Source organism: Stenotrophomonas sp. STEN020 (assembly GCF_056760195.1).
Genome location: NZ_JBRREI010000021.1, coordinates 1 through 56212, shown reverse-complemented (window position 1 = coordinate 56212; position 56212 = coordinate 1). Strand labels below are relative to the sequence as shown.

At 62.9% G+C, this 56212-nt stretch carries 50 protein-coding genes (1 of these 50 cut by a window edge); 33 read left to right on the top strand and 17 right to left on the bottom strand.

All coding sequences use genetic code 11. The features are described from left to right. From cysN to ACVOLZ_RS10930, 6 genes are all read left to right on the top strand, one after another. Window positions 1-1683: the 3' portion of a sulfate adenylyltransferase subunit CysN gene (cysN, locus tag ACVOLZ_RS10955; RefSeq protein ID WP_481516165.1), read on the top strand. It extends 300 nt beyond the left edge of the window; 1683 of the gene's 1983 nt are visible here — the last part of the coding sequence; the start codon falls outside the window, past its left edge; it ends in the stop codon at window positions 1681-1683. 291 nt (window positions 1684-1974) lie between these two features. After that, window positions 1975-3093, top strand: a complete 1119-nt coding sequence (locus ACVOLZ_RS10950; protein WP_481516182.1) for an efflux RND transporter periplasmic adaptor subunit — start codon at window positions 1975-1977, stop codon at window positions 3091-3093. Next, window positions 3090-6215, top strand: a complete 3126-nt coding sequence (locus ACVOLZ_RS10945) for an efflux RND transporter permease subunit (protein ID WP_481516164.1) — start codon at window positions 3090-3092, stop codon at window positions 6213-6215. The genes ACVOLZ_RS10950 and ACVOLZ_RS10945 overlap by 4 nt, the downstream gene beginning before the upstream one ends. Continuing rightward, entirely contained in the window at window positions 6208-6744 is a 537-nt protein-coding gene (locus ACVOLZ_RS10940; protein ID WP_481516163.1) for a GNAT family N-acetyltransferase, read from the top strand. The genes ACVOLZ_RS10945 and ACVOLZ_RS10940 overlap by 8 nt, the downstream gene beginning before the upstream one ends. Window positions 6745-6891: 147 nt before the next feature. Next, window positions 6892-8337, top strand: a complete 1446-nt coding sequence (locus tag ACVOLZ_RS10935) for an alanine/glycine:cation symporter family protein (protein ID WP_481516181.1) — start codon at window positions 6892-6894, stop codon at window positions 8335-8337. A 15-nt stretch (window positions 8338-8352) separates the two neighbouring features. After that, the gene (locus ACVOLZ_RS10930; RefSeq protein WP_481516162.1) at window positions 8353-9189 is read left to right on the top strand and encodes a TrmH family RNA methyltransferase; all 837 of its coding nucleotides are present in this window, start codon (window positions 8353-8355) and stop codon (window positions 9187-9189) included. A gap of 211 nt (window positions 9190-9400) precedes the next feature. Here the strand turns inward: ACVOLZ_RS10930 and ACVOLZ_RS10925 are convergent, their stop codons facing one another. The 3 genes from ACVOLZ_RS10925 to ACVOLZ_RS10915 form a co-directional block, all read right to left on the bottom strand. After that, entirely contained in the window at window positions 9401-9793 is a 393-nt protein-coding gene (locus tag ACVOLZ_RS10925) for a DUF3037 domain-containing protein (protein ID WP_481516161.1), read from the bottom strand. Beyond that, window positions 9771-10547, bottom strand: a complete 777-nt coding sequence (locus ACVOLZ_RS10920; RefSeq protein ID WP_481516160.1) for a HipA family kinase — start codon at window positions 10545-10547, stop codon at window positions 9771-9773. The genes ACVOLZ_RS10925 and ACVOLZ_RS10920 overlap by 23 nt, the downstream gene beginning before the upstream one ends. Window positions 10548-10678: 131 nt before the next feature. Further along, window positions 10679-11872, bottom strand: a complete 1194-nt coding sequence (locus ACVOLZ_RS10915; protein ID WP_481516159.1) for a GGDEF domain-containing protein — start codon at window positions 11870-11872, stop codon at window positions 10679-10681. Between the two features lie 47 nt (window positions 11873-11919). Here ACVOLZ_RS10915 and ACVOLZ_RS10910 point away from each other — a divergent pair, with 47 nt between their 5' ends. Continuing rightward, window positions 11920-13074, top strand: coding sequence for a DUF1615 domain-containing protein (locus ACVOLZ_RS10910; RefSeq protein WP_481516158.1), 1155 nt, complete (start codon window positions 11920-11922; stop codon window positions 13072-13074). A gap of 359 nt (window positions 13075-13433) precedes the next feature. On the opposite strand, the gene fabR is transcribed toward ACVOLZ_RS10910, so the two are convergent. Next, window positions 13434-14096, bottom strand: a complete 663-nt coding sequence (gene fabR, locus ACVOLZ_RS10905) for an HTH-type transcriptional repressor FabR (protein ID WP_481516157.1) — start codon at window positions 14094-14096, stop codon at window positions 13434-13436. 93 nt (window positions 14097-14189) lie between these two features. Between fabR and ACVOLZ_RS10900 the strand changes: the two genes are divergently transcribed. Then, on the top strand, window positions 14190-15242 hold the full coding sequence (locus tag ACVOLZ_RS10900; protein ID WP_481516156.1) for a ferredoxin reductase: 1053 nt from the start codon (window positions 14190-14192) through the stop codon (window positions 15240-15242). Between the two features lie 3 nt (window positions 15243-15245). Further along, window positions 15246-16373, top strand: coding sequence for a fatty acid desaturase family protein (locus ACVOLZ_RS10895; protein ID WP_481516155.1), 1128 nt, complete (start codon window positions 15246-15248; stop codon window positions 16371-16373). Between the two features lie 133 nt (window positions 16374-16506). On the opposite strand, the gene ACVOLZ_RS10890 is transcribed toward ACVOLZ_RS10895, so the two are convergent. After that, window positions 16507-17445 (bottom strand): ABC transporter six-transmembrane domain-containing protein, encoded by a 939-nt coding sequence (locus tag ACVOLZ_RS10890; protein WP_481516154.1) that lies wholly within the window; start codon window positions 17443-17445, stop codon window positions 16507-16509. Between ACVOLZ_RS10890 and ACVOLZ_RS10885 the strand changes: the two genes are divergently transcribed. After that, entirely contained in the window at window positions 17430-18134 is a 705-nt protein-coding gene (locus tag ACVOLZ_RS10885; protein WP_481516153.1) for a TetR/AcrR family transcriptional regulator, read from the top strand. The genes ACVOLZ_RS10890 and ACVOLZ_RS10885 overlap by 16 nt on opposite strands. Before the next feature lie 14 nt (window positions 18135-18148). Here the strand turns inward: ACVOLZ_RS10885 and ACVOLZ_RS10880 are convergent, their stop codons facing one another. Further along, complete coding sequence (locus ACVOLZ_RS10880; protein ID WP_481516152.1) at window positions 18149-19342, bottom strand: acyltransferase family protein; 1194 nt, start codon at window positions 19340-19342, stop codon at window positions 18149-18151. A 154-nt stretch (window positions 19343-19496) separates the two neighbouring features. Here ACVOLZ_RS10880 and ACVOLZ_RS10875 point away from each other — a divergent pair, with 154 nt between their 5' ends. From ACVOLZ_RS10875 to ACVOLZ_RS10850, 6 genes are all read left to right on the top strand, one after another. Beyond that, a complete protein-coding gene (locus ACVOLZ_RS10875; RefSeq protein WP_481516151.1) occupies window positions 19497-20402 on the top strand; it encodes a LytTR family DNA-binding domain-containing protein in 906 nt (301 codons plus the stop codon). A gap of 80 nt (window positions 20403-20482) precedes the next feature. After that, window positions 20483-20629: a hypothetical protein gene (locus ACVOLZ_RS10870; protein WP_481516150.1), complete on the top strand. Its 147-nt coding sequence runs from the start codon at window positions 20483-20485 to the stop codon at window positions 20627-20629. A 138-nt stretch (window positions 20630-20767) separates the two neighbouring features. Beyond that, entirely contained in the window at window positions 20768-21325 is a 558-nt protein-coding gene (locus ACVOLZ_RS10865; RefSeq protein WP_481516149.1) for a hypothetical protein, read from the top strand. Between the two features lie 13 nt (window positions 21326-21338). Next, complete coding sequence (locus ACVOLZ_RS10860) at window positions 21339-21875, top strand: hypothetical protein (protein ID WP_481516148.1); 537 nt, start codon at window positions 21339-21341, stop codon at window positions 21873-21875. 205 nt (window positions 21876-22080) lie between these two features. After that, the gene (locus ACVOLZ_RS10855; RefSeq protein WP_481516147.1) at window positions 22081-22443 is read left to right on the top strand and encodes a hypothetical protein; all 363 of its coding nucleotides are present in this window, start codon (window positions 22081-22083) and stop codon (window positions 22441-22443) included. Window positions 22444-22780: 337 nt separating this feature from the next. Continuing rightward, on the top strand, window positions 22781-25642 hold the full coding sequence (locus tag ACVOLZ_RS10850) for a VIT domain-containing protein (RefSeq protein ID WP_481516146.1): 2862 nt from the start codon (window positions 22781-22783) through the stop codon (window positions 25640-25642). A gap of 171 nt (window positions 25643-25813) precedes the next feature. Here ACVOLZ_RS10850 and ACVOLZ_RS10845 read toward each other — a convergent pair whose 3' ends face one another. Continuing rightward, window positions 25814-27160, bottom strand: coding sequence for an ABC transporter substrate-binding protein (locus tag ACVOLZ_RS10845; protein ID WP_481516145.1), 1347 nt, complete (start codon window positions 27158-27160; stop codon window positions 25814-25816). A gap of 114 nt (window positions 27161-27274) precedes the next feature. Beyond that, complete coding sequence (locus ACVOLZ_RS10840) at window positions 27275-28453, bottom strand: PPC domain-containing protein (RefSeq protein ID WP_481516144.1); 1179 nt, start codon at window positions 28451-28453, stop codon at window positions 27275-27277. A 158-nt stretch (window positions 28454-28611) separates the two neighbouring features. On the opposite strand from ACVOLZ_RS10840, the gene prfB reads away from it, so the two are divergent. After that, window positions 28612-29737 (top strand): peptide chain release factor 2 gene (gene prfB / locus ACVOLZ_RS10835; protein ID WP_481516143.1). Its coding sequence is split into 2 segments (ribosomal slippage): window positions 28612-28686 and window positions 28688-29737, totalling 1125 coding nucleotides; the frame shifts between segments, so codons are not numbered across the junction. Window positions 29738-29837: 100 nt separating this feature from the next. Then, a complete protein-coding gene (gene lysS / locus ACVOLZ_RS10830) occupies window positions 29838-31358 on the top strand; it encodes a lysine--tRNA ligase (protein ID WP_481516142.1) in 1521 nt (506 codons plus the stop codon). Between the two features lie 310 nt (window positions 31359-31668). Here lysS and ACVOLZ_RS10825 read toward each other — a convergent pair whose 3' ends face one another. Continuing rightward, window positions 31669-32727, bottom strand: a complete 1059-nt coding sequence (locus ACVOLZ_RS10825) for a YeiH family protein (protein ID WP_481516141.1) — start codon at window positions 32725-32727, stop codon at window positions 31669-31671. A gap of 97 nt (window positions 32728-32824) precedes the next feature. On the opposite strand from ACVOLZ_RS10825, the gene ACVOLZ_RS10820 reads away from it, so the two are divergent. The 4 genes from ACVOLZ_RS10820 (at window position 32825) to ACVOLZ_RS10805 (ending at window position 37040) form a co-directional block, all read left to right on the top strand. Next, complete coding sequence (locus ACVOLZ_RS10820; protein WP_481516140.1) at window positions 32825-33730, top strand: LysR family transcriptional regulator; 906 nt, start codon at window positions 32825-32827, stop codon at window positions 33728-33730. Between the two features lie 35 nt (window positions 33731-33765). Further along, window positions 33766-35655: an ATP-binding cassette domain-containing protein gene (locus ACVOLZ_RS10815; protein WP_481516139.1), complete on the top strand. Its 1890-nt coding sequence runs from the start codon at window positions 33766-33768 to the stop codon at window positions 35653-35655. A gap of 86 nt (window positions 35656-35741) precedes the next feature. Continuing rightward, window positions 35742-36158 (top strand): VOC family protein, encoded by a 417-nt coding sequence (locus ACVOLZ_RS10810; protein WP_481516138.1) that lies wholly within the window; start codon window positions 35742-35744, stop codon window positions 36156-36158. A 354-nt stretch (window positions 36159-36512) separates the two neighbouring features. Continuing rightward, the gene (locus ACVOLZ_RS10805) at window positions 36513-37040 is read left to right on the top strand and encodes an SRPBCC family protein (protein ID WP_481516137.1); all 528 of its coding nucleotides are present in this window, start codon (window positions 36513-36515) and stop codon (window positions 37038-37040) included. 3 nt (window positions 37041-37043) lie between these two features. On the opposite strand, the gene ACVOLZ_RS10800 is transcribed toward ACVOLZ_RS10805, so the two are convergent. Together ACVOLZ_RS10800 and ACVOLZ_RS10795 are read right to left on the bottom strand one after the other, a co-directional pair. Beyond that, a complete protein-coding gene (locus ACVOLZ_RS10800; RefSeq protein ID WP_481516136.1) occupies window positions 37044-37493 on the bottom strand; it encodes a barstar family protein in 450 nt (149 codons plus the stop codon). Further along, complete coding sequence (locus ACVOLZ_RS10795; RefSeq protein WP_481516135.1) at window positions 37490-37963, bottom strand: guanyl-specific ribonuclease; 474 nt, start codon at window positions 37961-37963, stop codon at window positions 37490-37492. The genes ACVOLZ_RS10800 and ACVOLZ_RS10795 overlap by 4 nt, the downstream gene beginning before the upstream one ends. A gap of 279 nt (window positions 37964-38242) precedes the next feature. Between ACVOLZ_RS10795 and ACVOLZ_RS10790 the strand changes: the two genes are divergently transcribed. Further along, window positions 38243-38854, top strand: coding sequence for a superoxide dismutase (locus tag ACVOLZ_RS10790; RefSeq protein ID WP_481516134.1), 612 nt, complete (start codon window positions 38243-38245; stop codon window positions 38852-38854). A 224-nt stretch (window positions 38855-39078) separates the two neighbouring features. Here the strand turns inward: ACVOLZ_RS10790 and ACVOLZ_RS10785 are convergent, their stop codons facing one another. After that, a complete protein-coding gene (locus ACVOLZ_RS10785) occupies window positions 39079-39861 on the bottom strand; it encodes an endonuclease/exonuclease/phosphatase family protein (protein ID WP_481516133.1) in 783 nt (260 codons plus the stop codon). Between the two features lie 205 nt (window positions 39862-40066). On the opposite strand from ACVOLZ_RS10785, the gene ACVOLZ_RS10780 reads away from it, so the two are divergent. Both ACVOLZ_RS10780 and ACVOLZ_RS10775 read left to right on the top strand, forming a co-directional pair. After that, window positions 40067-41641, top strand: a complete 1575-nt coding sequence (locus ACVOLZ_RS10780; protein ID WP_481516132.1) for a POT-type proton-dependent oligopeptide transporter — start codon at window positions 40067-40069, stop codon at window positions 41639-41641. Window positions 41642-41643: 2 nt separating this feature from the next. Then, window positions 41644-42264, top strand: a complete 621-nt coding sequence (locus ACVOLZ_RS10775) for a rhomboid family intramembrane serine protease (RefSeq protein WP_481516131.1) — start codon at window positions 41644-41646, stop codon at window positions 42262-42264. Between the two features lie 132 nt (window positions 42265-42396). Here ACVOLZ_RS10775 and ACVOLZ_RS10770 read toward each other — a convergent pair whose 3' ends face one another. Continuing rightward, window positions 42397-42561, bottom strand: a complete 165-nt coding sequence (locus ACVOLZ_RS10770; RefSeq protein ID WP_481508433.1) for a hypothetical protein — start codon at window positions 42559-42561, stop codon at window positions 42397-42399. Between the two features lie 199 nt (window positions 42562-42760). Between ACVOLZ_RS10770 and ACVOLZ_RS10765 the strand changes: the two genes are divergently transcribed. The 7 genes from ACVOLZ_RS10765 (at window position 42761) to ACVOLZ_RS10735 (ending at window position 49002) form a co-directional block, all read left to right on the top strand. Further along, complete coding sequence (locus ACVOLZ_RS10765; protein ID WP_481516130.1) at window positions 42761-43054, top strand: GNAT family N-acetyltransferase; 294 nt, start codon at window positions 42761-42763, stop codon at window positions 43052-43054. 59 nt (window positions 43055-43113) lie between these two features. Further along, window positions 43114-43941, top strand: a complete 828-nt coding sequence (locus tag ACVOLZ_RS10760; protein WP_481516129.1) for a DUF3298 and DUF4163 domain-containing protein — start codon at window positions 43114-43116, stop codon at window positions 43939-43941. 17 nt (window positions 43942-43958) lie between these two features. Continuing rightward, complete coding sequence (gene cfa, locus ACVOLZ_RS10755; protein ID WP_481516128.1) at window positions 43959-45074, top strand: cyclopropane fatty acyl phospholipid synthase; 1116 nt, start codon at window positions 43959-43961, stop codon at window positions 45072-45074. Between the two features lie 87 nt (window positions 45075-45161). Then, entirely contained in the window at window positions 45162-45656 is a 495-nt protein-coding gene (locus ACVOLZ_RS10750; protein WP_481516127.1) for a MarR family winged helix-turn-helix transcriptional regulator, read from the top strand. Window positions 45657-45662: 6 nt separating this feature from the next. Further along, on the top strand, window positions 45663-47804 hold the full coding sequence (locus tag ACVOLZ_RS10745) for an FUSC family protein (RefSeq protein WP_481516126.1): 2142 nt from the start codon (window positions 45663-45665) through the stop codon (window positions 47802-47804). Further along, window positions 47794-47991 carry a DUF1656 domain-containing protein gene (locus ACVOLZ_RS10740; RefSeq protein ID WP_481516125.1) on the top strand — a complete coding sequence of 66 codons (198 nt, stop codon included), beginning with the start codon at window positions 47794-47796 and terminating at the stop codon, window positions 47989-47991. Before ACVOLZ_RS10745 ends, ACVOLZ_RS10740 begins: the two co-directional genes overlap by 11 nt. 9 nt (window positions 47992-48000) lie before the next feature. Beyond that, a complete protein-coding gene (locus tag ACVOLZ_RS10735) occupies window positions 48001-49002 on the top strand; it encodes an HlyD family secretion protein (protein WP_481516124.1) in 1002 nt (333 codons plus the stop codon). 365 nt (window positions 49003-49367) lie between these two features. Here the strand turns inward: ACVOLZ_RS10735 and ACVOLZ_RS10730 are convergent, their stop codons facing one another. After that, window positions 49368-51539 carry a M3 family metallopeptidase gene (locus ACVOLZ_RS10730; RefSeq protein ID WP_481516123.1) on the bottom strand — a complete coding sequence of 724 codons (2172 nt, stop codon included), beginning with the start codon at window positions 51537-51539 and terminating at the stop codon, window positions 49368-49370. Between the two features lie 154 nt (window positions 51540-51693). On the opposite strand from ACVOLZ_RS10730, the gene ACVOLZ_RS10725 reads away from it, so the two are divergent. Further along, window positions 51694-52176: a glutathione peroxidase gene (locus ACVOLZ_RS10725; RefSeq protein ID WP_481516122.1), complete on the top strand. Its 483-nt coding sequence runs from the start codon at window positions 51694-51696 to the stop codon at window positions 52174-52176. Window positions 52177-52238: 62 nt separating this feature from the next. On the opposite strand, the gene ACVOLZ_RS10720 is transcribed toward ACVOLZ_RS10725, so the two are convergent. The 3 genes from ACVOLZ_RS10720 to ACVOLZ_RS10710 form a co-directional block, all read right to left on the bottom strand. Next, window positions 52239-52616: a DUF6970 domain-containing protein gene (locus ACVOLZ_RS10720; protein ID WP_481516121.1), complete on the bottom strand. Its 378-nt coding sequence runs from the start codon at window positions 52614-52616 to the stop codon at window positions 52239-52241. Between the two features lie 110 nt (window positions 52617-52726). After that, a complete protein-coding gene (locus ACVOLZ_RS10715; RefSeq protein WP_481516120.1) occupies window positions 52727-55135 on the bottom strand; it encodes an AAA family ATPase in 2409 nt (802 codons plus the stop codon). A gap of 112 nt (window positions 55136-55247) precedes the next feature. Beyond that, window positions 55248-56036, bottom strand: coding sequence for a ferredoxin--NADP reductase (locus ACVOLZ_RS10710; RefSeq protein WP_481516119.1), 789 nt, complete (start codon window positions 56034-56036; stop codon window positions 55248-55250). Window positions 56037-56212 lie beyond the last annotated feature (176 nt).

Genomic DNA, 56212 nt, shown 5'->3' with positions numbered 1-56212 from the left:
ACCCAGGGCGAGCGCATCGACTACGCGCTGCTGCTTGACGGCCTGGCCGCGGAGCGCGAGCAGGGCATCACCATCGACGTGGCTTACCGCTACTTCGATACCGATCGCCGCAAGTACATCGTTGCCGATTGCCCCGGGCATGAGCAGTACACCCGCAACATGGCTACCGGCGCCTCGACTGCCGATGTGGCAGTGGTCTTGGTGGATGCGCGCAAAGGCCTGCTTACCCAGACCCATAGACACAGCTACATCATCTCGCTGCTAGGCATCGGCCAGGTGGTGCTGGCGGTGAACAAGATGGATCTGGTCGATTACGACCAGTCCGTGTTTGAACGCATCGTCGCCGAATATCAGGCGCTTGCGGTGCAGTTGGGCATTGCCAACGTGCAGGCGATTCCGTTGTCGGCGCTGGAAGGGCAGAACCTGTCCACGCGTTCGTCGGCGATGCCCTGGTATGGCGGTCCCAGCCTGATCGAGCATCTGGATACGGTCGAACTGAGCGCGCATGACGCGGTCAGCGGGCTGCGCCTGCCGGTGCAGTGGGTCAATCGTCCCAACCAGGATTTCCGTGGCTTTGCCGGCACCATTGCTGCTGGCCAGGTACGCGTGGGTGACGAGGTGGTGGTGCTGCCCTCGGCACGCCGCTCCACGGTCAAGCAGGTGCTGGGCCCGGATGGTCCGCTGGCAGTTGCCGGCACCGGGCAGGCAGTGACGCTGACCCTGGAGGACGAGGTCGACGTCAGCCGCGGCGATGTGATTGCCGCTGCAGGTGATCCGCCGGAAGTGGCCGACCAGTTCGCCGCCCATGTGCTGTGGATGGATGATGCTGCCTTGTTGCCGGGCCGGCCGTACTGGCTTCAGATCGGCAGCCGCACCGTGGCCGCCAATATCAGTGAGATCAAGCACCGCGTTGACGTGAATACGCAGGAGCGACTGGCGGCCAAGCGACTGGAATTGAACGAGGTTGGCTACTGCAACCTGTCGCTGGATGAGCCGGTGGCCTTCGCGCCGTATGCGCAGAACCGCGCATTGGGCGGCTTCATCCTGATCGACCGGCAGACCAATGCCACCGTCGCCGCCGGCACTCTGGATTTCGCCTTGCGCCGCGCCGGCAACGTGCATTGGCAGCATCTGGACGTGGACAAGGCCGCTCGGGCGCGGATCAAGGGCCAGCAGCCCAAAGTGCTGTGGTTTACCGGGTTGTCCGGCGCGGGCAAGTCCACCGTCGCCAATCAGGTTGAGAAGCGCCTGCATGCGCAAGGTGTGCATACCTTCCTGCTGGACGGCGACAACGTCCGCCATGGTTTGAACCGGGACTTGGGCTTCACCGACGAAGACCGTGTGGAGAACATCCGCCGCGTCGCCGAAGTGGCAAGGCTGATGGTTGATGCCGGGCTGGTGGTGCTGGTCAGCTTCATCTCGCCCTTCCGTGCCGAGCGGCAGATGGCCCGCGAGCGCTTCGAGGACGACGAGTTCATCGAGGTATTCGTCGACGTGCCGCTGGCAGTGGCCGAAGCGCGCGATGTGAAAGGCCTGTACCGCAAGGCGCGTGCCGGACAGATCCCCAACTTCACCGGCATTGACTCGCCGTATGAAGCCCCGGAGGCTCCGGAACTGCACCTGCGGGCTGATACCGACAGCGTGCCGGCGATGGTGGAGCAGGTGCTGCAGGCGCTGCGCTGAGTCGCCAGCGCGTTCGCAGGGGCAGGCTGTGGGAGCGGAATTGGCCGCGAAGCCACCGCACCGTCAGCCCCTAATTCATCCGCAATTGCAGCTTCGCCCCCTCCCTTACGCCGAAGGCGGAGGGGAGGGTTGGGGAGGGGTATGCTCTTCGCATTACGGGTGAAGCCCCTTGCCGAGCATGGCTCGGCACTACAGTGGTTCCCACAATAGGGACGTTCCCCCCCTAACGGCACATCCGGCCGTCATCTGACACCGCTAGACTGCTTGATCGTGTATCAGATGGGACTGCGTATGTTCGGGCGATTTGCCGTCACCGTTGTCGGTGGCACTGTCTTGGCGCTGGCGTTGGCCGGATGCAACCGCAAGAACGCTGAGGCGCCGCGGCAAGCTGCCGGAGCGGTGCTGGTCACTACGCAGGTCGTCGAAACCGCTTCGTGGAGCGATACGCTGCAGGCCAACGGCACCGCCAAGGCACGCGAATCCATCATCGTCACCGCCAAGGTCAGCGAAATCATCGACAAGGTGCATTTCGAGAGTGGCCAGCAGGTTGCCGCCGGTGCGCCGCTGGTGACGCTGCGCGGCCAGGCCCAGCAGGCCGCACTGGCCCAGGCGCAGGCGACTTTCGCCGAGGCCGACCGGCTGTACAAGCGCCAGCGCGAACTAGCCGCACAGCAGCTGGTTGCGCATTCAACCCTGGATACCCAGCAGTCGATCCGTGACGCCGCCGAGGCCCGCGTGCAGCAGATGCGCGCCGATATCGGTGACCGCAGCGTACGCGCGCCATTCGCTGGCGTATTGGGCATCCGCCAGGTCAGCCCGGGTTCGCTGCTGACCCCGACCACCGCGATCGCCACGCTGGACGACATCTCCCGCATGCACGTGGATTTCCAGGTGCCGGAAGCGCAGCTGTCCTCGCTGCAGAACGGCGACAAGGTCAGTGGCAGCAGCATCGCCTACCCGGGCCGCACGTTTGAAGGCAGGGTCAGCACCATCGACGCCCGCGTCGATCCGGGCAGCCGCGCGATTACCGTCCGCGCCGATTTCGACAACGCCGACCACTCGCTGCGCCCGGGCATGTTGCTGGACGTACGCCTGTATCGTCCCGAGCGCGATGCGCTGGTGATTCCGGAAATCGCGGTGGTGCAGGTGGGGCGCGACTCTTACGTGTTCCGGGTCAAGCAGGATGAAAGCGTCGAGCGCGCCGACATCAAGGCCGGCACCCGCCGCGCCGGCGTGGTGGAAATTGTCGAAGGGCTGAAGGCCGGTGACCGCATCGTCGTCGATGGCACCGGCAAGCTGCGCCCGGGCATCCGCATCCAGGATGACAAGCCGGCCAAGGCCGCCGACGCGGCCACGCCGCTGAAGCCGGCCGATGTTGCAGTACCGGCCAAGATGGCGACCGCCGGATGAAGCTGTCTGATCTTTCGATCAAGCGGCCGGTATTGGCCGTGGTGATGAGCCTGTTGCTGCTGGTGCTGGGCATCATGTCCTTCACCCGCCTGACCCTGCGCGAGCTGCCGGCCATCGATCCGCCCATCGTCTCGGTGTCGGTGGATTACACCGGCGCCTCGGCGGCAGTGATTGAAAGCCGCGTTACCCAGGTGCTGGAGGACGCGCTGGCCGGTATCGAGGGCATCGATACCATCAACGCACGCAGCACCAACGGCCGTGCCTCGGTCAGCATCGAGTTCAACGCCAACCGCGACATCGAAGCCGCGGCCAACGACGTGCGCGATGCGGTCAGCCGCGTTGCCGACCGCATGCCGGAAGAAGCGCGGCCGCCGGAAATCGCCAAGGTCGAGAGCGACGCCGACCCGATCATCTGGTTCAACATGTCGTCCTCGGTGATGGATACGCTGGAACTCAGCGATTACGCCGACCGCTATGTCGTGGACCGGTTCTCCAGCATCGACGGCGTTGCGCAGGTGCGCATCGGTGGCCGCCAGCGCTATGCGATGCGGGTGTGGCTGGACCGCGACCAGCTGGCTGCACGTGGGTTGACCGTCAACGAAGTTGAAACCGCGCTGCGCAACGAAAACGTGGAGCTGCCGGCCGGCCGCATCGAATCGGCCGACCGCGATTTCACCCTGCGCGTGGAGCGCAGCTACGTGGCACCGGCTGACTTTGCCAGCATTCCGCTGGGCAAGGGCAATGACGGTTACGTGGTACGCCTGGGCGATGTGGCCAAGGTCGAACTGGCTTCGTCCGAGCGTCGCGCCTATTTCCGCAGCAACGGCGAGCCGGGCATCGGCCTGGGCATCGTCAAGACGTCGACGGCCAATGCGCTGGATGTGGCGCGTGATACCCGTGCCGAAGCCGAGCGCATCGCCCAGACCTTGCCGAAAGGCACGCAGATCTTCGTCGCCTTCGACAACACCACCTTCATTGAAGCCGCCGTGGAGCGCGTTTACGCCACGCTGGTCGAGGCGATGATCCTGGTGCTGATCGTGATCTGGCTGTTCCTGGGCAGCCTGCGCGCAGCAGTGATTCCGGCGGTGACGGTGCCGGTGTGCCTGGTTGCGGCCTTCATCGCGCTGTTCGCGTTCGGCTTCTCGATCAACCTGTTCACCCTGCTGGCGCTGGTGCTGTGTATCGGCCTGGTGGTGGATGACGCCATCGTCGTGGTCGAGAACGTGCAGCGCCGCATCGATCTGGGTGAGCCGCCGCTGGTGGCCGCCAAGCGCGGTACCGCGCAGGTGGCCTTCGCGGTGATCGCGACTACCGCTGTTTTGGTGGCGGTGTTCCTGCCGGTTGGTTTCCTTGAGGGCAATACCGGCCGCCTGTTCCGTGAGTTGGCGGTTGCGCTGGCCGCAGCGGTGGCCTTGTCGGCCTTCGTCGCGCTGACGCTGACGCCGATGATGGCCTCCAAGCTGCTCAAGCCGCATAGCGAGCAGAAGGTCAGTCGCCTGCATGGCTTCATCAACCGTCAATTGGCGCGCTTGTCGGCTGCCTACGGGCGTGTGTTGGATCGCCACGTGCAGCGCAGCTGGATCTTCGGCTTGGTGATGCTGGGCGCACTCGGCGCCAGCTGGGGTCTGTTCAAGCTGATTCCTTCTGAGCTTGCTCCGGCCGAAGACCGTGGCTCGTTCCAGATCATGATCGATGGCCCGGAAGGCGCTGGCTACGACTACACAGTGGAGCAGGTGCAGCAGGTCGAGAAGATCGTCTCGCGCTTCGTCGGCCCCGAAGAACCCATCGTCCGCGCCAATCCGCGCGTACCCGGTGGTTGGGGCAACAGCGAGGAAATGCATACCGGCCGCATGAGCGTATTCCTGCAGCCCTGGCGCAACCGCAGCGAGGCCACGGTGGATGTGGCCAACGACCTGCAGAAAGAACTGAACAACCTCAGCGGCGTGCGCGTGCGCACCATGGTTGGTGGCGGCCTGGTGCGCAGCATGGGCCAGCCGTTCCAGATCGTGCTCGGTGGCCCGGAATATGCGGAAATCGCTCAGTGGCGAGATCGCCTGCTGGAGCGCATGGCCGATTACCCCGGCTTGGTCGGCGCGGATTCGGATTACAAGGAAACCCGGCCGCAGATGCGGGTCAACATCGACCGCCAGCGTGCGGCCGACCTGGGCATCTCGGTCACCGATATCGGTCGCGCGCTGGAAACCATGATGGGCTCGCGCCGCGTCACCACCTTCGTCGACAACGGCGAGGAATACGACGTACTGGTGCAGGCCGGCCGCGAAGGCCGTACCTCTCCGGCTGACCTGTCGGCGATCCAGGTGCGTGCACGTTCGGGTGAACTGGTACCGCTGTCCAACCTGGTCACGCTCAGCGAAGTGGCCGAGGCCGGCAGCCTCAACCGTTTCAATCGCCTGCGCTCGATCACCATCAGCGCCAACGTCGCGCCCGGTCACACCCTGGGTGAAACCATAGACTGGGCCAAGCAGGTTGCCGCAGAAGAGTTGCCCGAATACGCGCAGATCGACTGGAAGGGCGAGTCGCGCGAGTACCAGAGCGCCGGCAGCGCGGTGTTGCTGACCTTTGCGATGGCCTTGCTGGTGGTGTATCTGGTGCTGGCCGCGCAGTTCGAGAGTTTCATCCATCCGCTGGTGATCATGCTGACCGTGCCGTTGGGGGTGCTCGGTGCCTTCGTCGGTCTGTACCTCAGCGGCGGCACGCTCAACCTGTTCAGTCAGATCGGCATCGTCATGTTGGTGGGCCTGGCAGCGAAGAACGGCATCCTGATCGTTGAGTTCGCCAACCAGCTGCGTGATGAAGGCCGCAATGTGCATCAGGCCATCGTCGAGTCGTCGATGGTGCGCCTGCGCCCGATCCTGATGACCTCGATCGCCACTGTGGTTGGTGCGATCCCGCTGGTCGTGGCCGGTGGTCCTGGCTCGGCCAGCCGCGCCACCATCGGCATCGTGGTGATCTTCGGTGTCAGCGTGTCGACCTTCCTGTCACTGTTCGTGGTGCCGGCGTTCTATGCCTTGCTGGCCCCGTACACCAAGTCGCCAGAAACCGTGGCCAACGCGCTGGAAAAGCTCGAGCGCGAGACGCCTGCGGTTGGTGGCCATGCGTGAGCCGCTGCTCGGCGGTCGCGTCCAGTTACGCCCCTGGCAAACAGGGGACCTGGATGCACTGCTCGAGCATGCCAATGATGCTGAGGTTTCGCGGGGGCTGAGCACGCGTTTCCCCTATCCGTATACCCGCGCCGATGGCGAGGCGTTTCTGGGTGGACAGGTGCTGGACCTGCGGGGGCAGGTGTTCGCGCTGGTGATTGATGGCCAGGCCTGCGGCGGTATAGGGGTTACCCAGGGCAAGGCCGAGCGTCGCTATTCGGCATCATTGGGCTACTGGCTGGGCCGGCGCCATTGGGGGCAGGGCATCATGACCACGGTGGTGGGTGCCTATGTGCCGTGGGTGATGGATAGCCTGGAGCTGGCACGGCTGTCCGCGCAGGTGATGGCCGGCAACCCGGCCTCGGCGCGGGTGCTGTTGAAGAATGGATTCGTGGAGGAGGGCACCGAGCGCCAATCGGTGTTCAAGGACGGGCAGCTGCATGACATGCGCTGCTTCGCCCAGATCAGGACTTGGCTGCAATCCGCGTAGGAGCCCTGCACAACCGGGCTTAATCGTGGAAAAATCGGCCAGCCCCGGGATTCCGGGCTTTGGCTACCTTTCAGCTTTCCGGGGAATTACGTGGAATCCATCGTCGAAACGATCAACGGCATCATCTGGAGTAACGCGCTCATCTTCATGTGTCTGGGCGCGGGTCTGTGGTTCAGTGTTCGCACCCGTTTCATGCAGATTCGGGGTTTTGCCGAAATGTGCCGGCTCACCGTACGCGGCGAGAAGTCCGACGCCGGTGTGTCCTCGTTCCAGGCCCTGGCCATGTCGATGGCTGGCCGCATGGGTATCGGCAATATCGCCGGCGTGGCCACGGCCATTGCCTATGGTGGCCCGGGTGCGATCTTCTGGATGTGGGTGATGGGCTTCCTCGGAGCCGCCACCTCGTATGTGGAATCGACGTTGGCACAGATCTACAAGACTAAGGATGCCGAAGGCCGTTATCGCGGTGGCCCGGCGTACTACATTGAAAAGGCGATGGGTGTTAAGTGGTACGCCACCGCCTTTGCCGTGGCCACCGTCATTGCCGCTGGCTTCCTGCTGCCGGGCGTACAGGCCAATGCCATCGCCGACAGCGCAGTCAACGTGCTGTGCACCGGCGCTGATGCCTGCGCATCGGTGGGCGGCACTGGCAGCATGAAGCTGTGGATCGGCCTGAGCGTCGCCGTGCTGCTGGGCATCATCATCTTCGGCGGTGTAAAGCGTATTGCCAGCTTTGCTGAAGTAATCGTGCCGTTCATGGCGCTGGGCTTCATCCTGATGGCGATCGTGGTGATGATGCTCAACGCCAGCAAGGTGCCGGCGATGTTCTCGGACATCTTCTCCAGCGCCTTCGGTGCGCATGCGGCCTTCGGCGGCATCATCGGCCAGGCCATTGCCTGGGGCGTGAAGCGCGGCATCTACGCCAACGAAGCCGGCCAGGGCACCGGCCCGCACGCCGCTGCTGCTGCCGAGGTCTCGCACCCGGCCAAGCAGGGTTATGTGCAGGCTTTCGCCATCTATTTCGACACCATGCTGGTCTGCACCTCGACCGCGTTCCTGGTGTTGTCTACCGGCATGTACAACGTATTTCGCGAAGTGACCGTCGGCGGCGTGACCAAGCTGGAGGCCATCATTACCGGTGTACCGGGGGTGCAGCCCTCCGAAGGCGCCCTGTTCACCCAGGCGGCGGTGGAGTCGGTGCTGCCGGGCTGGGGCGCTGGTTTTGTGGCGCTGGCGCTGTTCTTTTTCGCCTTCACCACGATCATGGCCTATTACTACATGGCCGAAACCAACCTGACCTACCTGGCGGGCAGCAACCGCACCCACCCGGCAGCGATGCTGGTGCTGCGTGTCGGCATCATGGCGATGGTGGTGTTTGGCGCCTACCACAATGCGAAAATGGCCTGGGCGCTGGGTGACATCGGCGTGGGCTTGATGGCTTGGCTGAACGTGGTCGCCATCCTGATCCTGCAAAAGCCTGCCATGCTTGCACTGACCGACTATGAGCGGCAGAAGAAGCTGGGCCTGGACCCGGTCTTCGACCCCGATGCATTGGGCATCAAAAATGCCGATTTCTGGCGTAGCAACAAGTAATCCAAAGGAACCGCTGTGAGTAACCCCTGGAACAACCGTCGCCCTTCCTCGCGGCCACCCCGCGCAATTCCGGCTGCACCCTCGGCCGCACGTGAAGGCGACGGCGTCCCGGTACGCGGCGGTGATGAGATGCGTCTGTACGGCGTCAACGCCGTGCAGGCGATGTTTGCCAAGCGCCCGCAGGCGCTGCGCAAGCTGTATCTGGCCGAGGACATGATCCCGCGGCTGCAGCCGGTGCTGAAGTGGTGTGTAGCCAACCGCGTGGGTTACCGCGTGGTCGGCGATGGCGACCTCAACAAGCTGGCCGCCACCACGCACCATGAAGGTCTGGTGGCCGACGTGCAGAAGCAGGAGCCGCTGCCGTTGGCGACCTGGCTGGCCTCGCTGCAGGACGGCCCCGCGCTGGCCTTGTGGCTGGACGGCGTGGGCAACCCGCACAACTTCGGCGCGATCCTGCGCTCGGCTGCGCACTTTGGGGTCAAGGGGATCCTGTTGCCGGCGGACTCGACGCTGGCGCTGTCCGGCGCCGCTGCGCGCGTAGCCGAAGGCGGCGCCGAGTCGGTGCCGTTGGTGCGTCTGCCGGCTTTGCCGCAGGCCGTGGCGCAGCTGCGTGATGCCGGTTTCGGCCTGGCTGCGACTTTGGTGGCCGACGGCGACAACGTGTTCACCACCGAGCTGCCGGACCGGATGGTCTACGTGATGGGCGCGGAGAGTGAGGGCATGGACCGCGATTTCGCCCAGAGCTGTGACCTGCGTTTGTCGATTCCGGGTAGCGGCGCGGTGGAAAGTTTGAACGTCGCCTCTGCGACGGCAGTATTCCTGGCCAGCTGGAACAGCCGCAAGCAGCGCTGAAAAGCGCGGTAGTGCCGAGCCATGCTCGGCAGAGGCTTCACTAGCCAGCTAACAGCCTACCCCTCCCCAACCCTCCCCTTCGCTGCGCGAAAGGGAGGGAGCAAACGCGGTAGTGCCGAGCCACGCTCGGCAGAGGCTTCACCGGTAACGCCCATGCCGAGCATGGCTCGGCTCTACAGGTGTCGATTGACTGAACGTTCCGGCCGGCGATTCAGCGCGGTGTACGCACCATGCGTTCGAGCAGGTGCTCGACGATACCGGCAGGGTTGGCCGTGCGCCCGACATGAGTGACCGAGGTCTGCACCACCGAGCTGCGCTTGGCAGTGAGGAAGTGAAAACGTGCGCGCGGCGGCAGTTGAGCAATCGGTCCGGCATCGGGCTCGCCACGACAGATCGCGACGATGGCATCCAGCCACGGCTGAACTGCAGCCTGATCCAGTTGCGGCGCAAACGCCTGCAGACGCGCGACATCAATCTCGATGGCGGCTTGCAGGTGTCCTGCACTGGGGCAGGAGACGATCACGCCCACGTTGATGAATTCCTCGCGCTCCACCCGCGGTACCACGCGGATGATGGCGTAATCATAGGTATGCAGCGTGGGCACGGATGGCCTCCTGTACGAAGGCTTCGCGCAATTGCAGGCGGCGCTTCAAATAGTTTGCATAGGCCGAGCGGTAAGCGCTTGCATCGGCAAAACTGGGCTCGGTCTGCAGCCAGCTGTCGGGAATCTGCGCGACGATGCCGTCGATGACTGCGTCGGTCAGCAAGGGGGCCAGCGCGGCGTCGGCGTCAGCAATGCGGCTGGCGAACGGCAGCAATACGTGGTCTTTGATCAGCACGAACGGCTTGCCGCAGGCTTCGCCGGCGTTCTCCCAATCGTGGTGGAAGTACAGCGCCGCGCCATGATCAATCAGATAGAGCTTGCGGTGCCAGACCATCAGGTTGGGATTGCGCGCAGTGCGATCCACGTTGCTGGTGTAGGCATCAAACCAGACGATGCGCGAGGCCAGTTCGGCATCGGGTTGCATCGCGGCAGGGTCGTAATTGATCGCGCCCGGGAGGTAGTCACTGCCCAGATTGGTGCCCTCGCTGGCGCGGATCAGGTCCTGGATTTCCGGGTCGGGCTCGGTGCGGGCGAACTCGCGGTCCAGTTCGACCAGGGCGATGTCCGGCATCGGCAGACCCAGTACCTGCGCAAGCCGGCCAACAACCAGTTCGGCGATCAGCGCTTTGGGGCCTTGGCCGGCACCACGGAACTTGATGACGTACATGCCGTCGTCATCGGCTTCGATCACCGCTGGCAATGAGCCGCCTTCGCGCAACGGTGTGATGTAGCGGGTGGCGTGAACGGTTTTCACGGGAATGTGCTGTCTGGAAGAACGGCAAGCCTAGCGCAAAGCTGGCGCACCCGGTGGTATAGCTGACCGCAGGCGCTCGTGCGTTCATGCGGTCAGAGACATGCCACGGCCAAGTTAGCTGCAGCTTTAGATCAGAGCGTGGCTTGCTGGTTCGCATGAGGGCTATCGATGCGGTCCCTGGATGGACTGGCAATCACCCGGTTGCGTCCTTCGTGCTTGGCCCGGTACACGGCAAGGTCTGCGCGCTCCAGTGCGTTTTCCAGATCATCCGCTGCCACCACCAGGGTGACGCCGAAGCTGGCGGTCATGGTCTGTTTCGCCGGTGAGCAGCGCATCTCGCTGAGACCGATGCGGATACGTTCAGCAATCCGGATGGCAGTAGGTAGATCAGCACAGCGCAACAGCAGCACGAATTCCTCGCCACCAAAGCGCGCGACCAGATCGCCCGGGCGCGTCATCTGCTGCAGCACTACACCGACCTGTCGCAGTACGTTGTCGCCGGCTGCATGGCCCCAGGTGTCGTTGACCTGTTTGAAATGGTCGACGTCGCAGGCAAGCAGTGCCCAGTGGTTGCTGGGACTGTGTTGCAGGCGCTGGTTGGCGATCTCGAAGAAGGCGCGGCGGTTGAGCAGCAGGGTAAGCGGATCGTGGTTGCGCTCATGGCGCAGTTCGCCCATCAGTTGCTGGGCCAGCCCGCCGAGCAGCAGAAACAGCAGCCACAGATTGAGCAGCAGGTTGAAGGCCAACATCCACAGCCATAGCCCTGAGCGCGGCAAGCCGCTGCTGGTGAACCAGCCGGCCAACAACCAGGCCAGCAGGGGCCGCAGGACCGCGTACACCACCAGCAACAGGTAGGTCCGGCGTAGCAATCGCTCGAACAATGCCTCGGCTCGGTCACGGCCAAACAGTACCGGCAATGCCAAGGCAAGCAGCAGTCCCATGCCCAGGTTGAGGAAGACGATGCGCGCGCCCAGCACGTCATTGAGCTGGGAGAAGCAGAACAACGCGAACAACGTACTAAAGCTGATGGCCAGTGCAGGCCCCGCCGGCACCTTGCCGCCGGACCTTAGCGCGAAGCCCTGTGCGGTGGCCCAACTGCCCGCGCAGTACAGAGCACCGGTCAGCAGCGACCAGGTTGCCAGCCGGGCGTTGTCCATCAGGATCTGCGCGGCCAGCGGGAAGGCGGTAAGGATGTAGCCTGCGGCCAGCCACAGCAGGTAGCGGTGCTCGCGTAATGAACGCCAGCCAGCCAGTAGCGCCAACCCCAACAGCAGGGATGTGGCGGGAACCACAAGTGGGAAGTACTGTTCAGCTGTGGCGTTCAAGGGTCAAGCCACGTTCGACGATTTGGACAGGCGAGGGTGCGAAGTATATGGGCAGGCAGGCGACATGCGATGGTTGGCGCAGCGCGCGCGTGGTTTTCCAATGGTCGCGTGCCGGCGCGGCGGCGAAGGCACTGCTGAGCCTGCTTGCGGCGTTGGCGTTGGCATCCTGCACTACGCTGCCTTCGGCTCCACCTGGGCCGGCACCGGCGACGGTGCAGGATCAGATCGTCCGGCGCATTCCGGCGACCGTCGCTGATCGCGTTGGCTGGGCGGGCGATATCCGCGTGGCCTTGGACGCGCAGCACATCGACGCCTCGGCCGAGAACATCTGCGCAACGCTGGCGGTGATCGAACAGGAGTCCGGCTACCGCGCCAATCCCGAGGTGCCCAATCTGCCGCGGATTGCCCGCGGTGAAATAGACCGTCGCGCCGCTGCTGTGCATATACCGAAGTTGCTTGTGGACGCAGGTTTGAAGGTGAAGGGCAGTGATGGCCGCAGCTACGGTGAGCAGTTGGCGCGGGTGCGCAGCGAACGGGATCTGAGTGAGTTGTACGAAGAAATCATCGGCCGCGTGCCGATGGGGCAGCGTTTGTTTGCCGGCAAAAATCCCGTGCAGACCGGCGGCGCGATGCAGGTCAGCATTCCGTTTGCACAGGCCAATGCGCAGAGCTATCCGTACCCGGTGGCGCGCAGCATCCGCGATGAAGTGTTCACTCGGCGCGGTGGTGTGTACTTCGGCATCGCCCATTTGCTCGACTATCAGACGCCTTACACGCAGAAGGTGCATCGGTTTGCCGATTACAACGCGGGCCGCTACGCCAGTCGCAATGCTGCTTTCCAGAGCGCGGTAAGCAGTTTGACCGGCGCGTCGCTGGCGCTGGACGGCGATCTGCTGGTGCCGGATGCGCCCATCGACAAGCCGGGGCAGACCGAGCTGGCAGTGCGCAGGCTTGCGCCGCGACTTGGCATGGATGAGCGTGAGATACGTCGCGCGCTTGCGCAGTCGGATCGTTTGGAGTTCAGTTACAGCGCGCTGCATTCGCAGGTGTTTGCGTTGGCTGATGCGCGTGTGGGGAGGGCGTTGCCACGTGCGTTGATACCGGGCATCCGCCTGGACAGCCCCAAGATCACCCGCGAACTGACCACTGAGTGGTTCGCCAACCGGGTAGACAGCCGCTACCGCCAATGCCTGCAAAGGTAGTGCCGAGCCATGCTCGGCATGGGCGTTGCCGATAAGCAGATTGTAGGAGCTGCGTAAGCCGCGAAGCCGGCACCAATGAAGTGCCGGAATAACCGTGATCGGATAGATCACCAGCTTCGCGGCTGACGCCGCTCCCACAAAATCCGGATCTTTGCACCGATGCAGATGGCCGCTACGGCCACAGACGCAGCGGTAGTGCCGAGCCATGCTCGGCAGAACCGTCACCAATAGGCCATTGTGAGAGTGGCGTAAGCCGCGAAGCCGGCATCATTGAAGTGCAGGGATAGCAGTGATCAGTCGGATCACCAGCTTCGCGGCTGACGCCGCTCCTACAACCCCACAAAATCGGTCGGCCTGTATCAGGCCTTGACCGGATGCCGCGCCAGGGCGCGGGCGCCGGTGATGATCATGCGGATCATCTGCGACATCTCTTCGATCAACTCAGGGTCGCGCTGTTCGGGCAGATCAATTGCGCTGCCGCCCATGGCGAATACCAGCCGGGTGATGGCTTTGGCCGCGAGCGCTGGTTCGTGCAGGGTGGCGCCATCGAGCGCGGCCAGCCGCACGAGGTCGGCTTTTAATTCTTCTTCGAAATAACCCAGCTCGCGGTCCACGGCGTGTTTGAACGCGTCCGAGCCGGCAGTGCCTTCACGCAACAACACGTGCATCAGGCGGTCGTCGGCGCGCAGCTGCTCCATGAAGGTTTCCACCGACAGGCGGATCACGCCGCGATTGCTGTCGGCCGCGCGCAGCCGTGCCTGGCCGATGATGGTGCGCAGTGAGCGACCGGCCAGATCTATCAGTGCAACCGTCAATTCATCCATGTCGCGGAACTGGCGATAGAACGAATTTGGTGCGATCCCTGCCTCGCGCGCGACCTCGCGCAAGCTAAGCGTGGACACGCTGCGGTGCGGGCCGATCAGGGATAAAGCGGCAGCCAACAGGTCGTCACGCGAGATGGAAGCCTTGCGCGCCGGGTGCAGGTCGTCTTGTGCGGGCAGGGGCTGTTCGCGTGCTGTCATGGGGCTCGGGCCGGTCAGGTGCGTGAATCATAGCCTGTACTGGCAATATACAACTGTATACACAGTCGTATGCTCGGCCGTATAGTGCGCGACATGAGTGCTGTCTACCGCAATACCTCGCCGCCGCCGATCCCGTGGCTGAGTGAAGGCTTCTTTGATTTCTGGTCCACCCGGGTGCATCCGCTGTGGACGCTGCGGCGGCCATTGGCCCGGCTGGTGGCGCGCCACCAGGCCAGCGCCGACGCCGTCACCCTGGAATTGCAGCCCAATCGCCACTTCCGTGGCCTGCAGGCCGGGCAGCACGTCAATCTGGGCGCGGAACTGGATGGCCGCCTGACCACGCGCAGCTACAGCCCTGTCCTGCTTGAAAATGGTCGTCTGGCGATCACTGTCAAGCGTATTGCCGGTGGCAAGCTCAGTCAGTACCTGTCTGAACAGGCTGTCATCGGCGAGGTGTTTGCGCTGGGGCAGGCCTTCGGCGAAATGCTGCTGCCGTCAGCCCCGGCACCAAAGTTGGTGATGCTGGCTGCTGGCAGCGGCATCACCCCGATGCGCGCTTTGCTGCGCCAGCTCGACGCGCAGGGCATGCCGGGCGCGGTCGATCTGATCTATTGGGCGCGCCAGCGCGAGCAGCTGTGCTTCGTTGACGAATTCAAAGCCATTGCCGCGCGTCACCCGTCGTTCCGTCTGCATCTGGCGGTGACCGGTGAGGCCGCGGCGCGCGTGGGCAGTTATGACCTCGACGGTCTCGGCGATCTGGGCGCAGCGCATGTGTTTGCCTGCGGTCCGGGTGGTTTCGTGGATGCTGCGCGGACACGCCTGCAGGCACAGGTGGCGCAGTTCGACAGCGAGGCGTTCAGCGTCCCGCAGCTGGCCGCAGTGGAGCAGGGCAGTGTGCAGGTACAGCTGCTCAAAACCGGCCGTACGCTCACCGTGCCGCGTGGCGTTGCCTTGTTGCCTGCGCTTGAAGCAGCAGGTATCAAGCCGGCCAGCGGCTGTCGCATGGGTATCTGCAATACCTGCGTTTGCGGGAAAACCTCGGGCATCACCCGCCATACCTTGACCGGCGACTACGCCAGCGAGCCGTCTGTTCCGCTCAAACTGTGCGTCAACAGCGCCAGTACCGATTTGATCCTGGAGTTGTAAGTCATGTCCTCCGTGTACAACCGCGTGCTGTCTCCCGCTGAGCTGCAGACCTTTGGTGATGAACTCGACGCCGTGAAGGCGCGACATCAAGCCCTGCTCGGTGCCAGCGATGCGCGCTACATCCGTCGGATCGTGGCGGCGGTGCGTTGGACCGGCGTAGCCGGGCGTGCGCTGTTGTTCCTTGGCGCATTCGTGCACGTCGTGCTGGTACCGGCATGGATTGCCGGTGTGCTGTTACTGGCGCTGTCCAAGATCCTGGAAAACATGGAGCTGGCGCACAACGTCATCCATGGCCAGTACGACTGGATGGGCGACCCGCAGCTGCAGGGCAAGACCTACGAATGGGATATCGCTGGCACCTCGGAAAACTGGCGCAAGACGCATAACTTCCGCCACCACACCTACACCAACGTGCGCGGGCTGGACGATGACATCGGCTACGGCCTGCTGCGGATTTTCCCGGAGCAGCGCTGGCATCCGTTCTTCCTCGCCCAGCCATTTGTGGCGGTGGTGTTTGCGCTGCTGTTCGAATGGGGCATCGCCATACAGGATCTGCGCATCGGCCGCGTTCTGGTCGGCAAGATGACCCTCAAGCAGCTTTGGAACCAGGCGCGTCCGGTTGGGCGCAAGGTGATGCTGCAGGTGCTGAAGGACTACGTGCTGTTCCCGGCATTGGCTGGCCCGTTCTTCCTGCCGGTGTTGCTGGGTAACGTGGCGGCCAACATCATCCGCAACGTCTGGACTTATGTGGTGATCTTCTGTGGTCACTTCACCGCCGATGCCGAAACCTTCCCCAAGGAATGCATCCGCAACGAAGGCCGCGGCCATTGGTATCTGCGCCAGCTGCGCGGCTCATCCAATCTGACCGGCGGCAAGTTGATGAACGTGATGACCGGCAACCTCAGCCATCAGATCGAGCATCACTTCTATCCGGATATCCCGGCCAACCGCTATGCGGCGATGGCGGTGGAAGTGAAGGACATCTGCGCGCGCTACGGCCAGCACTACAACACCGGCTCACTGCCGCGCCAGTTCGGGCAGGTGATGTGGCGGATCCTGCGCCATGCCTTCCCGAGCAAGCCGGCGCCGGAACGGCCGTTGGTTGGTGAACCACAGGCTGAAGCCAGCTGAGGCAGTTGAGTCTGCTGATGGTCTGAAAAGCGCGACGCTACCCGTACGGGTGCGTCGCGCTCTGGTTTTGGCGTTGTGCTACGCGCGGCTCAGTCCGAAGCTCAGTTCCCGGCTGTGGCTGCATCGCTCGAGCTTAGCGATCAGCCTGCTCCGATCCTGCATCTTCCAGGCCGGGATTCACTCGCTTGCCGATGTCCTTCAGCCGAGCCAGCTGGTCGACCATTGTTGGACCGTCATCCAGACTGGTAACGAAGGTCCAGAGGTAGGTCATCACCGCATATACATGCCCAGGCGTGACGTCCGTGGTGGTGGCCAGTTGCATCATGGTTAGTGCGAACAAGGCAGCAGCGGCGGTCCCAACCACGAGGAACGCACCGGCTTCCCGGTCCGACAGCCAGATGCGCAGGCGCGAAAGAACGGTGTAGTGGCGAAGAAGGGTCCCGGCTTTGACCCGCTCCACCATCCGGATCTCATGCTCCAGCCGGTCATTCAGACGTCCATGCAAGCGCTCGTTGCGGCGCGCGTAGCGGGGGAGCACCGTCATTCCAAGCAGCAGTACCGACAGCGCCGCGACGCCGACCCACGGCTCGATCACCAGCAGCATGATCGCTGCACCCACCATCGATACCAACGCGGTGGTGATGATCGGCACGTGCTTCTCGAAGAAGTCGACGAACTCGCGGGCCAGCACAACCCGTGCGGCGACCGTGGAGGTTGCCTGCATCTGCTGCCGCTGCGCGAGCACCACGCCAACCGCCAGATCCGCGTAGATTCGCGTGAATACGCGGGTGTCCATCGCCCTGCGCGCTGCGCCTATCAGCCAGAACGACAGCACCACGCCCGCGTACCAGATGGCCTTGTAGACATCGCCTTTGATGATCGAGTCCACGGCGAATCCGGCAAATAGCGGGTAGGCGAGCAGAAGTGCATTTTCCGCGGCGACGAGCGAGAGAGTCAGGCTGATCTGGCCCGGATAGGCCTTTGCCAGAGCAATCAGAGTGCTTGCTGCAGTCTGCTGCCCGATCTGGGTGGCGGGACCTGAGAGCGGCCCTGAAGATGGAATGCGGTTCATGTCGGGATGTAGAATTGAGCGGTCGCTCAATTCTACTTGAGCGGTCGCTCAATCGCTTGAGCCGATATGCTTTCCATTCAGTTCTGCCCAATAGGTGTCGTTTGGCCATTCCTTCCCGTCGAGATCAGATCATTGAAGCGGCTTTGCATCTGTTTCGAACGAATGGCTTGGCCAATGTCTCCACACGCGATATATCCGCCCACGCGGGCATTTCCCGCAGTCACATCTATCACTACTTCGCCGACTGGAATGAGCTCCGCCGCGAAGCATTCGCCCGTTTCGCCAACGAGCAGCTTGAGCAGGTGAAGGTAGCGGTCCAACCCCTGGCGCCGGACGAAGCACTCGCTTTCTTTCTGAGCGACTGTTTGCCGGCAACCGACGATGACTCCTGGATGTTGTGGCTCGATGCCTGGGATGAGGCCATGCATGACCCCAAGCTGTCGGCGACCTATCTGGCGGTGAACCAGCAGTGGCAGGACCTCTTGGCCGGAATAGTGCAGCGCGGCGTGGATGCGGGTACTTACCAATGCGCGTCGCCAACGCGTGTGGCCCGGCAGCTGTTCGCTCTGGCGATGGGCTATGCCAACGACCTGATGCTGCTGCGATCGGACGATGAGCGCTCAGCGATGGAAAGTGAGCTGGCCGAGGTTGCCCAACTGCTGCTCGGCACTGCAACGGCACGTGGTTGATCGAGGCCCTCGTCTCAGTCCCTCACGGGCTTTGCCGATGGTTGGATCAGCCTTGCCGCAGGCTGCATGCGCAGTCCAAACAACGGCCGCATCGGTGCACAGCGCCGGATCAATTCACAGGCGCCAAGACACAAGGCAAACGTGGCCACGATAAGGATGACCGCCTCTGTGCCAGGGTTCAGCTGCAGCGGCTTGAGGTTGTGCGCAAGCACGACAATCACCGTCTGGTGCAGGACGTACAACGGGAACACCGCCAGAGTGAGGTAGCGCAGTACCGGACTGTCGGCCTCGCGCCAACGATAGGCAAAGCCCAGCAAGGCGGCGATCACGCACCATTGGTCCACCGCCCAGACAACCCGAAGGACGAGCCGCAATTCCAGCGGCGGCGGTTGCGCGTCGTTGTAGCCGGAGAAATACCAGACGTGGATGAGCGCGGCGTAGCTGATTCCAGCAGCAGCCAGTGATAGCCAACGCAGGCGCTGTAGCGATTCCCAGAAGCGGGTGTTGAACGCAGCAAGGAAGCCGATCAGGAAGATGCTGGCGTACTGGGCATGGTTGTACCAGTCGTCAGTCAGTGCGTGGGTCTGCTCGAAGCGGCTTACCAGCAGCAGGCGTGCTGCTGCTAGGACGACTACCGGGACAATCAGCGCGCCCCAGCCGTTCAGGGCGACACCGGTCGATTGGCGCAGGCGCTGCAATGCGGAGCTGGGCAACAGCCGCCACAACAGCCAGGCCAGAAGGGTGTAGCTCCACAGATAGGGCAGGAACCAGAGGTGGTTCCAGGTCGGGACGCGCAGGCAGCCGTCGCTGTCACAGAAACCCTGGTAACCACTGAGGTACTTGCCGTAGAACGCCCAGTAGGATTCGTTGTACCCGCCGGGTAGCTGCTCGACCACCTGGTAGTAGGCCTGTGGTGGCACGATCACCGCCATCCCGAACAGCAACGGCAGCAGCAACTGCCAGGAGCGGCGGCGCAGCAGGCCGACAGACTGGCGCTGGAACATGACGGCGGTAGCCACGCCCGAGATCAGGAACAGCAGCGACATCCGCCACGGCGAGGTCAGCAGCATGAATGGCTCCGGCGCAATGCTCGCGGCCGGGCTTTTGACGTGCCAGTCCCAGCTCACGTAGTACATGCCAACGTGGTAGATGACCAAAAGGCCAAAGGCGATTACCCGCAGCCAATCCAGATCGTGGCGCCTGTGCATTGCGTGTCCAGCGGATGAGAAGGCCTTCATTACGGCTCCGGATGCGCACACCGTAGGGTCGGAAGGGCCGACCTGCGGGCACCAAGGGACGAGTGGTGGCGATCTGGGGATGGTCAGCGACGGCTGCGACCGCCGCGCCGTCTAGAATGCGCAGATGAACCAAGCCGCATCGCCGCCCCTGTTGAATCGTACCAATCCCTGGCGGCAAAGCATGGAGCTGCTGTTCTGGTTGCTGCTGGTGTTGATCAACTGCAGCGGCAATGCGATCACCACCTGGATGGATGCGAACCGCTCCGGTGCACCCTCCATGGAATGGTGGGAGCCCTGGGTCTGGGAATTCTCCAGTGGACTGGTCTGGTTACTGTTGCTGGTGCCAGCAATCGTCTGGTTCAGCTGGCGCTGGCCGCTGCATCTGGACAACTGGCGGCGACGCCTGCCTTGGTACCTGCTGGCCAGTGTGCCGATCTCGCTGCTACACGTGCTGGCCATGTTCGGGATCAGGATGCTCGCCTATGCCGTGGTCGGGGAACGCTATCAGGTCGGCTCCTGGCTGGACGAGCTGCTATACGAATACCTCAAGGATGTGCGCACCTACGCCGCCATCCTGTTCTGCATCGATGGCTACCGCTTTCTGCTTCGACGTCTGCAAGGCGAGGCACAGTTGCTGGCCGAGCCTGATGAAGGGCCGCCGGTGGAGCCCATCGATCATCCGGAGCGGCTGCTGGTACGCAAGCTGGGCCGCGACTTCCTGATCGCAACGGCCGATATCGAATGGGCGCAGGCCGCCGGCAACTACGTCAACCTGCACCTGCGCGGCCACGACTACCCGCTACGGATCACCATAGCTGCGCTGGAACAGAAGCTGGATGCCGCGTGTTTCGTTCGGGTCCATCGCAGTTGGTTGATCAACCTGGCACATCTGGTGTCGATCGAGCCGCTGGAAGGCGGTGAGGCCCTGTTGCATATGGCCGATGGCAAACAGGTCGCTTGCAGTAGACGCTACCTGCCGGCGCTGAAGTCGAAGTTGAGCAGCACCACGGAAGATCCCGCCACGGTCTGAGTCGGCAAGGGGCGGGCGGCGTCAGGCCGTCGGGGAAACACGGCACAATGCAAACAGCAGATCCCAGCGGAGCAAACAGAATGCAGAAGTCCGTTCTTGCAGGAACACTGGCGGCATTTGCTTTGTTCGCCACATGGGATGCCTTTGGCCAGGAAAATCGGCCATTGCTGGGCCCGATGCAGGCGATGATGGAAGCCAATCGGGCATGGCCTGGATTCAAACGTTGAGTCCCGTTACAAATTGGCCGGTCAGGCAGATCCAACCCCTGTGATCGATCGTCCTCGAAAGGGCAGGCCGTGGTGAGGTAGGCTAGCGGCAACACGCATAACCAAGACCTCTGGTCCGCTTATGGGTATATCAGCCGCATGAAAACTTTCGTTTTGCTCGTACTGATTCTCTCTACTAGCGCCAGAGCGTCGGCAGCGGACCTGCGCATGCATCTTGTCCATCCTGAAGGCTCGGACCTGACTCTCACTGAGCTGCATCGTGGCAACGATCTTCATGCGAAGTTTGCTGGGCAAGCCTGGGTGTCCGGCACAGTGATTGGCCGTTGGCCCGGTCCTGATGGCGCAACCAACATGAATTACAAAGAGCCGGATTTCGTCCTCGTTCCGGATACTGAGTCCATCGTTCGCTTGCCTCATTTTTTCCTACGTGAGCCGGGATATTTCCACCGATACGAAGTCCGTTCGATCGAGCTGCTAAATGGACCAAGTGCGCTCCGCATCGCAGCTGGCGATGAACCTGTCCGTAAGTTGCTGGAACGCCGAGTGAATCATGTCCGGATATCCGGACGCTTCCTGATTGAACAGTATGTCGTCGGGGTCGAGTGCGATGCCCCATGGGCGCGGGCTGTGTTGGTAAGGGTCGAGCCGGCCGAACAATCAGCAAAGCTCCGCTCATCTGTGCCGGAGGGCTGCTAGTGCGAGCTTGCCTATGCTGGTTACTGCTTCCGATCCGATCGCCGAGGGCGGCAAGGCGTCGCGTCCTCGCCGGACCCTGCAGTCTCAAGGTCAAACAGTATCAAGAGGTGGCGAAGGGTTGTGTGGTGCACCACTGGTTGGCTCATCCGGAGCATGGGGCTGGCTGATGAGGCATCAACGTGCTCGCGCAAAAGTCGACTTGGCATCCTTGGATGCGCAGACCATTTACAAGGTGGTTCGATCGCTGTTTCGCCGCCGGAATGACTACAGCCAAGCTACTCTTGACGAGTTGCCCTCTGAACTCGGTAGATTTGGGATCTTGACGGTCAAAGACCTGCGACTTCTGATGAAGAGGCACAGGCGGGCTCTATTGAAGGATGAAAAAATCAGAATGAGTCGTGCTGAGACTTTGTGGCTGACGCATGAAGCCGATTCTGCAGGTCTCGACGCTTTCGCCGGGAAATCTTGGTACGCCGTTCCCGGGCTCGTTCGGCAAACCATGGAGCTGGAATTTGGCGAGGAGGCCGTTGTCTATGTGCTGGAGCTGTAATTCTTGCGACGCTGCGATGGGGAATCCATCCGAGGCCGGACTGCCATGTCCTGGTGTCCAGTAAAAGGCGCGAACCTCGAATGACACGGTGAGCGTTGGTTGCTGGCCGAAGAGCGTTGTCCGGTCCATGCTGGATGTCTGCAGTTTTGGCAGGTTTGTGCGATTCAATGAGAGGTGCGGATCTATTTTTAAGAGGACGCTCTCGATGAAAAGTTGCTTTTTACCAAGCTTGGTGATGGCGGCGATGGTGGCAAGTGTCGCGCCGTTGGCCAATGGCAAAAATGGATGCGATGCAGATGCGGATGATGTTTCTTCGGCGCTTCGGGTTGCTTATGAACACTTCGACCAAGAGCTGTCGAGAACCATGCGGGTGGGGCCGCAAGAAGGTTTGAGGGCGTTTCTTTCGCGCATGGAGAATTATCAGATTGAAATCCGTACTGGCGACGATAGCTACATTATTGGTTTCAAGCCCTCGCGGTATCCGGGGGGAACAATCAAGGGCGGAGGAGCCGAGTACCTGGTAAAAATGTGCTCACACAATATCGAGAGCGCGCGCCCTTATATGTAAGGGCGGGAGTGAATCGTCGAGGAGTCTCTGGATAGTCCAAGATCCGCTCCTGGTCGCTTGTCGCTTTTCGCTCTGTTGATCAGCGTCGGTTTGTTGATCGCTTTGGGCTGTTTCAGTCGATCAAATTCAGTAGTGGGGCTTGCGCATGGCGGCGCTCCGGATGCGGCCAGGGCTCGTCTCTCAGGCTGCCGAAACGCGGCACAATGTCCCGAGCAAGGGGGCTTGAGTTGTGCTGTCTGGTGACGGAGGCGACGATCAAGAGCGGAGTGATTGATTCTTCAACCCCGTTGTGGCCGTTGGTGCGTTTGATCTCCAAACCCTTGGACGGAGTGCTGCGATGAGCCTGGTTATCTGGCGGCGTTGTTGGATGTTTGGCGTGTTGTTGGGTGTGATGACAACACCCTCTGCGGCGCAGCAGGGCGGGGAGATTCTCCGGTCGCCGGTACTGATTGCAGTCTCCAAGGACGAACAGCCCATCGAGCTGCGACGGGTGAGCATCGACGGCGAGGTACAGGCTGGCGTCGCCCAGACCAGGGTCGAGTTGGTATTCCACAACCCCAATCGGCGGGTAATGGAGGGTGAGCTGCAGTTCCCCTTGGCTGAAGGCCAACAGATCAGTGGCTTCGCCCTGGATATTGACGGGCAGCTGCGCGATGCGGTTCCGGTGCCGAAGGAGCGCGGCCGGCAGGTGTTCGAGGCGATCACCCGGCAGGGCCAGGACCCGGCGCTGCTGGAACAGACCGCCGGCAACCAGTTCCGTCTCCGGGTATACCCCTTGCCCGCTGGCGGCAGCCGGCGGGTGCAGTTGACCATCCGCGAAGCGATGCCGTTGTCCAGTGAAGGCTGGCAGTGGCGCTTGCCCCTGCAGTTCGCAGCGGCGGCGGGTGAGGTCAGTCTGCACCTGCGTGCGACCGGCGCGGACAAGCTTGGCCAGGCACCGTTCCGGTTGATGGCCGGTGCGCTGGATTGGCAGGGCGGCGGTCGACAATTGCCGGCGCAGCTGCAATGGCAGCTGCCAGCCAAGCCGCAGTCTGCGTTGCAGGCCGCGCGCTACGATGGGCAACACTATCTGCTGGCACAGCTGCCGGTGGCGGCGCCGGTCGCACGCCGCTTGCCGTCAAAGCTTGGCCTGCTATGGGATGCGTCAGGCTCGGCGGGGAATCGCAACCGGGCGCGCGAGTTCGCGCTGCTGGATCGCTATTTCGCGGCGATGGGTGAAGGCAGCGTTGTATTGACGGTGCTGCGCGACAAGCCGGAAGCGGAGCGTCATTTCAGTATTCGCAAGGGTGACTGGAGCGCGTTGCGCCGGGTGCTGGAACTGGCTCCAAATGATGGCGCCAGCGCCTTGGCTTCGTGGACGCCAAAGGCAGAGCTTGGCGAGTACCTGCTGTTCAGTGATGGCCTGTCCAACTGGGGTGCATCGACGTTACCTGCACTGGCGGCAGGTCAGCGTCTGTTTGCGATCAGCAGTGCAGCGGCTGGCGCCGATACGGCGCGCCTGCGCGGTTGGAGCGAGTCGAACGGTGGCAGTCTTGTGCAGTTGGACTCCGATGACGGGGCTGCTGCGGCAACGCGCCTGCTGGCGATGCCGATGACCGTGGAGGTTGCGCCGGCAGCAGGGCTGCACGATGTGGTGGTCGATCGCCGCAGTCTGGAACAGGGCTGGTTGTGGCTGTATGCACGTGCCGATACAGTGCCGGCCGAGCTGCGCTTGCGGATCAACGGTGGTCAGTGGCAAGCGCTGAGCGTCGCGCCCGGCAATGCCGACGGCGGCTTGATGGCCGGGTTGTGGGCGCAGGCGCGCTTGCAGCAGCTGGCGGCGGACCCGCGCGGCAACCGCGAGGCGATGCAGTTGCTGTCGCAGCAGTTCGGCATGGTCAGCGAGGGCAGTTCCTTGCTTGTGCTGGATACGATAGACGACTACCTGCGCTACGCGATCCGGCCGCCGGCAGCGTTGCGGGCCGAATACGAGCGCCGTTTTGCCCGACAGGTTGCCGACCGTGAGGTCGCGCGCAGGACGCACCTTGATGAGGTGGCTGAGCAATGGCGCCAGCGTCAGGTGTGGTGGGACAAGCGCTGGCCGAAGGACTCGCCGCTGAAGGTGGCGCAGGCCGCAGCGCTGGCAAGGCAGCGCTCGAACGGCGCACCGGCACCAATGATGGCGATGGCGCCATCACCGCCTGCGCCGGCTGCCGCAATGGTGGCGGAGTCCGCTGTGGCCGCGGACAGTTTCAGGGTCGCAGACAGCGCTTCCGCGGCTGCGGCAGCAGACGAACCGACCAGCTCCGACGAGGTGCAGATCAAGCTCGCGGCATGGGAGCCGGATTCACCAGTCGCGCAACGCCTGCGCAAGGCACCTGCAAGAGAGCTGTACGCGAGGTACTTGGACGAGCGCGAAGGCAATGCCAGCAGCAGCGCGTTCTTCCTGGATGCGGCGGATATGTTGTTCGCTGCCGGGCAGCGTGAGTTGGCATTGCGGGTGCTGTCCAATCTGGCCGAGATGGAGCTGGATAACCGGCATCTGCTGCGGGTGCTGGGTTATCGGTTGATGCAGGCCGGTGAGCCGGGTCTGGCGGTGCCGGTGTTTGAGCAGGTGCTGGCAATGGCCGAGGACGAGCCGCAGAGTTTCCGCGATCTGGGTTTGGCGCTGGAGGCGGCAGGGCGACCGAAGCAGGCCGTCGATCCGCTGTATCAAGTGGTGCAGCGGCAATGGGATGGGCGCTTCGATGGCGTTGCGTTGATCGCGCTGGATGAGTTGACCAATCTGATCGCACGCGGTGGCACGGCGCTGGATGCAAGGCAGGTTGATCCACGCCTGCGCAAGGCGATGCCGCTGGATCTGCGCGTTGTATTGGCCTGGGACGTGGACAACAGCGATATGGATCTGTGGGTGACCGATCCCAATGGCGAACGTGCGTACTACGGCAATCGTTTGACCTATCAGGGCGGACAGATGTCGCAGGATTTCACTGGTGGCTACGGGCCTGAGCAGTTCTCGTTGCGCGATGCCAAGCCGGGTATCTACAAGGTGGAGGCCAACTACTTTGGCAGTCGTCAGCAGTTGGTGACTGGTGCGGCTACTTTGATGCTGCGCTTGAGTACCCATTGGGGTACGCCAAAGCAGAAGGATCAGGCGGTGACGATGCGCTTGCAGGACGCCACCGATACCGTGCTGGTCGGTGAGTTCGAAGTGCGTTGAGCCGGTTGCTGTAGCAATCTGCTGTTTGTTTGTGGGAGCGGTGTAAGCCGCGAAGCTGGCGCTGCCAATCCCTTGTGCTGATGCATTGTTTGCTTCGCGGCTCACGCCGCTACCACAAAAGAAGAAACCCCGATGCCAGAGATCTGACATCGGGGTTTTGGTAACGCTCGCTTACTTGCGACGTGCAAGCAGGCGGTAGCTGCCGGTGGCGTTCGGATCGAAGCTGTGTGCGAACACGATGTAGCGGCCGGCTTCCAGCTCGATTTCCAGGTTCGGATCCAGGCTGGAGTCGCTGTCGTCCTGCTGGGCGACCTCTTCGCCATTGCGCATCAGGGTGATCATGCCGTCCAGGCTGGACGAGCCCGCCGTCATGCTGATCACGTACTTGCCCTTGCGCGGAATCTCCAGGGTGTACATGTCACGGTTGCCGGCACGCAGCTGGCCCTGGACTTCGCGGCCGATCTTGAGCTCGGGGCGGATCGGGCCATCGGGCGCGGCTGTGGTGCCGGTAGCCAGCTGGAACACGCCCCCACGGCTGTTCACCGAGCGCACCGACACGTTGTACTCGCCCGCGTCCAGCACCTGGCTGATGCGCGAATTGACACCGCCACCGCCATCATCGTCGCTGAGGGTGATGTCGCCGCCCTGCAGGGTGAGCATGGTGTCCAGATCCTTGCCGCTTGCGTCGAGTTGCACGCGGCGACGCTCCGGCAGGTTCAGTACGAAGCTGCGGGCGTCGTCAGCACCGATGAAGCCGCTGACGGTGCCTTCCAGCGGCAGGCTGGTGCCGTCATTGAAGACCAGGCCTTCCGGAAAATCTGCCTGCTCCACGCCTAGGTAGAACGCGCCGGAAGCTTCGCCCAGACCGCCGGCGGTCAGCGTGTAGCGGCCCGGCTGCAGCGGTGCGACCAGACGCGCGTTGAGGTTGCTGCCGCCGTCATCGTCTTCCAGGTTGAGGCCGTTGCCGCTCAGTTCCAGGCGGGCGTCGAACTCGGTCGATTCCAGGTCGATGGTGTACAGGCCCGGCTTGTCGACCTGCAGAACGAAGGTCTTGTCGCCGTTGCGCAGCCAGTCGGTAACCCGGCGGCCAGCGGTCAGCGGCTTGCCGTCATAGGCGACGATGGGTTCGGCCGACAGCTGGAACGGGCCGAAGGCGCGTGCATCGGCGCCGCTGACGGCGACCAGATACTGGCCGGCCTTGTCGGCGCGCATGCTCAGGCTGGCGCTGCCTTCGCGACCGGCTTCGGTGCGCGACACAAGTACGTCACGGTTGAACACGGCCAGCGCACCATTGAGTGCGCCTTCCAGCTTCAGCGTCACCGCTTGGCCGGCGCCCATCTGCAACGAGAACAGCTGGCTGCGGGTGCCGTCGCTGTAGTTGACCGGGCTGGAAGAGGTGATTTCGCCGGAGACATCGCCATTGATGGCGAGCGGGCGGGCTGGGCCGGCGGCATACGCGGGGGCGTGAACGGCGGCGGCAATGGCAAGGGACAGCAGTCCGGCTGCAAGTCGCTTCACTTGAACTCCTTTAGGTGGGAAGCAGGGGGAGGTAAATAAAGGCCACGCTGCCTGCGGGGGCAGGCAACGTGGCCTTGCGCCCATCACGCCGACCGGCGCGACGAGCGGTGTTGCTTACTGGATGACGGCGGCGGCTGCGTCGGCAGCGGCGCTGGCGGCCTCTTCGGCAGCATCCTTGCGGTTGCTGTTGGCTGGGGCGGCGACATCGCCGCCACCGAGGTCGGTGGTTTCCAGCTCGAACACGCCTTGCTGGCTGCCCAGGCTGGTGACCGCAACGATGTAGCGGCCTGCACGCAGGTTCAGGGTCAGCTGGGCGTTGGTACCGTTGCCGCCATCGTCGTTCTCTTCATCAACGCCGGGGCCGGTGATGTGCAGCACCGAGTCGAAGCCGTCGGCGATGGCATCGAACTGGATGTGCTTGGGCGCGTCCAGATTGAGCACGAAGGTGCGGCGGCCACGCGAATCCATCATCGACTGTGCGGTCTGGCCTACGGTCAGCGCAGTGCCATCACGGGTAACCAGGCCATTCTCGGTCGGGGTCAGCTTGACGTTGAGCTTGAACGAGCCGGTGTTGCCGTTCACCGAGGAGGCAGCGACGGTGTACTCGCCCGGCTCCAGGTAGGTACGGATGCGGGCGTTGAGGTTGCCGCCGTTGTCATCGTCTTCCAGCTCGACGTTGCGGCCGTTCAGGCGCAGGTAGGAGTCGAATGCGCTGGACTCCAAGGTGATGGCGTACAGCCCAGCCTTGTCGACCTTGAACTTGTACTCCTGCTTGTCACCCATCAGCCAGTCGGTGATCTCGCTGTCGGCGCCCAGCGGCTTGCCGTCATACGGGACAACCTTGGCGCTCTTGAGCTTGAACGGGCCAAACGCGTCGGCGCTGGCGCTGTTGACTGCGACCAGGTAGGTGCCGTCCTTGGGCGCGCGGAAAGCCAGGTTGACCGAGCTGGAGGAGTCGCCTTCACTCATGCCCGAGGAGGACGCGTTGGCAATCATGTTCTGGCCGTCGAACACCGCCAGCTGACCGCTGAGCGAGCCACCCAGTTCCAGCGAGACGGCTTCGCCGCTCTTCATGGTCACTTTGTAGCCCTGGTGACGGCTGCCGTCGTTGTAGTTCAGGCTGCTGGACGAGGTGATTTCACCGGAGACCGTTTCACCGACGGTCAGGTTCGGGGCCTTGTCAGTGCCGGTGGCGGCAATGCCGCCCAACTTCTGGCAGGCGGTCAGCGCCAAGGTCATGGTGATTGCAGCAAACAGGCGAGCGTGTCTGGCGTTCAAGCTTAGGTCCTTCATGGTCAGAAATGTCTCCTTTTCCCGTCTTCGCGGGTCAGGGGGCGATTCTAACGTTAAGTCGTGTCTATTCAGCGAGAAGGGCTCGCATGTCTGAATAGCCAATGCAGGCCCCGGCTGGATGCTAGAATTGGCGGCTTGTCTGCCTTACTAGACCGACCATGATCGAACTCAATCCCATCCGCCAGCGAATCACCGATCTCACCGATCGCGTGCTATCGCTCAGGGGGTATCTTTGACTACGACGTCAAGAAAGAACGTCTCGAAGAAGTAACCCGCGAACTCGAAAACCCGGACATCTGGAACAACCCCGAGTACGCCCAGACCCTGGGCCGTGAACGCTCGATGCTGGACAAGACCGTCACCGGTATTGCCAACGTACTGGACGGCCTGTCCGAAGCCACCGAGCTGCTTGAGCTGGCCGAAAGCGAGCAGGACGAAGACACCGCGCTGGCCGTGGTTGCCGACCTGAACAAATTCCAGGCGCACATCGAGAAGCTCGAATTCCAGCGCATGTTCTCCGGCGAGATGGACAGCTGCAACGCGTTCGTCGACATCCAGGCCGGTGCCGGTGGTACCGAAGCCCAGGACTGGGCCGAAATCATGCTGCGCATGTACCTGCGCTGGTGCGAATCGCGCGGCTGGAAAACCGAATTGATGGAAGTGTCCGGCGGCGACGTCGCCGGCATCAAGTCGGCCACCTTCCGCGTCGAAGGCGAGTTCGCCTACGGCTGGCTGAAGACCGAGATCGGCGTGCACCGGCTGGTGCGCAAGTCGCCGTTCGACTCGGACAACCGCCGCCATACCAGCTTCACCTCGGTGTTCGTGTCGCCGGAAGTCGATGACAACATCGAGATCGACATCAACCCGGCCGACCTGCGCACCGACGTGTACCGTTCCTCCGGTGCCGGTGGTCAGCACGTCAACAAAACCGAGTCGGCGGTGCGTATCACCCACATCCCGACCAATACCGTGGTTGCCTGCCAGACCGGCCGCAGCCAGCACCAGAACCGCGACACCGCGATGAAGATGCTGGCCGCAAAGCTCTATGAGCTGGAAGTGCAGAAGCGCAACACCGAGCGTGATGCGCTGGAAGCCACCAAGTCGGACATCGGTTGGGGCAGCCAGATCCGTAACTACGTGCTCGACCAGAGCCGTATCAAGGACCTGCGCACCGGCGTTGAGCGTACAGATACGCAGAAGGTGCTGGACGGCGACCTGGATGAGTTCATCGAGGCCAGCCTCAAGTCGGGCCTGGAAGCCGGCGCCAAACGCAGCGACGCGTGATCCGGAATGGCCCTGCGCGGGCCATTCCCTTGTTGTACGGTGCGGTTTCACCATGCGGTGGCCGCACCTTGGTTATCTCCCCCAAATAGAAAACAAAGCCATGACCGAACAGACCCCTGAAACGCAGCAGCTCCCCGTCGACGAGAACAGCCTCATCGCCGAGCGCCGCGCGAAACTCACGGCGCTGCGCGGGCAGGGCATTGCCTACCCGAACGACTTCCGCCGCGAAGATTTCGCCGGCAAGTTGCAGGACGAATACGCCGACGCCGAGACGTGGACCAGCGAAGCGCTGGAAGCCACCGGCCGCACGGTCAAGATGGCTGGCCGTTTGATGGCCAAGCGCATCATGGGCAAGGCCAGCTTCGCCCAGATTCAGGACGAAAGCGGCCGCATCCAGCTGTTCCTGCAGGCCACCGCGCTGGGCGACATCTACGCCGCGTTCAAGGGCTGGGACGTGGGCGACATCATCGCCGTCGAAGGCGGCCTGACCCGCACCAAGACCGGCGAGCTGTCGGTCAAGGCAACCAGCATCCGCCTGCTGACCAAGTCGCTGCGCCCGCTGCCGGACAAATGGCATGGTCTGGCCGACGTCGAGCAGCGCTACCGCCAGCGTTACGTCGATTTGATCGTTACCCCGGAATCGCGCGACGTATTCATCAAGCGCTCCAAGATCATCCGCGCCATGCGTGCATGGCTGGACAACCGCGACTTCCTCGAAGTCGAAACGCCGATGATGCATTACATCCCCGGCGGCGCCACGGCCAAGCCGTTCACCACCCACCACAACGCGCTGGATATGCAGCTGTACCTGCGCGTGGCACCGGAGTTGTACCTGAAGCGTCTAGTGGTTGGCGGCCTTGAGCGCGTCTACGAAATCAACCGCAACTTCCGCAACGAAGGCGTCAGTACCCGCCACAATCCGGAGTTCACCATGATGGAGCTGTACGAGGCCTATGCCACGTACAACGAAGTGATGGACCTGACCGAGGGCGTGATCCGCGATGTCGCGCAGAGCGTGCTCGGCACCACCGTGGTGGAATGGGACGGCGTGCAGATCGACCTGGCCCCGGCCTTCCGCCGCTGGCGCATGGACGAGGCAGTGCGTCACCACAACCCGGAAATCACTGCTGCCGACTGCACCGATCGTGATGCGCTGCTGCGTCATTGCGAACGCCTGAAGATCCGCGTCAAGCCGAGCTACGGCTGGGGCAAGCTGCTGCTGGAAATCTTCGAAGCCACGGTCGAACACACCTTGATCCAGCCGACCTTCATCACCGATCACCCGGTCGAAGTGTCGCCGCTGGCCCGCGCCAGCGACAACGATGCTGGTTACACCGACCGCTTCGAGCTGTTCGTCAACGGCAAGGAGCTGGCCAATGGTTTCTCCGAGTTGAACGACCCGGAAGACCAGGCTGCGCGCTTCCAGGCTCAGGTGGAAGCCAAGGATGGTGGCGACGACGAGGCCATGCACTACGACGCCGACTACATCCGTGCACTGGAATACGGCATGGCACCGACCGGTGGTCTGGGCATCGGCATCGACCGCCTGGTGATGATGCTGACCGGCCGCGCCTCGATCCGTGACGTGCTCCTGTTCCCGTACATGCGCCCGGAAGCCTGATCCAGCACGATCCGGCTGCAGCCGAAACAACAAAGGCCTTCCCATAACCGGGAAGGCCTTTTTGTTTTTGCAATGTAGTGCCGAGCCATGCTCGGCAGGGGCTTTACCAGCGAAAAGCTGCCCTCACCCCAACCCCCGCTCCGCGCCCCGGCCTTTGCGCTGGCGCAAAGGCGCTCGCTCGACCGCGAACCAATGGTTCGCAAACGGTCTCTCTCCCCCCGTGAACGGGAGAGGGGCTAAAGCGTCGCAAATCCGCTTCCCGCGCATGCAGTGCCGAGCCATGCTCGGCAGGGGCCTTGCCGATAGCGCCTCAGCCCAGCAAAGCCCGCACCCCCAGATTGATCAGCATCCCGCCAGCCAACAACCAACCAAACAGCAGCAAAGCCAACAGCATCGGCTTGGCACCCGCCTGACGCAGTGCCGAAGCATGCGTGGTCAGACCCAGCGCAGCCATCGCCATCGCCAGCAACACGGTGTCCAGATCCACCAATACCTTCACCACCTCAGCCGGCAGCAATTGCAGCGAGTTGAAGCCGACCATGGCGATAAAGCCAAACGCAAACCACGGAATGGTGATCTTCGAGCGTTCGCCATTGCTGCTGTTCTGGCCGCGGGCCAGCAATGCAGACAGGCCGACCAGGAACGGCGCCAGCATCATCACCCGCACCATCTTGGTGATGACGGCAGCATCGGCGGCAGGCTCACTGACCGCACGGCCAGCAGCCACCACCTGCGCAACTTCATGCACGGTAGAGCCGGTAAACACGCCGAACGCGGTTTCATCCAGCGGCATCCAGCCCGCCGACACGCCCCACTGGTACAGCAGCGGGTACAGGAACATCGCCACGGTGCCGAACACCACCACCGTGGCAACGGCGACCGCAACCTGCTCGGCGCGGCCCTTGATCACCGGTTCGGCTGCCATCACCGCAGCGGCGCCACAGATCGAACTGCCGGCGCCGATCAACAGCGCCGAGTTGCGGTCCATGCCCAGCAGCTTGGTGCCCAGCCACCAGGCCAGGCCGAAGGTCGAGCACAGCACCAGTGCGTCGATCGCCACGCCGGCAACACCGACCTGGCCGATATCCTGCAGGGTCAGGCGCAGGCCATAGAGAATGATGCCGGCGCGCAGCAGGGTGGCCTTGGAGAAACCAACGCCAGCGTCGGCGCGCGTGGCCAGGCTGCGATAAACCGTGTTGCCCAGCACGATGCCGATGACGATGGCCAGGGTCAGCGCGCTGATGCCGTGGTTCTGCATCCATGGCAGGGTGCCCAGCCAGATCGACAGGCCGGCGACGGCGGCCGTCAGCAGCAGGCCGGGGAGGCGGGAGAGGGGCATCGAGGTCAGCCCTTGGGTCGAGGTGTTCATAACGTTGGGTTATTAGAAGATGGCCCATGCTGCGCCTACGGCTACTACCTGTAAAACGGATAATATTGGTTGGATCAACCGATTTTAGAGATAGGTTATGCATCTCTCCCTGCGTCAGCTGCAGATCTTCTCCGGCATTGCCGAGGCCGGTACCACGACGGCAGCGGGCGAGTTGTTGGGCTTGTCGCAATCGGCTGTCAGTGCTGCGCTGGTCGAACTGGAGAACCTGCTCGGGTTGGCCTTGTTTGACCGGATTGGCCGCCGACTGGTACTCAATGGACACGGACGGGCACTGCTGCCACAGGCGCGGGCCCTGCTCGCAGGGATGACCGATATCGAGCGGCGGTTCCGTGCCGACAGTCAGACCGGCGTCGCCGTGCGTTGGCAGGTCGGCGCCAGCACCACCATCGGCAACTACCTGATGCCGACGCGTATCGCCGACCTGCAGGCCTCCAATCCACACGCCCATGTCGAACTGGTGATCGGCAACACCCGCGAGGTCACTACCGCCGTGCAGCGGTTGGAAGTGGATGTCGGCTTGATCGAAGGACCAAGCCACGAACCGGGTCTGGAAGTGGCGCACTGGCAGCAGGACGAGCTGGTGGTGGTGTTCGGCGAACGACATCCGCTTGCCCCGCAGTTCAGGAACGGAGCCGACCTAGCAATGCTGCGACAGGCGCGCTGGCTGCTGCGCGAACCGGGTTCAGGCACTCGTGAGGCCGCCGAGCAGGCCTTGTTGCCGCATCTGCATGGGTTTGCCGAGGTGTTGCAGCTGGGCGGTACCGAGGCGATCAAGCAGGGAGCGGTCGCCGGGCTGGGCCTGGCCTGCCTGTCGCGGTACGCGGTGGCCGACCTGGTGACGCTGGGCAAGCTGAAGGTGTTGGCGACGCCCTTGCCACCACTGCAGCGTCAGTTGTGGGCGGTGCGCCATCCTGGCAAGCGGATTCCGGCCAGCCTGCGCCAGCTGCTCGGCCTGCCGGCGGACGTGTTTAGCGACGATTGAGCGCGGTCGACCGCCAGAGCCCGTACAATACGCCCATGCCTTTGATTACCTTGCAGAACGTCGACTACAGCGTCGGCGGCCCGTTGTTGCTGGAAAAAGCCGAACTGTCGATCGAGACTGGCGAGCGTATCGCCCTGATCGGCCGCAACGGCGCCGGCAAATCCACTCTCATGAAGCTGATGGCTGGCGAGCTCAAGCCCGATGACGGCGAGGTGCGCGTGCAGCAGGGCGTGCGCGTCACCCGGCTCGAGCAGGAAGTGCCGCATGGCGCTGCCGGCAGCGTGTTCGACGTGGTCGCCGATGGCCTCGGCGAGCTCGGTCACTGGCTGGCCGAGTTCCATCGCCTGAGCCACGCCGAAGTATTCGATGGTGAGGCAATGGGCAATGTGCAGGCCAAGATCGACGCCGCCGATGGCTGGGGCCTGGACCAGCGCGTCGAGGAAACCCTGACCAAGCTCGACCTGGATGGCGATGCCGAATTCGGCCGTCTGTCCGGCGGCATGAAGCGCCGCGTGCTGCTGGCGCGTGCGCTGGTCGCCGGCCCGGACGTGCTGCTGCTCGACGAGCCGACCAACCATCTGGACATCGAAGCCATCGATTGGCTGGAAACCTTCCTCAAGGGCTGGAACGGCTGCGTGGTGTTCGTCACCCATGACCGCCGCTTCCTGCGTGCCCTGGCCACCCGCATCGTCGAAATCGATCGCGGCCAGGTAACCAGCTGGCCGGGTGACTGGGACAACTACGAGCGCCGCCGCGAAGAACGCCTTAACGCGCAGGCGCAGGAAAACGCCCGCTTCGACAAGCTGCTGGCGCAGGAAGAAGTGTGGATCCGGCAGGGCATCAAGGCGCGCCGTACCCGTGACGAAGGCCGCGTGCGCCGGCTCAAGGCGATGCGCAACGAGCGCAGCCAGCGCCGTGAGCTTGGTGGCAACGTCAAGCTGGAAGCGGCCGGTGCCGAGAACTCCGGCAAGAAGGTCATCGACATCAAGAACATCTCCTTCTCGTTCGGCGAGCGGGTGATGGTCAAGGATTTCGAAACCACCATCCTGCGTGGTGACCGCATCGGCCTGATCGGCCCCAACGGCAGCGGCAAGACCACCTTGCTGAAGCTGTTGCTGGGCGAACTGCAGCCGGACAGCGGCGAAGTGCGCCAGGGCACCAACCTGCAGATCGCCTACTTCGACCAGTACCGCGCCACCTTGCGCGAGGACTGGAGTGCGATCGAGAACGTGGCCGAAGGCGCGGACTTCATCGACCTCAACGGCAAGCGCAAGCATGTGCATGCCTATCTGCAGGACTTCCTGTTCACCCCGGAACGTGCACGCGCGCCGATCACCCGCCTGTCCGGTGGCGAGCGTAACCGCCTGCTGCTGGCCAAGCTGTTCGCACAGCCGTCCAACCTGCTGGTGATGGACGAACCGACCAACGACCTGGACGTGGAAACCCTGGAGCTGCTGGAAGAGCTGCTGGCCGACTACACCGGTACCTTGCTGCTGGTCAGCCATGACCGTGACTTCCTCGACAACGTGGTGACCTCCACGCTGGTGCTGGAAGGCGAGGGCAAGGTGGGCGATTACATTGGCGGCTACAGCGACTCGCTGCGTCAGCGCCCGGCGCCGACCCAGACCGCGATGGCGGTGGCCAAGGCCTCGGCGACGGCGGCACCTGCTGTTGCGCCGGCCGCTCCAGTTGCAGATGCCGCACCCAAGCGCAAGCTGAGCTTCAAGGATGCGCGTGAGCTGGAGCAACTGCCGGCCAGGATCGAGAAGCTGGAACTGGACGTGGAAGGCCTGACCTCGGCAATGAACGATCCCTCGTTCTATACGCGTACCAGTGCCGAAGTCACTGCACACACGCAGAAGCTGACCAAGGTGCAGGCCGAGCTGGATGCCGCCTACGCACGCTGGCAGGAACTGGACGCCTGAGCCGGTTCTGACGGTCTGCGTGTTGCTTCACCTGCCGTCCTCGCCGAGGACGGCAGGATGGTGTCCATGGATGCTGCGAGGTGATGATGAAAAGACCGTTTGAGGTTGAGCGTATCGACCATGTGGTGTTCCGGGTCCGCGAGCTGGAACGCAGCATTGCTTTCTATTCAACGGTGCTGGGCTGCGAGGTGGTGCGACGACGCGACCATCTTGGTCTGGTGCACCTGCGTGCAGGCGCGTCGATGATCGACCTGATCAGTCTGGATGGCACGTTGGGCGCGCGCGGCGGCGCCGGACCGGGAGCGGAAGCGCGCAATGTTGATCATCTGTGTTTGCGAGTCGAGCCGTTCGATGAGGCAGGCATGGTTGCGTATCTGTCCCTGCACGGCGCAACGCCGTTGGCGGCGGCTGAGGTGAACTTCGGTGCTGAAGGGGATGGATTGTCGCTGTATTTCAAAGACCCGGATGGCAACACCATAGAGTTGAAGGGGCCGGTTTCTTGAAGGGGCCGGTTTCGGCGTCGGTCGGCTGATGTTCTGCTACCTCCCTTGCGCCGAAGGTGCAGGGGAGGGCTGGGGAGGGGTGCTTCTCGCTGTATCCGTGCCGTCGCGTATTTGGCGAAGATCGAAAGCACCCCTCCCAACCCTCCCCTTCGCTGCGCGAAAGGGAGGGCTCAGCTGCTCGGCAGGCGGGAGGGTCCAGGCGCGAACCAAAACGAAGGGCTCAACGCTTCGCTCCCTCCCTTGCGCCGAAGGTGTAGGGGAGGGCTGGGGAGGGGTGCTCTTCGCCATGAACCTAGCACTTGCTGCGCAACCACGCTCCGCGCATGCTCACGCCACTCAACAAGAGCAGCAGCCATGCACCGCAGACTCAATACGCTCCTGCTGCTCGCAACAGCCTTCGCCTTGCCCGCGTACGCAGAAGTCAAAGACGCCACGCCAGCAGGCTTCACTGTCGAGAATAGTGTCCTGATCGCGGCGTCACCCGCGCGCGTCTGGCAGGCGATGACAGCTGATATCGATCACTGGTGGCCAAAAGATCACAGCTGGTGGGGCAAGGCCGCAAGGCTATCGATCGATGCTCGCGCCGGTGGTTGCTTCTGCGAAATCGTCGGCGCACAACAGGCGCAGCACCTGCAGGTGGTTTTCGTCGACCCTGAGAAAACCCTGCGCATGACTGGCGGACTTGGGCCGATGCAGGGCATGGGTCTGCATGGTGTCGCCGAGTGGACGCTGCAGGCAGAAGGTGCATCCACCCGGCTTACCTGGCGCTACCGCGCCGGCGGTTACAGCCCTGATGATCTCGGTGCTCTGGCGCCGGTGGTGGACAAGGTCCAGGCGCAGCAGTTGGGTGGTCTGGCGCAATGGCTGCAAACCACCCGCTGAGGATCACTCTTCCTCGTCCTCGCCACCTGCCTCTTCACCACCGCCGGGTAGTTCCATGAACGCCCAGAACGCCACGTTGTTCTCGGCCCAGCTGGCCGAGGCTTCGGACAGTACGTCCAGCAAGGTATCGAAGTCGGCCGGGTTGCCTTGGCGCAGGTCGTTGGCATCGCTGAACAACAAGGCATAGCCGTTGGCCGGGAGCCACGACAGGTCACGCAAGCCATCGGACAGCGCATCCCAGTTGCGGCTCCAGCCGGTCGGGAAGTCCAGCTGCGTGCCAAGGCGCATCAACAAGGTGCGCTTGTCGGCGCAGCCTTCCAGGTCGATGCGGCATACGCGCAGCCCGGCATCGCGGGCTACCGCCGCCAAACCGCCGAGGTCGCCGTCGCCAACGCCGTAAACGCCGGCCTGGCTGACGTCTTCCAGGCCCATATCGAAACCGCTGTCACTCATGGCGTACTCCTGGCGGGGACTTCAAAGCTGCGGAAGCTGTCGTAATGGTCGTCGGTGTAATACCAGGCATCCGGCGGATCGCCGCCGGTAACGATGCGCTTGGCGCCACGATGGCTCAGTCCGGGTGTATCCACGGTGTATTCGCGGTAATAGCCGCGCGGCCGCTGCGGCAGCTGGCGCTCGCGGTTGCCGAAGGTGCTGCCGTCCTGGCGGTGCGGGTACGGTCCGCCACGCTGGATCAGCTCAATGGTTTCGCGTGCTTCGGGGGGCAGGAAGGCGGGCAGCGGATCGCGCGGCGTCGCGGCGCGGGATTGCGCTTCTGCCGCAGCTTGCGAGGTGATTCCAGTGCCGATGTCCGTACCCAACGAGGGCGCGAACTGCGGCGGCGGTGGTTGCTGCGCAACGCGCATGCCCCATAGGCCAGCAACCAGCAGGACTATGGCTATAACCAGAAGGTAGGGCTTGCGCATCAGGGCGGGAGATCAATCGAAGAAAGGAGAATGATTATCACGCTGTCAGCCGGATTTTGTTGAACGGGCGATTCATGCGTGATGCCTGCCGCTTGGTTCACGGGCCGATAACAATGGCGACGCACAGCCCTGAAATCGTGTCGATTCCGATTGCGGGACAAAGTTTCCTTTACAGCGGTCTTGGTAAGTTGGGCGTTCCTGCCTACCATTCACTGCTGTATCTGCATCGCCCGGGTTTTCCGGGCACAGACCCCAGGCATATACCCAAGGAGATTTGTGATGGCCTATACCCTGCCCAAGCTGCCTTACGCTTACGACGCGCTGGAACCGTACATGGATGCGGCCACGGTCGAGATCCATTACTCCAAGCACCACCAGACCTACGTCAACAACCTCAATGCGCTGGTCGAAGGCACCGAGTACGCCGACCTGCCGATCGATGAGCTGCTGCGCAAGGTCAAGACCCTGCCGGAAAACCTGCAGCAGGGCGTGCGCAACCAGGGCGGCGGCCATGGCAACCATTCGCTGTTCTGGGACGTGATCGCCCCGAACGCCGGTGGCACCCCGAGCGGCGCGCTGGCCAAGGCCATCGACGAGCAGCTGGGCGGCTTCGACAAGTTCAAGGAAGCCTTCACCAAGGCTGCGCTGACCCAGTTCGGCTCCGGCTGGGCGTGGCTGAGTGTCACCGCCGACAAGAAGCTGCTGGTGGAAAAGAGCTCCAACCAGGAAAGCCCGCTGATGGAAGGCCGCACCCCGGTGCTGACCATCGACGTGTGGGAGCACGCCTACTACCTGAAGTTCCAGAACCGTCGCGCCGAGTTCATCGAAACCTTCTACAGTCTGATCAACTGGAAGGAAGTCGAGCGTCGCTACCAGGAAGCCATTGCCTGAGTGCACTGAGCTGACGCGGTGGCCCCAGTGGCCGCCGCTGCAACAAAGGCCGGGCATTGCCCGGCCTTTGTTGTTTCAGGGGTGTTCGGCGGCGTGCAGGCAAATTTTGTAGGAGCGGCGTAAGCCGCGAAGCATGCAGATCATCAGATGGCACATATGCCTGAAGTTTTGGCAAACCCAGCTTCGCGGCTTACGCCGCTCCTACAGGCAAGCTCTGTGCTACTTCACGGCTGCTCGACGGCAGCAGCCTCTGGTATCCGGGTAATACGCAGCGTCGCCATCATGCCCAGCGGCTCGGGCGCTGGCTGCGCATCGCTGGCCGGTAGGCGAACTTGCTGCTGGGTGATATCGGCGAAGCTGCGGACCTGGTACAGCACGTCCATGCCGTGCTGGCTGTCGGCGGACAGGCGGGCTTCGCCATGACGGGTAGAGGGGTTCCTGCGCGCTGGCTGATAACCCGGTAGCTGCCGCACCAGTTCCTCGGTGGGTGCGGCAAAGTCACCGATGATCAGTGAAGGCAGGCCGTCGGCGGTGGCATCCATCCATGAGCGCAGATCGGCGGCCTGGTGGCCGCGCGCAACGGAGCTGTTGTCGCTTGGGCACATGCTGGCAGCGTAGATATTCAGCTGCGCCTGCTGCAATTGCAGACGCTGCATGCCGGCGGCGGTGGGGGCGTCGTCACCGTGCAGAAGGGTGATGCCGTCCTGCTCTGCCTGCAGGCGGGTCAGCACCGCATTGCCGCGCCGCACAGGTTGGCTGGGTCGGTCGGCGCTGATGAAGTCGCAGCTGTACTTGAGGCGGGTCCCCAGCCAGCAGGCGGGATTGGGGGTGCTGGCCAGTTGACGCACGTCTTGTACCACGATCACGTCCGGCCGTAGGTCTTCCATCAGTGCGGCGATCCGCTCACGCTGGCCGGCCCAGATTTCACCGCTGTCGGGTAGGCGCAGGTTGGCTACCTTGATGACCGGCAGCACCGGCTCGGCCATGACGCCAAATGACAGGACCAACAGTCCAAAACAACCCCAGCGCAGCATTGCAACGCCTCGAAATGAGGGACTGTCATGTTAGTGCTTGCGGCGTAGAAGGGGCGTGCAGGTGCGCGTACTAGGGTTTTGCCGGTGTGGGCGGTAGGTGTTTTACGTGGCCGAACCGGTCTGACGGGCGGCTTGATGCGTTACGCTTGCAACCTTTGTATTCACGGATCGCCCGCAGATGACGACCAGCCACGTAGCAGCTTCACCCGCGCCCAAGGGGCGGATGCCTCGCCAAATCCCATACATCATCGGCAACGAGGGCTGCGAGCGGTTCAGCTTCTACGGGATGCGCAACATCCTGGTGCAGTTCCTGATCACCTCGACCCTGCTGCAGCACATCCTGGATTCGGGTGAGCGGGCGTTGGCGGCCAAGGATCTGATGCACACCTTCATGATCGGTGTGTATTTCTTCCCGCTGCTGGGTGGGTGGGTCGCGGATCGCTTCTTCGGCAAGTACAACACCATTCTGTGTTTCAGCTTGGTTTACTGCCTGGGTCATGCTTTCCTGGCGGTGTTTGAAGACAACCGCATGGGCTTCTTCGCCGGCCTTGGCCTGATCGCTTTTGGCGCTGGTGGCATCAAGCCGCTGGTCGCCTCCTTCGTCGGTGACCAGTTCGACCAGAGCAACAAGCATCTGGCCAAGAAGGTCTTCGATGCCTTCTACTGGATCATCAATTTCGGCTCGTTGTTCGCATCGCTCACGATGCCGCTGTTGTTGGCCAGCTACGGCCCGTCGGTGGCATTCGGTATTCCCGGCCTGCTGATGTTCATCGCCACGTTCGTGTTCTGGCTGGGCCGCAAGAAGTACGTGCTGATCAAGCCGGACATGGCCGATGACCCGCATTCCTTCAGCAAGGTCATCCGCACCGCGCTGTTCGCGCACAAGGCCGGCAAGGGCCGGCCGGGCTTGCTGCTGGCAGGGCTCGGCCTGGTAGCTGCGGTGGTCTCGCTGGCCATGACCCCGGTGCTGGGCTTTGTGATTGCTGCCTGTATCGCGCTGGTGGTGGTGATCGCCTTCATTGGCGGCGGCGCATGGTTGCAGCTGGACCGTGCCCGTGGCCCCCACCCTGATGCAGCCGTCGACGGTGTGCGCAGCGTACTGCGCGTCTTGGTGATTTTTGCCCTGGTCACCCCGTTCCATTCGTTGTTCGACCAGAAAGCGTCCACCTGGGTCATCCAGGGCGCGGAAATGACCAAGCCGGGCTGGTTCCAAGCGGGGCAGATGCAGGCCTTGAATCCGGCGCTGGTGATGATCCTTATCCCGTTCAACAACCTTGTGCTGTACCCGATGCTTGCGCGGATGGGCTGGGAGCCGACCGCATTGCGGCGGATGACCGCGGGTATCGCGTTCAGTGGCCTGGCCTGGATCGCGATTGGCGGCATCCAGGTAGTCATGGATGGCGGCGAGCCGATGTCCATTGTTTGGCAGGTGCTGCCGTATGCACTGCTCACCTTGGGCGAGGTGCTGGTTTCGGCCACCGGCCTTGAGTTCGCTTACAGCCAGGCGCCGCAGTCAATGAAGGGCGTGGTGATGAGTTTCTGGAACCTGACCACCACCATCGGCAACCTGTGGGTGCTGCTGGCCAATTTCGCGGTACGGAACGACGCGGTGAACGGCAGTATCGCCACCACCGGTTTGAGCGTCACGGCATTCCAGATGTTCTTCTTCGCCGGCTTCGCGCTGTTGGCGGCATTGGCTTTCGGCTGGTATGCGCGACGGTATAAAGTCGTCGACAACTACCGGGCGGTTTGACCATGCAAGGACCGATTACCCTGATCCTGATCGCCATCACCGCACTGGTGTCGTGGATGGCGTTCAACAATCGCAAACTGGCTGACCGGCTGATCCTGTGGCCGCCGGCCATCGACAAGCACAAGCAGTACGACCGGCTGGTGACCTATGGGTTCATCCATGCCGATTTCGGCCACCTGTTGTTCAACATGGTGACCCTGTACTTCTTCGGCCGCTCGATCGAGGTCATCATGCTCGGAATCACCGGGCAATGGTGGGTCTATCCGCTGTTCTACCTGGCGGCGCTGGTGGTATCGATCCTGCCGACCTACTTGAAGAACCAGAAGAACCCGAACTATCTGAGCCTGGGTGCTTCAGGAGCGGTGTCGGCAGTGCTGTTTGCCTACATCCTGATCGCGCCGTGGAAGCTGATCCTGGTGATGTTCATCCCGGCCCCGGCCATTCTGTATGCCGCGTTCTACGTCGGTTACAGCATCTGGATGGACAAGAAGGGCAAGGACAACGTCAATCACAGCGCGCACCTGGCCGGTGCGGCGTTCGGTGTGATGTTCATGCTGATCATGGAGCCGGAGCTGCTGCAGCACTTCCTGCAGAGTCTGATGAATCCTACTTTCCGCTTCTGATCGGGGGAAGGAAGAGGTCAGGGGCGTCGCTCGCCCATCTGGTCTGGGGCCGCGCGCATTGTGTCGTCGCGGCCCCTCTTCGTTACGGCAGCTGCGCCTTGGGCGCGCCGCGCGTCAACGCTTGGAGCCGGCTCAGGCGGCGTAGCTGTCGAGCAGCCGTGAATAGACTTCGCTGTCGATCTTCTTGAATTCCCAGCCGCTGGTGTCGCCGGCGACGGCCAGCTGGAACAGGCCCTCCAGCAAGGTCGAGTCATGGTCGTTGGACGGGATCTGCATCGTGCGGTCGTTGTCGAACATGGGACACCCTGCCTGCTGTTTGTCGTTTGAGGGTATACGCAGCAAATCCCGTGCCATATTTTGAGACACAGTCCATGCTTTGATTGCGGTGGCGCTGCCGGCGCCAATGTCGGAAAGTGACGCAAAGTGGCGCTTCCGACCGGTAGCTCGCGTCATCACGTCGCTTTCACCAAAACCACCGCGTTCCGCAGGAGTAGCCATGAGCTTGAACAAGTCGTCAGCCCCAGACATCGAACATGATGCAGCTGCAAGCCGGTTCCAGACCTTGGTCGATGGCCAGCGCGCCGTACTGGACTACGAGCTGGACGACGGCGTCATGGTCATCACCCATACCGGGGTGCCCGAAGCCATCGGCGGCCGCGGCATTGCCGCAGCGTTGACCCGCTTCGCGCTGGAGCATGCGCGTGCAGCTGGCTGGAAGGTGATACCGGCCTGCGCCTATGCCGCCACTTTCATGCAACGTCATGGCGAATACGCGGACCTGCTGGGATAATTCGCTGGCATGGCCAAGCCCGACCGGGCGGCCGCACAAAATCCAAGGGATGAAAGGGCATGAACAGGTTGGTACGGGGATCGTCTGCTGCAGCGGTACTGCTGTTGGCATTGGCTGGCTGCAAGCAGGATGAGCAAGGTGCGCCAAGCGCACCGGCCGCGGAACCGGTGCAGGCACCGGTTGCGGTCGCATCTGCGGCAGCTGATCTGCGCGATGTGATTGAGAACACCCCGAGCTATGTCATTGGTATCAGCTACCCGCCGGCAGCCACCAAGTACCCGGGCCTGGCCAATGCGCTGAGCGACTATGCCGGCCACGCCAAGGCCGACCTGTTGAAGGCGGTGGCCGAACTCGGCAACGACAAGCCCACCGCGCCGTACGAACTGTCACTGGCCTTCGACATGCTGGTGGAGTCGCCTGCGGTGGTCGCTGTGTCCGCCGATGGCAGCAGCTATACCGGTGGCGCTCACGGCCAGCCGCTGGTGGCCCGTTTTGTATGGCTGCCCGAGCAGCAGCAGTTGCTCAAGGCAGAAGACCTCATTACCTCGGCCAAGGGTTGGCAGGCGATCAGTGATTTCACCGAGGACAAGCTGCTGGAGCAGGCTACGGTGCGTGCCCAGGGTGAGGATATGTCGCCGGAAGAGCAGCAGGCCCAGGTCCGCAACCTGTCCAAGATGATCGACGAAGGCACTACCGCCGATGCCACCAACTTCGGCCAATTCCAGCCGGTGCTGGATGCGGCTGGCAAGATTTCGGCGCTGCGCTTCGTGTTCCCGCCCTACCAGGTGGGGCCGTACTCGGATGGCACGCAGACGGTGGATGTGCCGGCGGCGGTGTTGTTGCCGCATGTGGCGGCGGCTTACCAGGGGCTGTTCGCGCACCCCTGAAACACAGGAGGTCAGTGATGGATGCAGGGCTGCAACGACGTGTGGAAGCACTGCTGCAGGAAGCCGATATCACCCCCGGCGGTGATAGGCCGCAGGACCTGGACATCCTCGACCCGCGCTTCTATGCGCGGGTGCTGGCCGACGGCTCGCTCGGGCTGGGCGAGAGCTATATGGAAGGATGGTGGCAGGCACATTCGCTGGATGGCCTGCTCACCCACCTGCTCGACGCGCGGCTTGATGAGCGCGTGCACGGCAGCGGCGAAGTATGGGACGCGCTCAAGGCCAAGCTGTTCAACCTGCAGAGCGGGCAGGGCAGCTACGAGGTAGGCAAGCGCCATTACGACCTCGGCAACGATCTGTACCGGGCCATGCTCGGCAAGCGGCTGGTGTACAGCTGCGGCTACTGGCGCGATGCCAGTAATCTGGACGACGCGCAGGAAGCCAAGCTCGAACTGATCTGTCGCAAGCTTGGCCTGCAGCCGGGCATGCGCGTGCTGGATATCGGTTGTGGCTGGGGCGAGGCGCTCAAGTTCGCCGCCGAGCGCTATGGCGTACAGGGGGTGGGCGTGACCATCTCGCAGGAGCAGGCCGAATTTGCCCGCCAGCTATGCGCAGGGCTGCCGATCGAAATCCGGCTGCAGGACTACCGCGAGCTGGACGAGCATTTCGATGCGGTGTTCTCGGTAGGCATGTTCGAACACGTCGGGGTCAAGAATTACCGCAGCTACTTCGAGGTCGCCCGGCGCTGTCTGGGCGAGCAGGGCCTGTTCCTGCTGCACAGCATTGGTACCAATGTCAGCCGCGAGCGCACCGATCCGTGGATCGCCAGATACATCTTCCCCAACTCGATGCTGCCTTCGGCCGCGCAGATCACCCATGCGATGGAAGGGCTGTTCGTACTGGAGGACTGGCACAACTTCGGTACCGACTATGACCGTACCCTGCAGGCCTGGCGCGACAACGTGGAAGCGGCCTGGGAGCTGCTTGATGCGCGCTATGACGAGCGCTTCCGGCGCATGTGGCGGTTCTACCTGGCTGCTTCTATGGCGACCTTCCGCACCCGTCACTCACAGCTATGGCAATTGCTGTTGTCGCCGCGCGGGGTTCGCGAGGGCTATCTGGCGCCACGCTGAATGTAGAACGCTGTAGCCGCAAAACTGTTTTATAAGTTTATATTTCAGTTGTGTATTATCTGCCTCATCCTTGGATGAGCCGGATCTATGAGCAGCTTTGACGCGACCGAAACCCGGATTGATGCCACCTGCGCCCGTTGGCCTGGATTTCCGCGTGAACCCGCAATACTGGTCCGCTTGGTCAAGGGCATCTACAAGACCGTCCATGACCGCGCCAACGCGGTATTGCGCGACTTCGAACTCAGCCATGCCGAATACATCATCCTGATGATGCTGTACGGCACGCCGGGGCATCCAATGACCCCATCGGAGTTGGCCGAAGCAGCGATCGAGAAGTCAGCGAACATCACCCGGCTCACCGATCAACTGTGCAACAAAGGTCTGCTGGAACGTATTCCGGACGCCAATGACCGGCGCAAATTGGGGCTGCATCTGACCGCAGCCGGTCTTGCGTGCATACAGAACCTGTTGCCAAAGATGGCGGAGCTGTTGGTCATGCAGGTGCAAGGCCTGGACGAGGGCGAGCAGCACCAGCTCGAGCGCCTGCTGAAAAAGATGCTGGACGGCATCGAGGCGGGCTGAGCAGTCATGGCCACAACTCCATCATCGGCAAGCCTGCCGGCAACGCCTTGGCATGCCGGCATGCGCGGTTTTCTCAAGGGCGAGGCCGACACCTGGCTGTTCGTGCTGCGCACGACCGTGGCCTTCTTCCTGACCGGCTGGTTGGCGATGCGCCTGCAGCTGCCGCAACCGGGTACGGCAATGATGACCACGGTCATCGTCATGCACCGGCAAAGCGGCATGGTGCTGGCCAAGGCCTTTTACCGGGTTCTTGGCACCCTTGTGGGTGCGGCCGGTGCGCTGCTGATCGTGGCTTTGTTCCCGCAGCAGCGCGAGCCGTTCCTGTTGTTGATGGCGCTGTGGATCGCCGGCTGCACTGCCGGGGCCACCTTGCATCGCAACTTCAAGTCCTATGCTTTCGTGCTGGCCGGCTATACCGCAGCCATCATCGCCTTGCCGGTGATCTCCACCCATCCGGGGCAGGTTTTCGATTCGGCGGTGGCGCGCATCAGCGAGGTGTTGCTTGGGCTGCTGGTGACCGCGGTGATCAGCGACACCTTGTTCCCAGTGCGCCTGCGTGACACCTTGCGTACGGCGGTGAACAGCCAGTACCAGAACTTCTTGGGTTTCATGCGCAACGCGTTGCTTGGCGAGGTGCCGCGCGAGCGCATGGAACAGGTCCATCTGCGGGTGGTGCGTGATGCAGTGGCGCTGGAAGACCTGCGCAGTTCGGTGATCTTCGAGGACGGTGAAGCGCGTGCACGCAGCGCGCACCTGCAGCGTTTCAACCAGCGGTTCATGGCTGCATCGACCAGCTTCCAGTCGTTGCATCACCTTATCAATCGCCTGCTGCGGCAGCCTGATCCAGCAGCCGGCAGGGCCTTGCAGGCCTTGTATCAGCCGCTGGGCGCGGCCTTGCAGGCGAGTGAGCAGTCGCCCGCGCAGTTGGCAGAGCAGATCCATCAGGTGCGTAGAAACCTGGCCATAAGCGCCACCCAACTGCGCGGCGCGTTGGGCGCTGCTGCGCTGGTCGAGGACTTTGATGTAGGCGCGCAGTTGCTGCGGCGTTTCGTCAAGGAACTTGAGCTGTACGTGCATGCACGGCGGCAGCTGACCCTGCAGGTGGCGCCAACCGAGGAGGATGCGCGCGCGCACTTCATTCGTGGCAATGACTATCTCGGTGCCGCAGTGGCGTTCACCCGCACTGCCATCACCATGTTGGTGTTGGGCGCGTTGTGGGCCGCCAGCGGCTGGGCGATGGCGGTGAACGTTATGCTCTTGGCGACCATATTCTCCGGTCTGTTCGCGACCATGCCCAATGCCGCGCAGATGACCGGCAAGGTGGCCTGGGGGTTTCTGGTCGGTGTGCTGACGGCTTATTTCTGCGACTACATGGTGTTGACCCGGATGGAAGGCTTCACCTTGCTGGTTGCTGGATTGCTGCCGTTCTTCATGGTCGGTCCCTACATGGCCAGTCGACCCAAGCTGGCTGTGTTCGGCCTGGGCTATACGATGGGCTTGGTCGGCATCCTGGCCATCACCGCCACGCACACCTTTGACCCTGTGCGCTTCTTCAATGAGGGAACCTCGCAGATAATCGCACTGGGGGCGGCGGTGTTGAGTTTTGCGCTGATACCGCCGCTGGTAGGCACGGCGTGGCTGCGGCGGCGACAGATGGCCGGCTTGCGCGCACAGGTGGGCTTGGCGGCGCAGGCACCGCTGCGTGGCCTGCAAAATCGTTTTGAAAGCATCAATAGTGATTTGTTGCATCAGATCGTCATCCACACCGCAGAGGGCAGCGAGGAATCACGCGTGCAGCTGGCCTGGGCCTTGGCGGTCAATGAAACTGGCCGTGCGCTGATCCATCTGCGCCAGGATGTCGCCCACGAGCCGGCATCGACACAGTTGCATCAACGTGTTGACGAGGTGGTGCTGGCGCTGTCTGGCTTCTTTGCAGCGCCCAGCGCACAGGCATGGCAACGCGCCGACGGCGTGCTGAACGCCGGCATCGAGCTTGCCCGCAGCCAAGCAAAGGACGGGGGCGTTGCTGCGCGCGTGTTGCTGCACCTGCGCTTGGTGCGTCTGGCCATGGTGGATGACAGCTCGGTGATGGCGACCTACATCACGCCACTCGATTCAAGCCAGGAGACGGCTCGCCATGCCTATTGAAATCGCATTTGCGGGAACCCTGTTTCCGGGCTTGCTGTTGTTGTTTGTAGTGATCTGCATTGTGCTGTGGGCGCTGGATACCTTGGCCGGCCGTCGTGGCTGGTATCGCAATGTCTGGCACCCGGCCTTGTTCCGTACCGCGATCTTCATCTGTTTGTTTGGTGGCTTCGGCCTGCTGCTGTTCTGAGACCTCCCCATGACCCCCAAAGTCCAATCCATTCTTCGTTTCTCCATCACTGCAGGGGCAGTGGTGATTGCCGCCCTGATCGCGATGGCGATGTGGCGCCATTACATGTACTCGCCGTGGACCCGTGAAGGTCGCCTGCGCGCGGAAGTGGTGCGGGTGGCGCCGGATGTTTCAGGTCCGGTCAGCGCGGTGGCGGTGCGCGACAACCAGTTGGTGAAGCGCGGTGAGGTGCTGTACCAGATCGACCCGGCGCGCTACCAGAACGCCTTGAATCAGGCGCGCGGCAACCTGGCCGCCGCTCAGGCATCGGCGCGCGCAGCGGGTGCAAGCATCCAGGTTGCAGCAGCCGGTGCCGCGCAGCAGAGTGCGAATGCCAGCCGCTACGAGCAGCAGTACGAACGTCGCCAGCGCATCACTGGCAGTTTGATCTCCGAAGAAGCGCGTACCGATGCGCTGAGTGCCGCACAAGCCGCACGTGCAGGTGTTGCGCAGGCACAGGCAAGCCGGCAACAAGCCAGTGCTTCGCAGCAGCAGGCAATGGCTGCGGTAGAGCAGGCACAGGCGGCGCTGGATACGGCAGAGTTGAATCTGGAGCGCACCCAGGTGCGCGCGCCGGTGGATGGCTATGTCACCAACCTGGAAGTACGGCAGGGTGACTACGCCACTGCTGGTGCGGCCAAACTGGCGGTGATCGATACCGAATCCTTCTGGGTATACGGATATTTCGAAGAGACCAAGCTGGCGCAGCTGCATGTGGGCGACGGCACGCGCGTGCAGCTGATGAGCGGGCAAGAGTTGCATGGGCATATCGAAAGCATTTCGCACGGCATCACCGATGCGGACAGTCCGACTGGCAGTGATCTGCTGGCCAATGTGAATCCGACCTACAACTGGGTGCGCTTGGCGCAGCGGATTCCGGTACGGATCAAGCTGGATGCGGGTTCGTTTGCGAAGGGCGTTGTGCTGGCCAATGGCATGACCGCTACGGTGATTGTGGAGCGTGGGCGGTAGGGCGTGGTAGGTTTTTTTTTTGCTGACCGGATGCTGGTTGAACGAAGCCAGAAGCACAAAGCCAGAAGCACAAAGCCAGAAGCACAAAGCCAGAAGCACAAAGCACCCTCATCCGCCCTCCGGGCACCTTCTCCCGCCCGCGGGAGAAGGGAAAGCCGGATGTTGCTTGAGCTGAAGGTTCGTCGCGCAATGCGTGCGCGCAAGCAATGTATCAGAGCCTCGCGGTGCCAGATCACTCCCTTCTCCCGCTTGCGGGAGAAGGTGCCCGGAGGGCGGATGAGGGGAGCTTTTGATCTGGCCGTACCAAGCAAAAGAAAACGCCCGGCAAAGCCGGGCGTTTTCATTCCATCACAACCAGCAACTGCTTACTTTGCAGCAGCACCGGTGGTCAAACCGCGCTTCTCCAGCAACGGCTCGATCTGCGGCTCATGGCCGGCGAAGTTGCGGAACAATTCCATCGCATCAACGCTGCCGCCCTTGGACAGCAGGGTCTTGCGGAAATGGTCGCCGTTGGCGCGCGACAGGCCACCATTCTCGCGGAACCACTTCTGGGTGTTGGCATCCAGTACTTCCGACCAGATGTAGGCGTAGTAGCCGGCCGAGTAGCCGCCCATGATGTGGCTGAAGTACGGGGTCTTGTAGCGCGGCGGGACCGGCGCGTAATAGATGCCGTCCTTGACCAGCGCTTCATGCTCGAACTTCATCACGTCCTTCGGTGCCGGGATCTGGCCAACACCGATCTGGTGCCAGTTCTGGTCCAGCATCGCGGCGCCCAGGTATTCGGTGGTGGCAAAGCCCTGGTTGAACTTGGACGCGGCAATCACCTTGTCCAGCAGCGCCTGCGGCATCGCCGAGCCGTTCTGGTAGTGCTTGGCGTAGTTGGCCAGGATGGTCGGCTCGTCGGACCACATCTCGTTCACCTGCGAGGGGAACTCGACGAAGTCACGCGGCACCGCGGTGCCAGCGAAGTACGGGTACTTCACGTCCGAGAACATGCCGTGCAGTGCATGGCCGAACTCGTGGAAGGTGGTGGTCACTTCGTCCCAGGTCAGCAGGGTCGGCTTGCCGGCCGGCGGCTTGGGAATGTTGAGGTGGTTGGCGACCACCGGCTTGTCGCCGGTCAGGCCCGACTGCGACACATAGGCATTCATCCATGCACCGCCACGCTTGGACTCGCGTGCATACGGATCGAAGATGAAGATGGCCAGCTGGCTGCCATCGGCGTCGAACACGTCATAGACGGTGACGTCGTCGTGGTAGACCGGCAGGTCGGTGCGCTGCTTGAAGCTCAGGCCGAATTCCTTGCCGGCGGCGAAGAACACGCCGTTCTCCAGCACGTTCTTCAGCTCGAAGTAGGGCTTGAGCTGGGATTCGTCGAAGTTGTACTTGGCCTGGCGAACCTTCTCGCTGTAGAAGGCCCAGTCCCACGGCTGCAGCTCGAACGTCGGCTTGCCGGCGGCCTTCTGCTCGCTGTCGATCATTGCCTGCAGGTCAGCGGCTTCGCGCTTGGCGTTGGTGACGGCGGCCGGGGCCAGCTGGCCCAGCATCGCGTTGACTGCTTCCGGGGTCTTTGCGGTCTGGTTGCCCAGCGAATAGGTGGCAAAGTTCGGGAAGCCCATCAGCGCGGCCTTCTCGGCGCGCAGGGTCATGATGCGCGACACCAGTGCGGTGTTGTCGTACTCGCCACCCTTGCTGCCACGCGAGACCGAGGCTTCGTAGATCTTCTGACGCAGCTCGCGGTTGGCCAGGTTGGTCAGCGGCGGCTGGCCGGTGGTGTTGAGCAGAGCGATGACGTACTTGCCGTCCAGCTTGCGGGCCTTGGCGGCTTCGGCAGCGGCTGCGATCTGCTCGGCCGACAGGCCGTCCAGCTGCTTAACGTCATCAACCACGATGAAGGATGCGTTGACCTCGGCCAGCACGTTCTGGCTGAATTTGGTGCCCAGGTTGGCCAGCTCGGCGTTCATCGCCTTGAGCTTGGCCTTGTCGGCGTCGCCCAGCTTGGCACCGGCGCGGACGAAGTTGTCGCGGTACTTCTCGACCAGACGCAGGCTTTCCGCATCCAGGCCCAGCTTGGCGCGGTTGTTGTACAGGGTCTCGATACGCGAGAACAGCTTGCCATTGAGGTTGATGGCATCGCTGTGGGCAGCGAACTTGGCCGAATAGTCTGCCTGCAGCTTCTTGCGCGCGTCGTTGGTGTCCGCGCCGATCAGCGCGAAGAACACGGTAGTGGCGCGGTCCAGCACGGCGCCGCTGTTTTCCAGCGCGACCAGGGTATTTTCAAAGGTGGGAGCGGCCGGGTTGTTGGCGATCGCTTCCACTTCCTGCAGCTGCTGGGCCATGCCAGCGTCGAAGGCCGGAGCGAAATCGGCGTCCTTGATCTTGTCGAACTGCGGGTAGTGCAGCGGCAGCGGGCTTTCAGCGAAGAACGGATTGGCCTGCTGGGCCGACTGGGTGGTCGCAGTGGTTGCGGCCTGGCTGTAGGCCGGCAGGGCAAGACCCAGGGTCGCGGCAAGGGCGAGGGCGAGACGGGTGTTCAAGGCGGAAACTCCGGTAAAAAGGCTGATCTTTCAGGGTACCTGCAGGTGCGCCTGCGCGGGTGTGTCGAATGGCATGGTTGCGCTGAAAGGCCACATCTTGCATGCCGTTGGCGCCGCGATGGCGTACGCTGGCGATCCTGTCTGGAGCCTTGCCATGCCCAATGCCTTCGATTTCGAGCTGACCGCGCTGGACGGCAGTCCGCTGCCGCTGGCGGCCTTTGACGGCAAGGCGCTGCTGATCGTCAATACCGCGTCCAAGTGCGGCTTCACCCCGCAGTACGAAGGGCTGGAGCAGCTGTGGCAGGAACTGGGTCCGCAAGGGCTGGTGGTGCTGGGCTGTCCCTGCGACCAGTTCGGCCATCAGGAGCCGGGCGATGCTGCCGCCATCCAGGACTTCTGTAGCATCAACTACGGCGTAAGTTTTCCGATGTCGGCGAAGCTCAAGGTCAATGGTGCCGATGCCGATCCGCTATGGCAGTGGCTGCAGCGGCAGAAGCGCGGCGCGCTGGGCATCGCCGCGATCAAGTGGAACTTCAGCAAGTTCCTGATCGGCCGCAACGGGCAGGTGCTTGCCCGCTACGCGCCGACCGCGCGCCCGGAGGCGTTGGAAGCGGATATCCGGGCTGCGTTGGGTTGAGGAATGGTGTCGGGATCAGTTTGAGTTGAGAACCGGATCAATCTTGGCTCTCAGACCTTGAATCATGGGCGCACCGTCACCGGTGCTGCGTTTGCCGGGACTGTTCGTGGGTCGCTCCAGATCCGGGTGCCTGCAGTTCGTTGCTGGAAGAAGTCGCGGCATTTACCATCTCCGCTGCCTGACAGACCGCCGTTGGGGAAGCAGATTCGCTGCCCATTTCGCTCGTATAACTCACTCGGAAAGTCACAGCAGCGCCCCATGGGTACGTAGTACACCGTGCGGCGGCCGTACTGGTAGCGCCAGATCGAGCCGGGACTCGCGCTGGGCGAGGCTGACTCATATTGTTTGATCAGCGCTTTGACGAAAGGCGGAGGGTCTTCCGCAAAGCAGGTGTTGGTAGCGGATAAACCAAGCAGGATCAGAAGTAATCGCGGATTCATGCTCGTACCCCAGCTGACAGATGGGCGATCTCAATTCGCGAACAAGGTATTTGGCTTGTTGCTGAGGTGTCAAAGAGTGCCCGGCGCTGAGTGGCGCCGGGCGATGGTAACTAGACCGGATCGGTCTCCGCTTCGTCCAGCAGGTCCTTCTGTTGCAGCTGCACCTTGGTCGGGTCGCCGTGTTCGGCCATGGCCCGTTGCAGGGCGCGGCGGGTGGCGGCGGTGACCAGTGACTGCAGGTCGCGGCCGGAGCTGCCTTCGGTGGCGGCTGCCAAGGTGCCAAGCACCTCGTCCACGGCAAAATCCAGCGGCTTGCCGGCCAGCTGCAGGCGCAGGATGGCGGCGCGCGCGTCGATGTCTGGCAGGCCGATCTGGATCTTGCGCTCCAACCGCGACAGCAGGGCGCTGTCGATGGCTTCGAGGTGGTTGCTGGCTGCAAGCAGGAATACCTGGCCTTGTTTGGTGCTGATGCCGTCCAGTTCCTGCAACAGCTGGGCGACGATCTCGGCGTTCAACTTGTCCGAGTTGCCGCTGCCACGCGGCGGGGCGATGGTGTCGATCTCATCGAGGAACAGGATGCACGGTGCCTGCGCCCGAGCTTTCTCGAACAGCTGCTTGACCCGCGCGCCACCGTCGCCGAGGAACTGGCCCTTGACCTCCGCCGATGAGGCGGCGATGAAGGACAGCCCGGACTGGCTTGCCAGTACGCGCGCGATCTGGGTCTTGCCGGTGCCGGGCGGGCCATACAGCAGGATGCCGCGTGGCACCGGGATGTTCATCCGCGCCAGTTCTTCGGCATGCAGCAACTCCTTGCCGAGACTTTCGAACTCGGCACGGGTGCTGGCCGGCACGATCACATCGTCCCAACCCAGCGTCTGCACCGAGGTGGAGCTCTTGCCGCGCAGGCGCGCGATGGCAGCGCTGAAATCGCTTTGCGCAGGGCGCCCGGCCGGATGGGTGGAAACCACGCTGGTGACCAGAGTGGACAGGTCGCGGCCGGACATGCCGGCGGTTTCGCGCACCAGTGCTTCGGTTACCGGCAATGCCAGTTGGGCCTTGCCGAACTCAGCCAGCAGGATGCGCTCGCGCGCTTCGGCATTGGGCGCGGCAAGCTCGATGGAAACAGTGAAGCGCGACAGCACCGCGTCATCAATCAGCTCCTGGCGGTTGGTGGCGCCAATCACCAGCACGTTGCCGCTGCCCTGGTTGAAACCATCCCATTCGGCGATGAAGGTCTGCACCAGTTCGTTGCCGAAATTGTCGGTGTCGCGGCTGCCACGCCGGGCGAAGGCACTTTCGCATTCGTCCACGAACAGAATGGTCGGGCCCTTGCTACGCGCATTCTCCCAGATCTTCTTGACCTTGGGCCCGGTGTGGCCGATGTGTTCGCCCTTCAGGTCGGCGATGGTCACTGCGACGAAGTTGCAGTCCACGTGTTCGGCCAGCTTGCGCGCGATCAGGGTCTTGCCGGTGCCGGGCGGGCCCCACAGCAGCATGCCCTTGGGCAGCGGCGGGGTGCCGGCGGCAAAGCGGTCCACCAGCTTGATCACCTGTTCCAGGGTCTGCTCCGGGATGGCAACGTCCTTCCAGTTGGCTTCCAGCTTGTCCAGCGAGGCCAGCCGGACCAGCAGCGATTGCTGAAGCTGCAGCTCGCGCTCGTGCGGTGCGCTCAATGCCTGCAGGTCGAGGATGGGCTGGGCCAGCGGTGCCAGCATGGGTGCCAGTTCGGCGGCCACTGGAGTCCACGTCGCGGCGTGTTCATCCGCTTCGGCGCGGACGCGTACGAGGCCGCCGGGGTGGCCATTGAGCGGTAGGCGGATGAAGATGTCGGGGTCCTTGTCGTTGGCGACATCGGTGCTCACGCCGACCATCACCGCGTTGGAGTTGTCGTGCTTGTCACCGAGCTGCCAACTGTTGCCCATCTTCTCCACCGAGGGTGCGGGCGCGCGGATGACAGGGTAGGGGTGGCTGCGGCCATCGTCGTTCTTCTTGCCGAAGGCGTGCAGCTGCAGCTGGCGTTTGCCCAGCGCATCGATCGATGCCAGCCCTGCAGCGGCATTGCGCTTTGACATGCGGTAGCGGCCCAACCAGACCAGCAGCGCATACAGGACCAGGCCAGGCGGAATGTAGACGAACAACAGGAACAGCGTGCTGGCCGGGAAGGGCAGTGTGTACGACAGGTGGCCGCAGAAGTTCCTAACCGGTCCATACAACGCGAGGCTGCCGAGCAGCAGCAGCCAGGTCACGGTGCGGACGCCGCCGCTGCCCAAGGTCGCGCGCAAACTCAGCGCTGGCCCCAAGGTGCCTTTGCGGCCATGTTGCAGGGTATTGCGGCGCGCCTGCGCCAGACCCTCTTCGAACGCCGGGCGCATCGTCTGCGCTGCCTGGCATGCGGCGGGGTAAGCAGCGCCCATCGCCTGCTTTGCGGTCTCGGTACGCTGCTGGCATTGCGCCAGCTCGTCGAGCAGCACGCTGCGTTGGTTGTCGATGAAGCTGCTGCGGGAACTACTTGAAGCCATGAATCCTTTCCCCTGAACTGAAAACGGCCGGATCAATGCGATCCGGCCGTTACGCTACGCCATCAGAGTCAGGGTTCATAGCAGTCAATAGTCAGTAAAACCCCTACAGGCCTTACTTTTCGACGAAGGCGCGCTCGAACACATAGTGGCCCGGGGTGCCGATGCGCGTGGAGACCTCGAAGCCACGTGCGTCCAGCACGGTGCGCAGGTCAGCCAGCATCTGCGGACTGCCACAGATCATGAAGCGGTCGTTGGCCGGGTCCAGCTGCGGCAGGCCGAGTGCTTCCTGCATCTGTCCGCTTTCCATCAGCGAGGTCAGACGGCCCTGGTTGGGGAAGGGCTCACGGGTGACCGCCGGGTAATACAGCAGCTTGTCACGGACGATGTCGCCGAGGATCTCGTCGTTCGGCAGCTCCTGTTCGAAGTACGCGCGGTAGGCGAGGTCCTTCTCATAGCGCACACCGTGGCAGACGATCACCTTGTCGAAGCGCTCGTAGGTTTCCGGGTCCTTGACCACGCTCAACCACGGCGCCAGGCCGGTGCCGGTGCCCAGCAGATAGAGGTTCTTGCCCGGATGCAGATCACTGATCAGCAGGGTGCCGGTGGGCTTCTTGCCGACCAGTACTTTGTCGCCGGGCTTGAGGTGCTGCAGACGCGAGGTCAGCGCACCTTCCTGCACCTTGATGCTGAAGAAGTGCAGCTGCTCTTCCCAGTTGGCGCTGGCGATGGAATAGGCACGCAACACCGGGCGGGCGCCTTCGTTTTCGTTTTCCAGCCCGATCATCACGAACTGGCCATTCTCGAAGCGGAAGCCGCTGTCACGGGTGGTGGAGAAGCTGAAGTAGGCGTCCGTCCAATGACGGACTTCAAGCACCGTTTCGGCGCCAAAAGCGGAAGACATGCCGTGATTCGTAGATTGGAGACCCGCCTATTCTAGCCGATTTCCATTAGATGGGAATGAATCTCATTTGACTGGATTGTGTAGTGGGGGGGGGGGGCGGGGGCGGGGGCGGGCGGGGGGAGCACAAGACGAGCGGGAGCGGGCCCGGGCAGGCCGCCCCCAAGCGGCGGGCGCCG

What these genes read in the sequence shown, in the direction of transcription:
- ACVOLZ_RS10800 (WP_481516136.1), bottom strand. Translation starts at nt 37,493, where the DNA reads ATGAGTGACAGCGGTTTCGATATGGGCCTGGAAGACGTCAGCCAGGCC.
- ACVOLZ_RS10880 (WP_481516152.1), bottom strand. Translation starts at nt 19,342, where the DNA reads ATGCACAGGCGCCACGATCTGGATTGGCTGCGGGTAATCGCCTTTGGC.
- ACVOLZ_RS10815 (WP_481516139.1), top strand. Translation starts at nt 33,766, where the DNA reads ATGCCTTTGATTACCTTGCAGAACGTCGACTACAGCGTCGGCGGCCCG.
- ACVOLZ_RS10770 (WP_481508433.1), bottom strand. Translation starts at nt 42,561, where the DNA reads ATGTTCGACAACGACCGCACGATGCAGATCCCGTCCAACGACCATGAC.
- ACVOLZ_RS10725 (WP_481516122.1), top strand. Translation starts at nt 51,694, where the DNA reads ATGCCCAATGCCTTCGATTTCGAGCTGACCGCGCTGGACGGCAGTCCG.
- ACVOLZ_RS10710 (WP_481516119.1), bottom strand. Translation starts at nt 56,036, where the DNA reads ATGTCTTCCGCTTTTGGCGCCGAAACGGTGCTTGAAGTCCGTCATTGG.
- ACVOLZ_RS10935 (WP_481516181.1), top strand. Translation starts at nt 6,892, where the DNA reads ATGTGTCTGGGCGCGGGTCTGTGGTTCAGTGTTCGCACCCGTTTCATG.
- ACVOLZ_RS10760 (WP_481516129.1), top strand. Translation starts at nt 43,114, where the DNA reads ATGAACAGGTTGGTACGGGGATCGTCTGCTGCAGCGGTACTGCTGTTG.
- ACVOLZ_RS10810 (WP_481516138.1), top strand. Translation starts at nt 35,742, where the DNA reads ATGAAAAGACCGTTTGAGGTTGAGCGTATCGACCATGTGGTGTTCCGG.
- ACVOLZ_RS10950 (WP_481516182.1), top strand. Translation starts at nt 1,975, where the DNA reads ATGTTCGGGCGATTTGCCGTCACCGTTGTCGGTGGCACTGTCTTGGCG.
- ACVOLZ_RS10740 (WP_481516125.1), top strand. Translation starts at nt 47,794, where the DNA reads ATGCCTATTGAAATCGCATTTGCGGGAACCCTGTTTCCGGGCTTGCTG.
- ACVOLZ_RS10855 (WP_481516147.1), top strand. Translation starts at nt 22,081, where the DNA reads ATGAAAAGTTGCTTTTTACCAAGCTTGGTGATGGCGGCGATGGTGGCA.
- ACVOLZ_RS10715 (WP_481516120.1), bottom strand. Translation starts at nt 55,135, where the DNA reads ATGGCTTCAAGTAGTTCCCGCAGCAGCTTCATCGACAACCAACGCAGC.
- ACVOLZ_RS10790 (WP_481516134.1), top strand. Translation starts at nt 38,243, where the DNA reads ATGGCCTATACCCTGCCCAAGCTGCCTTACGCTTACGACGCGCTGGAA.
- lysS (WP_481516142.1), top strand. Translation starts at nt 29,838, where the DNA reads ATGACCGAACAGACCCCTGAAACGCAGCAGCTCCCCGTCGACGAGAAC.
- ACVOLZ_RS10885 (WP_481516153.1), top strand. Translation starts at nt 17,430, where the DNA reads ATGGAATGCGGTTCATGTCGGGATGTAGAATTGAGCGGTCGCTCAATT.
- ACVOLZ_RS10765 (WP_481516130.1), top strand. Translation starts at nt 42,761, where the DNA reads ATGAGCTTGAACAAGTCGTCAGCCCCAGACATCGAACATGATGCAGCT.
- cfa (WP_481516128.1), top strand. Translation starts at nt 43,959, where the DNA reads ATGGATGCAGGGCTGCAACGACGTGTGGAAGCACTGCTGCAGGAAGCC.
- ACVOLZ_RS10890 (WP_481516154.1), bottom strand. Translation starts at nt 17,445, where the DNA reads ATGAACCGCATTCCATCTTCAGGGCCGCTCTCAGGTCCCGCCACCCAG.
- ACVOLZ_RS10750 (WP_481516127.1), top strand. Translation starts at nt 45,162, where the DNA reads ATGAGCAGCTTTGACGCGACCGAAACCCGGATTGATGCCACCTGCGCC.
- ACVOLZ_RS10805 (WP_481516137.1), top strand. Translation starts at nt 36,513, where the DNA reads ATGCACCGCAGACTCAATACGCTCCTGCTGCTCGCAACAGCCTTCGCC.
- ACVOLZ_RS10870 (WP_481516150.1), top strand. Translation starts at nt 20,483, where the DNA reads ATGCAGAAGTCCGTTCTTGCAGGAACACTGGCGGCATTTGCTTTGTTC.
- ACVOLZ_RS10840 (WP_481516144.1), bottom strand. Translation starts at nt 28,453, where the DNA reads ATGAAGGACCTAAGCTTGAACGCCAGACACGCTCGCCTGTTTGCTGCA.
- ACVOLZ_RS10780 (WP_481516132.1), top strand. Translation starts at nt 40,067, where the DNA reads ATGACGACCAGCCACGTAGCAGCTTCACCCGCGCCCAAGGGGCGGATG.
- ACVOLZ_RS10945 (WP_481516164.1), top strand. Translation starts at nt 3,090, where the DNA reads ATGAAGCTGTCTGATCTTTCGATCAAGCGGCCGGTATTGGCCGTGGTG.
- ACVOLZ_RS10775 (WP_481516131.1), top strand. Translation starts at nt 41,644, where the DNA reads ATGCAAGGACCGATTACCCTGATCCTGATCGCCATCACCGCACTGGTG.
- ACVOLZ_RS10895 (WP_481516155.1), top strand. Translation starts at nt 15,246, where the DNA reads ATGTCCTCCGTGTACAACCGCGTGCTGTCTCCCGCTGAGCTGCAGACC.
- ACVOLZ_RS10795 (WP_481516135.1), bottom strand. Translation starts at nt 37,963, where the DNA reads ATGCGCAAGCCCTACCTTCTGGTTATAGCCATAGTCCTGCTGGTTGCT.
- ACVOLZ_RS10900 (WP_481516156.1), top strand. Translation starts at nt 14,190, where the DNA reads ATGAGTGCTGTCTACCGCAATACCTCGCCGCCGCCGATCCCGTGGCTG.
- ACVOLZ_RS10825 (WP_481516141.1), bottom strand. Translation starts at nt 32,727, where the DNA reads ATGAACACCTCGACCCAAGGGCTGACCTCGATGCCCCTCTCCCGCCTC.
- ACVOLZ_RS10820 (WP_481516140.1), top strand. Translation starts at nt 32,825, where the DNA reads ATGCATCTCTCCCTGCGTCAGCTGCAGATCTTCTCCGGCATTGCCGAG.
- ACVOLZ_RS10735 (WP_481516124.1), top strand. Translation starts at nt 48,001, where the DNA reads ATGACCCCCAAAGTCCAATCCATTCTTCGTTTCTCCATCACTGCAGGG.
- ACVOLZ_RS10940 (WP_481516163.1), top strand. Translation starts at nt 6,208, where the DNA reads ATGCGTGAGCCGCTGCTCGGCGGTCGCGTCCAGTTACGCCCCTGGCAA.
- ACVOLZ_RS10865 (WP_481516149.1), top strand. Translation starts at nt 20,768, where the DNA reads ATGAAAACTTTCGTTTTGCTCGTACTGATTCTCTCTACTAGCGCCAGA.
- ACVOLZ_RS10745 (WP_481516126.1), top strand. Translation starts at nt 45,663, where the DNA reads ATGGCCACAACTCCATCATCGGCAAGCCTGCCGGCAACGCCTTGGCAT.
- ACVOLZ_RS10850 (WP_481516146.1), top strand. Translation starts at nt 22,781, where the DNA reads ATGAGCCTGGTTATCTGGCGGCGTTGTTGGATGTTTGGCGTGTTGTTG.
- ACVOLZ_RS10720 (WP_481516121.1), bottom strand. Translation starts at nt 52,616, where the DNA reads ATGAATCCGCGATTACTTCTGATCCTGCTTGGTTTATCCGCTACCAAC.
- ACVOLZ_RS10860 (WP_481516148.1), top strand. Translation starts at nt 21,339, where the DNA reads ATGCTGGTTACTGCTTCCGATCCGATCGCCGAGGGCGGCAAGGCGTCG.
- ACVOLZ_RS10910 (WP_481516158.1), top strand. Translation starts at nt 11,920, where the DNA reads ATGGGCAGGCAGGCGACATGCGATGGTTGGCGCAGCGCGCGCGTGGTT.
- fabR (WP_481516157.1), bottom strand. Translation starts at nt 14,096, where the DNA reads ATGACAGCACGCGAACAGCCCCTGCCCGCACAAGACGACCTGCACCCG.
- ACVOLZ_RS10875 (WP_481516151.1), top strand. Translation starts at nt 19,497, where the DNA reads ATGAACCAAGCCGCATCGCCGCCCCTGTTGAATCGTACCAATCCCTGG.